Genomic DNA, 55378 nt, shown 5'->3' with positions numbered 1-55378 from the left:
GCCGACACAACCCCTTTCTCTTACTCAACCCTTTGATTATCAAGGAGTTTTTCATTCAGGCTGCGCCGGAAGTGGCGCGCATTATAGAGCCATTCGAACAACCGTCAACGACTTTTTTGACCATTCGCTTCGAAAAAGATCATGTGCTACGCCAAAGTTCCTCCCCGTGCTCTATTCTGTAGGCCGATATCGACTAAATGATGTTTATGTCTGGCTAAATGATGCGTTTTGCGTCTTATTGTCGTTACAGGTGCTACCTAGACTGGTCGGCAACTCAATCGCACCTGGAGAAAACAACAATGAACGTCCTCCTGCTCGGCGCCGGCCACATCGGTTACACCATCGCCCAACTCCTGCATAACTCCGGCGACTACAAGGTGCTTGTCGCCGACCGCGACGAAGAATCGCTTAAGAGTATCGCCAGTCTGGGTATCGCGACCCGTCAACTGGACTCATCAGATAGCAGCGCCCTGGAAACCACCCTGCGTGCATTCGATGCCGTCCTTAACGCTCTGCCGTACCACATGGCAATTACCGTGGCCACGGCGGCCAAGAAGGCAGGCACTCATTACTTCGATCTGACCGAAGACGTCCACGCCACCAAGACCATCCGTACCCTGGCCGAAGGCTCCCAAACAGCGTTCATGCCCCAGTGCGGTCTTGCTCCTGGCTTCATCGGCATTGCCGCCCATTCCCTGGCCAGCCGTTTCGACAGCATTCGCGAAGTGAAGATGCGTGTCGGCGCGTTGCCTGAGTTCCCAACCAACGCCCTCAAGTACAACCTGACCTGGAGCGTGGACGGCCTGGTCAACGAATACTGCCACCCCTGCGAAGCCATCCGTAACGGCCGACTGCAATTGGTACAGCCGCTGGAAGGCCTCGAGCATTTCTCTCTGGACGGCGTGGAATACGAGGCATTCAACACTTCAGGCGGCCTGGGCACTTTGTGCGAAACGCTGGAAGGCAAAGTCGAAGTGCTGGACTACAAGACCGTTCGCTATCCCGGCCATCGCGATCTGATGAAGTTCCTTCTCGAAGACCTGCGTCTCGCCGGCAACCAGGAGAAGCTGAAGGACATTCTTCGCGGTGCCGTACCAAGCACCATGCAGGACGTCGTCCTGGTGTTCGTCACCGTCAACGGTCTGCGCGACGGCAAGCTGGTTCAAGAGGTGTTCAGTCGGAAGATCTTCGCCGCCGAACAGAATGGGCGCCTGACCAGCGCCATCCAGATCACCACGGCGGCCGGCATCTGCGCCGCGCTCGATCTGTTCCGCCAAGGCCAACTGCCGCAGTCCGGCTTCATCAGCCAGGAGCAGGTTTCGCTCGAGGCTTTCCTGGCCAACCGTTTCGGCATGGCGTACGAAGCCCATACCAACGAAGCTCGAGAAGCTGCCTGAGCGATACAGTGACATGGCTGCCGTTTTTCGCGGCAGCCATGTGCCCAGGAAAACAGGCGGACTGACGCGTAAGACCCGCTCCTGAGCTGTTACCGATACGCCTCGCGGCGTACCGGCCAAAGCGTCAGCCGCCGTGCCCAGAATAAGAATAAAAAGAGGAATGACCATGAACGGCTCCACCGCCGCGCTGGAAATCCGCAACCTGCACAAACGCTACGGCGATCTCGAGGTGCTCAAGGGCATCTCACTCACCGCTCGCGACGGCGACGTGATCTCCATCCTCGGTTCCTCCGGTTCCGGCAAGTCCACCTTCCTGCGCTGTATCAACCTGCTGGAAAACCCACACCAGGGCCAGATCCGGGTCGCCGGCGAAGAGCTCAAGCTCAAACCCGCCCGCAACGGCGAACTAGTCGCCGCCGATAACAAGCAGATCAACCGCCTGCGCAGCGAAATCGGCTTCGTTTTCCAGAACTTCAACCTCTGGCCGCACATGACGGTGCTCGACAACATCATCGAGGCACCGCGCCGCGTGCTCGGCCAGAGCAAGGCGGAAGCCACCGAAGTGGCCGAGGCGCTGCTGGCCAAGGTCGGTATCGCCGACAAGCGCCACGTCTATCCCACCCAGCTTTCCGGCGGCCAGCAGCAGCGCGCGGCGATCGCCCGCACCCTGGCGATGCAGCCGAAGGTCATCCTGTTCGACGAGCCCACCTCGGCCCTCGATCCGGAAATGGTACAAGAAGTGCTTAACGTGATCCGCGCGCTGGCCGAAGAGGGCCGCACCATGCTGCTGGTCACTCACGAAATGGGCTTCGCCCGTCAGGTTTCCACCGAGGTGGTATTCCTCCACCAAGGCTTGGTCGAAGAGCAGGGACCGCCGCAGCAGGTGTTCGAGAACCCGCAATCGGCGCGCTGCCGGCAGTTCATGTCGATGAACGAACCGGCTCTTTCAGCCTGAACACCTTTCCCAGGTACTTCCTCCAGGTGATCGATATGCTTCCCGACCTCCACGGATTCGGGCCGGCGCTGGCCGCCGGCACCTTGATGACCATCAAACTGGCACTTTCGGCGCTGTCGCTGGGTCTAGTGCTCGGCCTGCTCGGCGCACTGGCCAAGACCTCGCCCTACAAGCCGCTGCAATGGGTGGGCGGCAGCTATTCGACCATCGTGCGCGGCGTGCCCGAGCTGCTCTGGGTGCTGCTGATCTACTTCGGCACCGTCAATCTGATGCGTGGCCTGGGTGAATGGTTCGGCAATCCGGAGCTGGAACTGAGTGCCTTCGCGGCTGGCAGCATCGCCCTTGGCCTTTGCTTCGGCGCCTATGCCACCGAAGTTTTCCGTGGCGCGCTGCTGGCGATTCCCCGGGGACATAGCGAGGCGGGCCACACCCTCGGCCTGTCCAAGGGCCGGATCTTCTGGCGGCTGATCATGCCGCAGATGTGGCGCATCGCCCTGCCCGGCCTGGGCAACCTGTTCATGATCCTGATGAAGGACACGGCGCTGATCTCGGTGATCGGCCTGGAGGAAATCATGCGGCGCTCGCAGATCGCGGTGACCTCCAGCAAGGAGCCGTTCACCTTCTACCTGGTGGCCGCCTTCATTTACCTGAGCCTGACGGTCATCGCCATGGTAGGACTATCCATCATGGAGAAACGCGCGAACCGCGGCTTCCGGAGGGCCATGGCATGAACTGGGAGCTGATCATCAAATGGCTGCCGCGTCTTGCCGAAGGCGCGCTATTGACGCTGGAGCTGGTAGGCATCGCGGTGATCGCCGGGCTGCTCCTTGCCCTGCCACTGGGCATTGCTCGTGCTTCGCGACACTGGTACGTGCGCGCCTTCTCCTACGGCTACATCTTTTTCTTCCGCGGTACACCGCTGCTGGTGCAGTTATTCCTGGTCTATTACGGCGTGGCGCAGTTCGAGGCGATTCGTCAGGGGCCGCTCTGGCCATACCTGCGCGATCCCTATTGGTGCGCAGTGCTGACACTGACCTTGCATACCGCCGCCTACATCGCCGAAATCCTGCGTGGTGCCATCCAGGCGGTGCCCCATGGGGAGGTGGAGGCAGCGCGGGCATTGGGCATGTCGCGGGCACAGGCGCTGTTGCATGTGATCCTGCCGCGCGCGGCGCGTATCGGCCTACCGGCCTACAGCAACGAGGTGATCCTGATGCTCAAGGCCAGCGCCCTGGCCAGCACCATCACCCTGCTGGAACTGACCGGCATGGCGCGGACCATCATCGCCCGCACCTACCTGCCGGTGGAAATCTTCTTCGCCGCCGGGATGTTCTACCTGCTCGCCGCCTATGTACTGGTACGTGGCTTCCGCTTGCTGGAGCAACGTCTGCGGGTGGATGCCTGTCGCTCACGCTAATGCCTGTCCGGGGGCGCAGTGAGAAAGGCATCCACATTTACTGCTCCGTCTTACACAATACCTCGCTGAACCCCTGACGCGTGGATGCCGTCTCGATGTCTGATCTGCCTTCCTTCCGCCTGGACGATATCGATCGCCAGTTGATCGCCGCATTACAGCTGAATGCGCGCGAGAGCGTGGCCATGCTGGCGCGCAAGCTCGGCATTGCCCGTACCACGGTGATTTCCCGACTCGCCCGCCTGGAGAAGAACAAGGTGATTACCGGCTACGGCTTGCGCCTCGGTCAGAGCGTCCTGGACGGCGGGCTACAGGCTTACGTGGGCATTACTCTGCAGCCGCGCTCGGGCAAGGAAGTGCTGCGCCGACTCACCAACATGGCGGAAGTCCAGCAGCTCTGCACAGTGAGCGGCGAGTTCGACTTCGTTGCCTGGTTGCGAGCGGAATCGCCGGAGCGGCTCGACCAGCTTCTGGATGAAATCGGCGCAGTAGATGGCGTGGAAAAAACGACCACGTCGATCATTCTTTCCTGCAAGCTGGATCGGGGTCAGAAGCTCTGAGGACTCGCGACGGAGCGAATCCGTCGCGGGTTGTTCAATGACCCTGCAAGGCCTGTTCGCGAATCTGGCTCAGGCTCTGGCGCGGAGTCAGCGCTTCAGGATCGAGGCGAATCTCGATCAGCGCCGGCCTGCCGGCTTCCACGGCGCGCTCGAAGGCGGGCGCGAATTCGGCCGTGCTGGCAACGACTTCGCCATGCAGGCCATAGGCTCGCGCCAGCGCGGCGAAATCCGGATTGTGCAGCCCGGTGCCGGAGACCCGGCCTGGGTAATGACGTTCCTGATGCATGCGGATGGTTCCGTACATGCCGTTGTTCACAACGATGACGATCAGGTTGGCGCCGTATTGCGCGGCGGTCGCCAGCTCCTGGCCGTTCATGAGGAAGCAGCCGTCGCCGGCAAAGGCGATCACCATACGCTCCGGCGCGGCCAGCTTGGCGGCGATCCCGGCGGGTACGCCATAGCCCATCGAGCCATTGGTGGGGCCGAGCTGGGTACGGAAGTGGCGGTATTGATAGAAGCGCTGCACCCAGACGGCATAATTGCCGGCGCCGTTGGTAAGGATGGCGTCGGCGGGGAGACACTGACGGAGCCAGGCGATGATTTCCGCCATTTGTACCGGGCCGGGAGAGGCGGGGCAGTCGAGATTGGCCTGGTAGTGCTCGTTCAGGCTGCGGGTCCAGGCGGCATAACCTGGCTCCTGCTGCGGCTCGAGGCCGGCAGCCTGCGCGGCGAAGGCTGCCATGCCGCTGTTGATCCCCAGCGTCGGCTGGTAGACGCGACCCAGTTCCTCGATGCCGGCATGGATGTGCACGAGGCTCTGCCGAGGTACCGGTACGTCCAGCAGGCTGTAGCCGCCCGTCGTGATTTCCCCCAGGCGCGCACCGACCACCAGCAACAGATCGGCATCGCGCACCGCCTGGGCCAACTTCGGTCCGGCGGCCAGGCCAAGGTCTCCTGCATAGTTCGGGTGCCGGTTGTCGAACAGGTCCTGACAGCGGAAGGAGGCGGCTACCGGAAGCTCCCAGCGCTCGGCAAAACGGCGAATGTCGTTCACAGCCGCCGCATTCCAGTCGCCACCGCCGAGAATCATCAGGGGGCGCTGGGCGCGCTCCAGAAGACGGGACATTTCGCCCAGGTCGCTTGCAGACGGGTGCGCCTCGATGTGTTTGGCGGGCCCCGCATCGGAAACTTCGACGCTATCGGTCAGCATGTCCTCCGGAAGCGCCACCACGACCGGCCCCGGTCGGCCGTTGATGGCTCGGTGAAAGGCCTGGCTGATCAGCTCGGGGAGGCGTCGGGCGTCATCCACCTGGACGACCCACTTACACAGCGGGCCGAACATGCGACGGTAGTCGATCTCCTGGAACGCTTCGCGCTCCGCCTGATCCCGGGCCACTTGGCCGATGAACAGAAGCATCGGCGTGGAATCCTGGAAAGCGGTGTGCACACCGATCGAAGCGTTGGTCGCCCCCGGGCCACGGGTGACGAAGCAGATGCCCGGCTTTCCGGTCAGCTTGCCATACGCCTCGGCCATGTAGGCCGCGCCACCTTCCTGGCGGCAGACCACCAGTTCGATGTCGTCCTGTGCGTCATGCAGCGCGTCCAGCACGGCCAGGTAGCTCTCCCCCGGTACGCAAAAGGCACGCTCTACTCCATTGATGCGTAGCGCATCGACCAGAATCTGTCCGCCAGTGCGGGGGCGTATCGAATGGACCACGGGAGACTCCTGACCAGTTGGATTGCAGGTAAGTGTAGGTATCCGCCCGTTTCCTTCACGGTTCTACAGCCCCAGCACCTGCACTCGTGGGTGTTTCAACGTCTCGCCCCGATGACACCAAGGATCGAGACAGGCCTCAAACGAAAATATCGACTCGGTTCATTCCGGATGCGACTGAACGGTCACCGCCTGAAAAACGGCACCTCGCTGGCGGAAGACGGGGCGCCAGCGAAGTGCCTGGAAACGAAACGTCAGCCGAGGCTGGCCAGCCCCAGTTGTGCCGCGCACTGCTCGAGCGAACGCCGCTGGGTCTCGGCATACAGCGCCAGTTCATCATTCACCGAAGCCCCGAGGTCACGCTCGAACTGCTCGCGGTTGGACAGTTGCGCATAGCTGTCGCGTCCCTGGTCGCCCAGGTTGGACTGAAAGATTCCGGCCGCGCTAACCGGCAGGAAATCCTCGTACACCAGCGGCTCGACACTCAGGTAGCCGCCACGCAGCAGGCTCTCCAGATCACCGGGCAAGCTGCCGTCCGCTTTTCCGGCCATACCCTTGCCGGTGACGAAGTAGCGGAAATAGGCGAGCCCATGGCGACGCATCAGGTCATAGTCGTCCGGGAAATCGGCGAAGTGGTCGCCAAGCACGCGCTGGTAGGTTTCCGGATCGTCTTCCCCGCGAATGACTTCGCGGGTGGATTGCAGGAGCTGGTCGTACAAGGCCCGACCTTTCGGGGTCAGGGCCACGCCACGTTGTTCGATCTCGCCGAAACGAGCTGTATGACTGCCGGCCGTCACGCGACCCTCGCCGATGAAGTCCACTTGCTCCTGCAGCGCCTTGAAGCTGGTCTGGCGCAGCAGAATCGGGCACTTGCGCCGCGGCGGTCCTTCGATGATCGCCTTCGGCGTGATACCGTGGCGCGGCATGCCGACCTGTACGGCATCAATATCCAGGGTGCGTGGTGTGAGGTGGTTGATGTGCGGCCCCTTGAACGCCACCACGTCGGCGATCAGCCGGTGTTGATCGTGCAACTGCCGGTAGACCTCGGCACTGACGGTCGCTTCGCGGTGCCAGCGGAAGGTCTCCAGCGCCTCTTCGACGAACGTCTCCGCTTCCGCTGCGTTCAGCCCGCCAACGCGCTCGAACTGCTCGATCAGTTCCAGCACGCGCGGCGTGAAGATGCTGCGCCGGGCCAGAATCGCGCGCGACGTCTCGCGCAACGCGGGGTTGTCGATCAGTTCCAGGCGCAACAACGAGGTGAAGACCCGGAACGGCGAACGCTGCAGCGCATCCTCATGAATGGCGCGGAAGGCCGTAGAGTGCACCGGTACCCCGGCGCAGGACAGGTCGTAATAGCCCACCGGGTACATACCCATCACCGCAAACAACCGGCGGATGGTGGCCAGCTCTTCCGCAGTACCGACCCGGATCGCCCCGTGGCGCTCCATGTCCAGGCGCTCCATTTCACCGGTCCGCCGTAACTGCTCGGCCAGGGCCGGCTCGGCTGCGAGAGTCTCGCAATTCACCTCACCCACCAGCTCCAGCAGCGTGCCGTATAGAGGCACCTCCGTCTTGTACATCGCCGACATGGCCTGGGAGAAACGGGTGCGAATGTCATCCGGATTAACGAAAGCCTGAACGCTCATGTGAACACGACTCCTGGAGCCGCCGAGACCACAGCCTCGGCAAAGATAGATTCCACGTGGTAATGCAAAGCCATTCTCTGCAACCGGAACATCCCTTACAAACGACTAATCTTCTTTTGATCATTCCCCAAAGGAATCAAATGCCGATCATTCGAGCGCAGCCAGACAGCGTTCGAAGATGTCGAACCCTTCCTCCAGGCAAGCGCGTTCGATGGTCAGCGGAGCCAACAGGCGGACGACATGCCGCGCCTTGCCGCTGGGCATCAGCAGCAACCCCTGCTCCCGTGCGGCCGCCAGCAATACCGCCATCCGCGCCGTACCGGGCGTCCCGTCCGCCGCGCGCAGCTCGATACCACGCATGGCGCCGACACCGTTTAGACGGCCGAGCACGCCGGACCACGGCATCCCTTGCCAACGCCGGTAGCGCTCGAGGATGACGCCCTCCTGCTGCTCCCCCCAGCCGGACAGATTGGCGTCGCTCATCTGTTCCAGGGTGGCCAGGGCGGCGGCACAGCCCAGCGGATTGCCCGAGTAGGTACCGCCCAATCCACCCTTGGGTAACGCATCGAGCAGTTCGCGGCGACCAACCACTGCCGCCAGGGGCAGGCCGCCCGCCATGCTCTTGCCGAGCAGCAACAGGTCCGGCTCGATGCCCAGGCGTGAGAAGGCGAAGCGCTGGCCGGTACGACCGAAGCCGGACTGGATTTCATCGATGATCAGCACGATTCCGTGCGCATCGCAGAAACGCCGCAGGTCCTGGGCGAAAGCCGGGTCCAGGGCCAGGAAGCCCCCCTCCCCCTGCACCGCCTCGACGATGATGCAGGCCACCTCGGACTTATCGATTTCGACGCTGAACAGACGGTCCATGGCCTGCAGGCCCTGCTCGCGCGTCACGCCGGTGTCGGCGCTGGGATACGGCAGGTGATAGACCGGCCCGGGGAGGTTGCCCACCTTCTGTTTATAGGGCGCCACCTTGCCGTTGAGGTTGAGCGTGGCCAGGGTGCGGCCGTGGAACCCCCCGTCGAAGGCGATCACCGCGCTGCGTCCGGTGGCGGCGCGGACGATCTTGAGCGCGTTTTCCGCCGCCTCGGCACCGCTGTTGGTGAGCATGCCGGACAGCGGATAGCTGACCGGAATGAAACGATCCAGCGCTTCCATCAACTGCCCGTATCCGGCATGCGGCACGGCGTTGAAGGCGGAATGCGTCAGCCGTCCGGCCTGCTCGCGTACCGCCTCGACCACCTGCGGGTTGCAATGACCGAGGTTGAGCACGCCGATACCTCCGACGAAGTCGATGTAGCGCTTACCGTCGGTGTCCCAGACTTCCGCGTTGCAGCCGTGGGACAGGGTGATGGGATGGACGATGGCCAGGGACTGGCTGATATGGGCGTGGCTCATGCCGCGGCCCCCTGGCTCGACAGACCGGACATGACGCCGCACGGGGTGATCGCAGACATGGGCAGTTCCTCTCGCTGGATGGTGAGGCACCTATGAAAGCGAGAGGCGCACAGCCCCACAAACGAAAAAAAATCGCCGGGTCATTCCTTTTTTTCGGGAAGCGACGGCTTCAGAGCTGACTGCGAATCCACTTCACGAACGTCCGAATCTTCGGCACCTCGGCGGCATGCTCGGCATACGCCATGAAATGCCTACCGTTGCTGCGCATCGGATGATCCCAGGGGATCACCAGCTTGCCCTCCGCCAGCTCGTCTTCCACCAGGTAGCGCGGGACCAGCGCCACGCCACAGCCGGACTGTGCGGCACGGATGCACATATAAAAGGTGTCGAAACGTGGGCCATGGTAGCTGTGCTCGGTTTCCAGTTCCTGGCCGAGGAACCACTCGTGCCAGGCCTCGGGGCGCGAACCGCACTGCAGCAAGACCATGCGCGTCAAGTCCAGGGCGCTGCCCAACGGTTGCCCGGGCAGGATGTCCGGCGAGCAGACCGGCACTACCTCCTCGCCGAACAGCTCGATGCACTCCGCCCCCGGCCAGGTGCCCTGACCGAAGAAGAACACCACGTCGGCCTTGCCTTGCAGCAGGTCGAAAGGCTCCAGCTCGTTATGGATATCCAGATGGATGTTCGGGTTGCTGGCACCGAAGCCCTTGAGATGCGGAATCAGCCAGCGCGCGCCGAAGGTGGGCTGGGTGGCCACGGTCAGCACCTCGGTCTCTCCGCCATACGACAGGATGTAGCGGGTAGACATCTCCACCTGATTGAGAATCTTGTTCACCTCGCCCAGGTACAGCGAGCCAGCCGGCGTCAGTTGCAGGCGCCGGCGAATGCGGCGGAATAGCAGGTGCTGAAGCATCTCTTCCAGTTGCGCGACCTGCTTGCTCACCGCGCTCTGGGTCAGGTGCAGCTCTTCCGCCGCACGGGTGAAACTGAGGTGGCGGGCGACCGCCTCGAAGCATTGCAGGGCCGTCATCGACGGCATCAGGCGCTTGGACATGGCTGATCTCGGAACGCGCGAATTGATGAATCCAAGGAATGACGTGGCGAATAAAGGTCGCTTGTAGGCCACCAGCAGGCGGATTAATACTGACCCGATCCGAAATAGCAACCAACAACGAAGGAGAGCGCCATGGTCGACGGACTCTTGAGCCGCCTCGGCGTCAGTGCCAGTGCGATTACCAACGGTACCCACCCGGTCCACACCCCCATCGATGGCAGCCGGATCGGCAGCGTCGCCCTTGAGGACAAAGCCGCCGTGCTGGCCCGGATCGACCGCGCCGAGCAGGCCTTCAAGGCCTGGCGCAGCATTCCGGCCCCGCGCCGTGGCGAACTGGTGCGGCTGTTCGGCGAAGTGCTGCGCGAGCACAAGGCCGACCTCGGCGAGCTGGTTTCCTGGGAAGCCGGCAAGATCACCCAGGAAGGCCTGGGCGAAGTGCAGGAAATGATCGACATCTGCGACTTCGCCGTCGGCCTGTCGCGCCAGCTCTACGGCCTGACCATCGCCTCCGAGCGTCCCGGCCACCACATGCGTGAGACTTGGCACCCGCTCGGCGTGGTCGCGGTGATCAGCGCCTTCAACTTCCCCGTCGCGGTCTGGGCCTGGAACGCTACCCTGGCGCTGGTCTGCGGCAACCCGGTGATCTGGAAGCCATCGGAAAAGACCCCGCTCACCGCCCTGGCCTGCCAGGCCCTGTTCGAGCGCGCCCTGAAAGCCTTCGGCGATGCGCCGCAAGGACTCAGCCAACTGGTCATCGGTGACCGCGCCGCCGGCGAAGCGCTGGTGGACGATCCGCGCGTGGCCCTGGTCAGCGCCACCGGTTCCACCCGCATGGGTCGTGAAGTCGGCCCGCGCGTGGCGGCCCGTTTCGGTCGCAGCATTCTCGAGCTGGGCGGCAACAACGCGATGATCCTCGCCCCCAGCGCCGATCTGGACATGGCCGTGCGCGCCATTCTGTTCGGTGCGGTGGGTACCGCCGGCCAGCGCTGCACCACCCTGCGCCGCCTGATCGCCCACGAATCGGTGAAGGACGACATCGTCGCCCGTCTCAAGGCCGCCTATTCGAAGATCCGCATCGGCCATCCGCTGCAAGGCAATCTGGTCGGCCCGCTGATCGACCGCCAGAGCTTCGAGGCCATGCAGAACGCCCTGACCAAGGCCCGCGCCGAAGGCGGCCAGGTGTTCGGTGGCGAGCGCCAGTTGGAAGCGCAGTTCCCCAACGCCTACTACGTGTCGCCGGCCATCGTCGAAATGCCCGGACAGACCGAGGTGGTGCGCCACGAGACCTTCGCCCCGATCCTCTACGTCATGACCTACACGGACTTCGACGAAGCGCTGCGGATGAACAATGAAGTGCCGCAGGGCCTGTCTTCCTGCATCTTCACCACCGACGTGCGCGAGGCCGAGCAGTTCCAGAGCGCGGCGGGCAGCGACTGCGGCATCGCCAACGTCAACATCGGTACCAGCGGTGCCGAGATCGGCGGCGCCTTCGGTGGCGAGAAGGAGACCGGTGGAGGCCGCGAATCCGGCTCCGACGCCTGGAAGGCTTATATGCGTCGGCAGACCAACACGGTGAACTACTCCCGTGAGCTGCCCCTGGCCCAGGGCATCGTCTTCGACTGATCGCCCCCACGCCAACGCGCCAGACGGCCCGCTCATCCGAGCGGGCCGTTTCGTTTGTGGCATCACGTCCGTCCGAATTGTTTCCGGCTTTATCCCTTCCGTTTGTCGCGGTTCGGCTTCACGACCGCCCGGCAACCCCGGCCCAGAGCCCCGCGACAGCCCGCAAAGCGAAGCGGCACGCGGACTTCCGCCTTCCTCGTTAGTTCTATGGCAACCGACCAACGGTCCCCCGCTGAGGCTCAACCTCGGATTTACTCCGCCGATAGCCAGTGAGCGTCCCAGGCCAGGGCAGGCAACTCGCGAGTGGGTCGGTGACGCACTGGCTGTTGTGTGCCCCCTGTGGGCGTGTGTTAGCGATCGAATCCTGCCTGGAAGTGCAATGAAGAAATCCGATTTCCTGAAAAACCGCCTGCGTCTGGCGTTGTCCGTGCTCGGCCTGCTTGTCCTGCTGGGTGCCGGCCTCTCGTACTGGCAGTGGCAGGGCCGCGACGCGACGGCCGATGCGACGGCGCCCGGCAGCATCGAAGCGATGCTGGCCGAGCTGCACGAATCCACTTCGCCGTGGCGCGAGCAGCGCCGCGATCTTTCCGCCCTGGTCGACGACATCCGCGCCGGGCGCATCGCTACGGCCGCGCTGAGCGACGAGGCGGTCTACGTTTCCACCCACGATGGCGGGCGCTACTGGGTGCCGGACCAGTCCGGGCGCATCGGCGAGATGATCCTGCGCGACTACGGCCAGGGTAGCGCCGCGCTGTTCCCGGTCAGCCTGTTCGACACCGACGGCGAGGCCCCGTGGTATCGCCGCGCTCTGGTGTTCTGGCCGTTCTACCTGCTGTTCGCCGGCGGCCTGATCGTTGCCGCCCTCAAGCTGCAGCCGTTCAAGACGCAGCGCAAAGGCACCGGCATTTCCTTCGACGACGTAGTTGGCGCCAGTGAAGCCAAGCAGGCGTTGCAGGACGTCACCGCCTACCTGCGCGATCCGGCCGCCTTCGCCGCCCTCGGTGCGCGACCACCCAAGGGCGTGCTGCTGACAGGCGAGCCCGGCACCGGCAAGACCCAACTGGCCAAGGCCCTGGCCACCGAATGCAATGCCCACTTCATTCAAGTCACCGGCAGCGACTTCTCGTCGATGTACTTCGGTGTCGGTATCCAGAAGGTCAAGTCGCTGTTCCGCACTGCACGCAAGAATGCGCCGTGCATCATCTTCATCGACGAGATCGACGGCCTCGGCCGCCGCTCCGAGCAGAGCCGCTCCAGCGACACCGAAAGCAACCGCATCATCAACCAGTTCCTCACCGAGCTGGACGGCTTCGAGGCCGCCGCCGGCGTGCTGGTGCTGGGCGCTACCAACTTCCCCAACTCGCTGGACCCGGCACTGGTGCGCGAAGGCCGCTTCGACCGCTCCATCGCCGTCGCCCTGCCGACCCTGGGTGAGCGCCAGGCGCTGTTCCGCCTGTATACCGGCAAGATTCGCCTGGCCGGCGAAGCGGATTTCGAGCAACTGGCACGCAACACCGTGGGGCTGACCCCGGCGGCGATTTCCTACATCGTCAACCACGCCGCGCTGCTCGCGGCGCGGGCCGGCCAGCAGCAGGTCGAGATGAACCATCTGGTGGACGCCATCGAAACCTGCCGCATCGGCGAACAGCCGTCGGCAGTCACCCCGCTGTCGGAGACCGACCGTACCCGCATCGCCGTGCACGAAGCCGGTCACGCCCTGGTGGCCGCCGCACTGAAGGTCGGCCGAGTGGAGAAAGTCACCATCCTGCCGCGCGGCCAAGCCCTCGGTGTGACCCTGGTGACGCCGGTGGAAGACAAGCGCCTGCACCTGGAATCCGAGTTGCGCAACCGCATCAAGATGCTGCTGGCCGGCCGCGGTGCCGAGCAGTTGCACTTCCATGAGGTATCTTCCGGCGCCGGGCAGGACTTGCAGGAAGCCTCCAAGCTGGCGCTGTCCATGGTCGGTGCGCTGGGCATGGGACCGAAGGGGTCGTTGCTGAGCCTGCAAGCCGTGCGCGAGGCGCATATCGACTGCGATCCGCGCGAAGCGCTGGAAGCCGCCGACGCCTTGCTGCACCAGCTCAACCAGGAATGCCTGGCCCTGCTGCAACGGCTCAAGCCGGCACTCGACCTGGTCACCCAGCGCCTGCTGGAAGAAGAAACCATCCCCGGCGAAGAAGTGCTGGCGGCCATCGAGAACCTGCCGCAGCAGGACGTCGCCGCCCTCGGCGCGCTGGTGGGCCATGGCCGGCCGCATCTGGAGCGGGTCGCCGCCTCGGCCTTCGAAGTCCCGTTGAATGGCGCTGCGCCGGATTTCGAGCCACACGCCGATGACGACGGCGACGATCAGGGAGGCATGTGCCGGGCCTGACCCGGCACTCCCTCAAGGCAGGACGATCAACCGATTGGGCAGCTCGTTGCGTTCGTGTGTCGCCGGCACGTGTTGCTGGAGCAACTCGCCGCAGCCCCGGATGCAACCGAGGAAGCCTTCCAGGGTCCGCCCACGGCGAACCTCTGCCGTGAAAACGTCCACCAGCGCCTGCCAGGCACCGTCGTCGATCCGGCTGGAAATGCCCCGGTCGACGATGATCTCGACGTAACGCTCCGCTTCCGAGACGAAGATCAGCATGCCGGTGCCGGCCTCGGTGTGATGCAGGTTGTGCTCGAGAAATTGCCGGCGGGCCAGATTGGCGGCCCGCCAATGCCGCACCGCGCGAGGAATCAGCCGGCTGGTCAAGGACGGGATACGCCCCAGCAGGGCCAGCAGCGCAAAGGTCAGCCACTGCACCAGCAACAGTTGCGCGGCACTCAGCCAGCCACCGAAGAAATTCGCCGCTCCGGGAAGCATCAGGGCGACGAGACTGGCCCAGAGCAACGGGATGTAGGCGTAATCGTCCGCCCGCGTCGCCAGCACCGTTACCAGTTCGGCATCGGTATGGCGCTCCACCTCGGTGATCGCATCGGCCACGCGTTGCAGCTCGGCTTCGCTCAATAGCGTCATCTGTCCCCTCGATTCATCCTGTCGCGCCGGCAGGCCTCACCAGCCGCCGGAGGCACCACCCCCGCCGAAGCCACCGCCTCCACCGCCGAAACCGCCACCCCCTCCCAAGCCGGAGCCCCGGCCCATGCCGCCGAGCAGCGCTCCCAGGAGCAAGCCCCGGCCACCGCCGCCGCCCAGCAGGGCAATGACCACCAGCATCATGAAGAAGAACCCCAACGCCATGAGCCCCGGCGGTTGCTTGGCTGCCGCGGGATCGACCGAGCTGGCCAGGGGCTCGCCGCCGAGCACCTGGATCATCGCCGCCGCGCCTTCGCTGATACCCCGGCTGAAGTCGCCCTGGCGGAACGCCGGCAGGATGACGCCGTTGATGATCAGGGCGGATTGCGCATCGGTCAGGCGCTCTTCGAGGCCGTAACCGACCTCGATACGTACACGCCGCTCCTCACGTGCCACGATCAACAGGGCGCCGTTGTCCTTGCCCTTCTGGCCGATGCCCCAGTGGCGTCCCAGCGCCACGCCGAACTCTTCGATACTCCGGCCCTGGAGGTCTGGCAGCGTCACCACCACCACCTGCTCGCCCGTGGCCTGCTCGTGGGCGGCGAGCATGCCGGACAGGCGTTGTTCGGCCGCCGGATCGAGCATGTCCGCCCGATCCACCACACGGCCGGTCAGCGGCGGAAACGTCGGCTCCGCCGCCTGCACCCGGGCAAGGCCGCAGAGCAGCAGAACAGCCAGGCACAGAAGGGCGCGAAGGCGCATCAGAACTTCACTTGCGGCGCCTGTTCCGCATCCTTGGCGGTGGCCTCGAAGCTCTCGCGGATCGGCATGTCGCTGTACAGGATCATGTGCCAAATCCGGCCGGGAAAGGTGCGGATTTCCGTGTTGTAGCGCTCGACCGCCGCGATGAAATCACGCCGGGCCACGGCGATCCGGTTCTCGGTGCCTTCCAGCTGGGATTGCAGGGCGAGGAAGTTCTGGTTCGCCTTGAGGTCGGGGTAGCGCTCGGACACCGCCATCAGTCGGCTCAAGGCCCCGGTGAGCTGGGCCTGGGCCTGCTGGAATTGCTGCAGCCGCTGGGGATCGTCGAGGGTATTGGCATCCACCTGGATGGAGGTCGCCTTGGCCCGCGCCTCCACCACCGCGGTCAGGGTCTCCTGCTCGTGGCTGGCGTAACCCTTGACCGTTTCCACCAGGTTGGGAATCAGATCGGCCCGACGCTGGTACTGGTTTTCCACCTGCGCCCAAGCCGCTTTCACCTGCTCGTCGTAACGCGGGATGTTGTTGATGCCGCAACCGGTCAGCAGGGCTGCCAGCCAGAGCAGAGGAATCAGTCGCCAAGTCGCCTTCCACGTTGTCCGCATCGTTGTCTCCCGGTTGGTTCGACAGTTCGTTAGGCCGTCGAAGTCGGCGAGAGTTTAGTCGATGGGTTTCCCGGCTTCCCTCGAATGGTGCTCAGACCACCCCCGCCTCACGCAGCGCGGCGATGCGTTCGGGGCTCAAGCCCAGCACCTCGCCGAGCACCCGTTCGGTGTGCTCGCCCAACAGCGGCGGGGCGTTGCGATATTGCACCGGTGTTTCGGAGAGGCGGATCGGGCTGGCCACCTGGGGCACCGTGCCGGCCAGGGGATGCGGCAACTCGACGCGCAATCCGCGAGCCTGGACCTGCGGGTCGGCGAACACCTGGGCCAGGTCGTTGATCGGCCCGCACGGCACCCCGGCCTCTTCCAGCAAGGCGACCCATTGCGCGGTGGTCTTGAACACCGTGGCCTGGCGGATCAGCGGAATCAGCTCGGCGCGATGGGCGACGCGGGCCTGGTTGGTGGAAAAACGCGGGTCGTCGGCCCACTCCCGGAAGCCGGCGACCTCGCAGAACTTGCGGAACTGACTGTCGTTGCCCACGGTGAGGATGATGTCGCCGTCGGCCGTGGGGAAATCCTGGTAAGGCACGATGTTCGGATGGGCATTGCCCAGCCGCCGGGGCGGTACGCCAGTGGTCAGGTAGTTCATCGCCTGGTTGGCCAGGCAGGCGACCTGCACGTCGAGCAAAGCCATGTCGATGTGCTGGCCGATGCCACTCTGGTCGCGATGGTTCAGGGCGGCGAGCACCGCCACGGTGGAATACAGGCCAGTGAGAATGTCGGTCAACGCCACGCCCACCTTCACCGGGCCGGCACCCTCCTCGCCCTCCGGGCGCCCAGTCAGGCTCATCAGCCCGCCCAGCCCCTGGATCATGAAGTCGTAGCCGGCGCGCTTGGCGTAAGGACCGTTCTGCCCGAAGCCGGTGATGGAGCAGTAGATCAGGCGCGGGTTGAGCGCTTTGAGCGACGCGTAGTCGAGCCCGTAGGCCGCCAGCCCGCCGACCTTGAAGTTCTCCAGCACCACATCGGCCTTGGCGGCCAGCTCGCGGACCAGTTGCTGGCCTTCCGGCTGGGTGAAGTCCACCGTCACCGACTGTTTGTTGCGATTGGCCGACAGGTAATACGCCGCCTCGCGGGTGTTTTCGCCCTGCGCATCCTTGAGGAACGGCGGGCCCCAATGGCGGGTGTCGTCACCGACGCCAGGGCGCTCGATCTTGATCACCTCGGCGCCGAGATCGGCCAGGATCTGCCCGGCCCAGGGCCCGGCCAGCACGCGGGAAAGGTCGAGCACACGGATATGGGACAGTGCGGACATAAGCGGAGCCTCACGCTGCAGGCTTCAAGCGACAAGAGTTGCACCCGGTCGACGGTCGGACTCCTGGCGCTTGATGGATGTTCGGTTCGAAAGCCGCGGGCCCGTGCCGCTGTCTGGCGGCTTGAAGCGTGCGGCTTGCCGCTGCTCTTTTAAAAGAACGCCTGGATACCGGTCTGGGCTCGACCAAGAATCAGCGCGTGAACATCATGAGTGCCCTCGTAGGTGTTCACCACTTCGAGATTGACCAGATGGCGGGCCACGCCAAATTCGTCGCTGATACCGTTGCCGCCCAGCATGTCGCGGGCCATACGGGCGATATCCAGGGCCTTGCCGCAGCTGTTGCGCTTCATGATCGAGGTGATTTCCACCGCCGCGGTACCTTCGTCCTTCATCCGGCCGAGGCGCAGGCAGCCTTGCAGGGCCAGGGTGATCTCGGTCTGCATGTCCGCCAGCTTCTTCTGGATCAGTTGGTTGGCCGCCAGTGGACGGCCGAACTGCTGGCGGTCCAGGGTGTACTGGCGCGCGGTGTGCCAGCAGAATTCGGCGGCACCCAGCGCGCCCCAGGAAATCCCGTAGCGGGCCGAGTTCAGGCAGGTGAAGGGTCCTTTCAGGCCGCGCACCTCGGGGAAGGCGTTCTCTTCGGGGACGAACACGTTGTCCATGACGATCTCACCGGTGATGGATGCCCGCAGGCCGACCTTGCCGTGGATCGCCGGGGCGCTCAGGCCCTCCCAGCCTTTTTCCAGGACGAAGCCGCGGATATCGCCGGCATCGTCCTTGGCCCACACCACGAACACGTCGGCGATCGGGCTGTTGGTGATCCACATCTTGCTGCCGCTCAGGCGGTAGCCGCCGTCCACCTTCTTCGCCCGGGTCACCATCGAGCCCGGGTCGGAGCCGTGATTGGGTTCGGTCAGGCCGAAGCAACCGATCCACTCGCCGCTGGCCAGCTTGGGCAGGTACTTCTGCTTTTGCGCCTCGGAGCCGAATTCGAAGATCGGCACCATCACCAAGGACGACTGCACGCTCATCATCGAGCGATAGCCGGAATCAATGCGCTCGACCTCGCGGGCGATCAGGCCGTAGCACACGTAGTTCAGACCGCTGCCACCGTATTCGGCGGGAATGGTCGCGCCGAGCAGGCCGGTTTCGCCCATCTCGCGGAAAATCGCCGGGTCGGTGCGCTCATGGCGGAAGGCTTCCAGCACGCGCGGAGCCAGCTTGTCCTGGGCGAACTGCGCGGCGCTGTCACGCACCATGCGCTCTTCTTCGGTCAGTTGCTGATCGAGCAGCAGCGGGTCGATCCAGTTGAAGCTTGCTTTGGCCATGGAAAACCTCGTCGGACAGTGGCTAGAAGCGGGAAGCCGCTCCATTCGATGTCCTGATGCTAGGCAACGACGGAGAGGAGGGCAAACGACGATTTCGCACGCTATTGTGCGTTTTACTCACTTCGAGATAAGGTTAAGGCCATCTTTCGCCCGTTTTCCTTGAGTCAACCGCATAGATGCGCCGCAAGATTCCCAGCACCTCCGCGCTCCTCGCCTTCGAGGCCGCCGCCCGCCACGAAAGCTTCACCAAGGCCGCCGACGAGTTGAGCCTGACCCAGAGCGCCATCTGCCGGCAGATCGGTGCGCTGGAAGAATTCCTAGGCATCGAATTGTTCCGCCGCTCGCGACGCGGTGTGAAGTTGACCGAGGCGGGCCTTTCCTACAGCCGGCGGGTGGCCGCGCAACTGGATGCGGTGGAGCGTGACACCCTCTCGGTGATGGGCCAGCATGGCGCCGGCCGGCTCGAACTGGCGGTGGTGCCGACCTTCGGCACGCAATGGCTGTTGCCCCGGCTGAAACACTTCCAGGCACTGCATCCGCAGGTCACGGTGAACCTGACCAACCGCACCCGCCCCTTCCTGTTCGCCGATACCGAGTTCGATGCCGCGCTCTATTTCGGCGATGGCGACTGGTCGGGCACCGAGGCGTATTTCCTGATGCCGGAGAATTCGATGCCGGTGTGCAGCCCGGCCTTGCTGGCGGGCCGTGCGCAGCTCGACGCCGAGGCAATCGCCCGGCTGCCGCTCTTGCAACAGACCACCCGTCCCTATGCCTGGCGGCAGTGGTTCGATTCGCTGGGAATGAACGTGGCGCGGGACATGACCGGGCCGCGCTACGAGCTGTTCTCCATGCTCGCCCAGGCCGCCGAGCACGAAATGGGCGTAGCGCTGATCCCTCCGTTCCTGATCCAACGCGAGCTGCGTGAAGGCCGGCTGGTGGTGGCGATGGAGCATGCCAGCCACAGCGACAAGGCGTATTACCTGATCATCCCGGAGCGCAAGGTGGAATCGGCGGCGCTGCGCGCCTTCCGCGACTGGCTGGTGGAAGAGGCGCGGCGCTACCGGGAGGAGAACCCCACCGAGGTCACCGACCCCGGCGGAGCAGCCCGCGGGATCAGCCGCCAGCCTTGAGGGTCAGCCGCGCGTTCACCTTGCCGGTGCTGGCCCGGTCGAGGCTGACCTCGGCCAGTCGCACACCCTGTGCCTGCAACTCACCGAACCAGCGCAGCATGGCGGCGAACGGTGCTTCGGCCAGGCTGACCAGCAGCCCTTCGGAATCACTGTCGAAACGCTCCACCACCAGCCCGTGCTGCTGGGCGGTACGCGTGACCAGCCCTTGCAGTTGCTCGGCCTCCAGGCTGACCTGGGGCTTGGCGGAAACCTGGCGAGCCGCCTCCGCATTGCTTTGCAGGTAGGCATTCAGCTCCCGCTGCTGCTGGTAGTAATTGCGCGCGTCCTTGAGTTCGCGGGCGGCCGGCTGCCAGATGCTCAGGTAGAGCACCACACCGATCAGGAACGCGCCGAGCAGACCGAGCGCCATGCGTTCGCGCGGCGCCATCTGCTGCCAACGCTGCCAGAGCGGCGAACTGGTCGCGCGCGCGCTGAGTTGCTGTCGAAGTTGAACGAGTGCCTGCATGACTTCAGCTTCCTATGACGACACGGGCGGTCACGCCGCCTTCTTCACGGCTGGCGGAGCCCATCTGCACCGCGAGGCCGGCTTCGCTGAGGCGCTGGCGCAACTGCTCCAGCTCGGCAAAATCGCTGGCCCGCACCTGCAGGGCCAGATCGCCCCGGTTCTCGCTGTAATCCAGTTGGATCAGGGTCAGGTTCGGCGCTTGCAGCGGGCCGGCGACCTGATCGAGCAGGTGCAGGAACTGCCCGGAACCCGACGCGGCGCCCTGGGCCAGGTGCTCGGCGAACTGGGCACGCAAATTGACGATGCGCGTGTCCTCGGGAAACAGCTCGCGGTACAGCGCCTGGCTTTCGGCGGAGTAGGCATCGCCCTGGCGCTCCAGGTACCAGGCCTGGGCCAGGTTGAAGCCGACCTGCAACACCAGCCAGAGACCGGCGACGGCCAGCAGCGGCTTCCACTGCTCCAGGCTGCCGCCTTCCTGGCGCACGGCGAACTCGGCCTGGGCCAGGTCGACCGCCAGTGAGCGGCCATCGGCCAGGAAGCGGTAAGGCTCGATCACCCGGCGGTACTCGCCGACTTCCAGCGGAGGCTCTTCCGTCTCGCCGTACAGATGGAAGGGCAGCGGCAACTGATCCGCCAGCATCGGCCAGTCCTCCGCGGCGACCGCCAGACGCGCTTCGCTCACACCACCGACCAGCGCCCGATCACCCAACACCAGCACCTGGGTGCCGTCGCGCGGCAACAGGTCGGCATCCACGTGCACCGCACCGACCTTCAGCCCCTGCGCCTCCAGTTGCGCCAGCCAGCCGGCCAGCAGGCTGCGGCGCAGCGCGATGACCCGGTAGCGACCGTCGGACAGCCGCTCGCCCAGCGCCAGATGCAGCTGATCGACGTCCTCGGCAAGCAGCTCCTCCACCGCGTAAGGCAAAGCCTGGCGCAGCCAGCGCGCCTTCTGCGTCGGCAGGGCGACCGCCAGGGCGCTGCACACTTCGGCCGGCAGCACCAGGGCGACTGCCCGGCCCTGAACGGCTGCGGCGCAGTCCTCAAGGCTCATCCTGGCGCCCTCGCTTCCGGCGGGCAGGTGGTATACGCGGAGGCCCGCGCTCAACTCCGGCCCGCAATCGGGCGGCAGAAACAGGCAGTCCATGGTGTTCATTCTTCGTCACCTCGTTGGGCCACCGGCAGAATTGCCTGCCGGCCCAGATTGCGTTGCAGCACGCGGATGCGGCCGGTGTTCTCACGCTGTAGCAGGCTGACCAGCACCTGCTTGCGGTCGGCCACCCGCACCTCGCTGATGGCCAGGAAATAATTGCTGCCCACGGACAGCTTCTGGTTCTGCTGCCCGGCTCCCGCCAGGGCCGGCTGGCTGATGAAGGCATTCAGGTCGCGATAGCCTTCCTCACGCCGTCCTGCAACCAGTTCCTCGCCCACGCTGGGGTTCGGCGGGTTGACCAGGGTGGCCAGCACCATGGCGCTGGCGGTATTGACGTTGAGTGCCGTACCGGCTGGCAGCGCCGTGACATAGGGAGCCAGGCGGCGGAACTCCAGGTCGCTCATGCCGAGCAGCAGGCGCAGCTCGGAAACGTCGGTCAACTCCCGGTTGGCCGTGCGGTACGGCGGGTCGAGCAGCAGATACTGGTTATCCTCGGCCCCCTGCTCGCCACGCGGTTCCTGATCGGCATCCAGCCAGTCGACCAGGCGATCGGCGTAGCCCGGCTGCAGGCCCAGCAGCATCAGCAGGCGCTGGAACTGCTGGTAGGCCGGCTGGTTGAGCTGGCGCTGCTGGACGAGATTGTTCAGGTTGAAGCGGCCGGTCGGATCCTCGATGCGCACGGCGATTTCGCCCTGGTCGATGGGGAATACCGGCAGCGGTTTGGCCCAGGCCTCGCGCAGATGATCGACCGGCTGCTGCGGGTTGCTGCCGGGCGCCTTCAGGTCGCGGCTCAGGATTGACTGTGCCAGGGCCTCGCCGCCCAGAGCGTAGTGCCAGGCCTGTCGCGCCTGCATCTGATTGGAAGTGCTGCGTATCGCCAGTTGCTGGCGGGCGATCAGACCGGCACAGACCACCGTAACGATGGCCACCACCAGCAGCACCGTGATCAGGGCCACGCCCCGTTGCGCGCGCCTCATCCGGCATCGCCCCCCGGCTCGGGCTGCGTTCCGCCGTCACCGCCCTCCTGGCCATCGCCGCCTTCTTGCTCGCCGCCACCGCCTTGTTGCGCCGACGATTCGGCCGGCGCGTCCGGCAGGCGCAGCAGGCGGGTCAACTCACCGTAGCGACGGTGCTGCAGCTTGATCTCGACGGCCTGGGGCAGGCGGCTGCGCTCCTGTTCGCTGCCGCCGCTCTGCTCCGGCGGCCAGAGAGTCTGCCACTGGTTTTCCTTATCCAAATAGCGCAACTCCATGGCCGTGACGCCTTCCAGCACCTTCTGCACCCGCGGCTGGGTGTCCACCGCTTGGTCCAGCGGGACCCAATAGACCCGCTCCAGGGTCTCGCCGGCCAAACGCCAGCGCACCCGCTGCAATTGCGAGCGCGATTGCCCGGTGGGGTTGCGCCAGCCGCTGCGGGTCAGCTCGATGGCGGCCGAGCCGTCCAGCGTGCGCTGTTCGCCGAGGAAGGCGCCACGCTGGTCGCCATAGGCATCGCGCACCGGTCGGGCGATGACTTGTGACAGGTCGCGCTCCAGCGCCCAGAAGGCACGGGCCAGTTCGCGCAGGTTCTGCTCCTGGGCGCGAGTCGCCTCATCGCTGTGCAGCACGCTTTCCAGCATGCGGTAGGTGCCCAGGCTGAGCAGCGCGAAGATCGCGATGGCGATCAGCAGCTCCAGCAGGGTGAAACCACGGACGGTCCTGATCGCCATCAGCGCACCCCGATGAAGCCGGTGAGGCTGACCACGGCCCGGTCGCGCAGCGGCGTGCCGCTGCTGCGTTCGGGTCGCGGCGCCACCCAGACGGTGACACGGCGCATGCCCGGATCGCTGGTCGCTTCGATTTCGCTCAGCGTTTCCCAGCGGCGGCCGGCATATTCCAGTTCCTTGTTTTCCCGCCCCTCACCCGGGGAGGGGTTGGCGAGCTGAAGCTCGGTGATGCGGTTATCGGCGATCCATCCGGCCAGGGTCTTTTCTTCCAGGCGCATGGCGTTGGTCAGGCTGCGCCCGGCGGCACTCAAAACCACCGCCGCAACCGTCGCGAAGATCGCCAGGGCGACCAGCACTTCCAGCAGGGTGAACCCCCCGCTTCGCGGCCGACGGCCGAACACAGGCTTCATCGCCGCTCCTTGGCCAGTTCGGCCTTAGGCATCTGGAAGCCATCGCTGACCAGTTCGTAGACGGTGCCCTTGGACTCGCGCTCGGCGATTTCCAGGCGGAACGGCGACAGCTCGCCGCTGGACAGGATCAAGAGCTGCGGCTCCGGCTGGCGAGGGCCGCTCTTTTCCTTCTCTTTCTTTTCTTCGTCCTGGCTGAGCCCCGGTTCGTCGTCGTTCTCCTTGACCGGAGCGCTCAGCTTGAGGGGCTCGCCCTCCAGTTCGAGTTCCAGGCGCGCCCAGACCGGCACACGGTGCTCGTTCTGGCCGGGCACGGCGGCCCAGATGGCCTTGGCTTCGTCGTAGGCCAGCACCCGGTAGCTTTCGCTGCGTACCAGCAGGCCATACTCGCGGTTGTCGAGCACGGCCTCGTCACTGAGTACGGCGATCAGGCCGGACAGCCGCTGTGCCTCATCACGCAGCTCGCGGCTGGTGTTGGCGTTGCCCGTCGACAGCACCGCGAGACTGAGCAGGCTGCCGATGATCACCATCACCACCAGCAGTTCGATCAGGGTGAAGCCATCCTGGCGGCGTTCCGCAGGAGCCGGACCGTTCGCACTCCCGCGAAGGCCACTGCCGGTAACGGCCGGCGCGCTGGCGCCGGCCCCTGCGGATGTGCGCATCAGAGATCCCAGTTACCGATGTCGGCGTCCAGGTCGGAGCCCCCTTCCTTGCCATCGGCACCGAAGGAGTACAGGTCGAACGGGCCACGGGTCCCCGGCGCCAGGTACTGGTAGGGGTTGCCCCAAGGATCGACCGGCAGTTTCTTCAGGTAGCCGTCCTTGTTCCAGTTCTTCGGCTGCGGGTTGCCCGACGGGCGCTTTACCAGCGCCTCGAGGCCCTGCTGGGTGCTCGGGTAGGCGAAGTTGTCCAGCTTGTACATGTCCAGCGCGGCGGCAACGGCCTTGATGTCGCCTTTGGCCACGGTGACCTTGGCCTGGTCCGGACGGCTCATCACCTGCGGCACCACCAGCGCGGCGAGAATGCCCAGAATGACCACCACCACCATGATTTCGATGAGCGTGAAGCCCAGTTGCTTGCGTCGTTGCACGCGTTTACCCCACCAGTTGGTTGAGAGAAAGGATCGGTAGCAGTATCGCCAGAACGATGACCAATACCACCGCCCCCATGAAGACCAGCATGAAAGGCTCGAACAGGCCGACCAGCAGGGCGACCTGCGCAGCCAGGTCGTTTTCCTGATTGCGCGCGGTACGCGCCAGCATCTGATCCAGTTCGCCGGATTTTTCGCCGCTGGCGATCATGTGCAGCATCATCGGCGGAAATTCCTGGGTCGCATCCAGGGCGCGGGTCAGGCTGCTGCCCTCGCGCACCTTCTGCGCCGCCTCGATCACCTTGTCGCGGATGCGCAGGTTGGCGATCACCGCCGCGGCGATGGACAGCGCCTCCACCAGCGGCACACCGCTGCGCGACAGGATCGCCAGGGTCGAGGCGAAACGCGCGGTGTTGGTCGCCCGATTCAGCCGGCCGACCAGCGGCACGCGCAGGATGAAACCGTGCCAGCGGCGGCGCAGATGTTCTTCGCGCAAGGCCATGCGCAGCGCCATCACGCCACCGATTGCGCCGAGCAGCATCAGCCAACCCCAGGATTTGACCACATCGCTCACGGCGATCAGGCCGCTGGTCAGCGCCGGCAGCTCTTGCCCGGTGTTGACGAAGACCTTGACCACGTCCGGCACCACATAGCCGAGCAGGAAGCCGACGATGGTCAGCGAGGCGACCATCAGGATCACCGGGTAGAGCAAGGCGAGCTGAATCTTCTGCCGCGACTGCTGGCGCTGCTCGGTGTAGTCGGCCAGTTGGTCCAGCACTAGGCCCAGATGGCCGGCGTGCTCGCCCGCAGCGACGGTGGCGCGGTACAGCTCGGGGAAGGCCGACGGGTACTCCTTCAGGCTCGCCGCCAGACTGTGCCCCTCCAGCACCCGGGCGCGCACGGCGAGCAGCATGGATTTGATCTTCTGCGAAGTGGACTGCGCCGCGGCGGCGCGCAGCGCTTCCTCGATGGGCAGCGCCGCACTGACCAGCGTCGCCAGTTGACGAGTCACCAGCGCCAGGTCGCGGGCGGACAACCCATGCCCGAAGCTGAAACCACCGCTACCGCGTTCCTCCCGAGCCTTGGCCTGCTTCACCTCCAGCGGCGACCACTGCTTCTCGCGCAGCAACTGGCGTGCCTGGCGCGGGCTGTCCGCCTCCAGCAGGCCCTTGTGCTGGCGCCCCTTGGGGTCGATGGCGATGTATTCGAACGCGGCCATCAGCGAACGCCGCTCCCGGCTTCCGTGGCGAAGAAACGGCGGTCGCAGGCATGCCGCTGCTTATAAATGAAGGAGATCGCTGAATCGTTCCGCATGTTCATTCTTCCCTGGTTACCCGCAGCACTTCCTCCAGGGTGGTCACCCCTTCGCGGACCTTGCGCATGCCATCATCGCGGATGCTCGGCCCGAGCAGGCGCGCATGGCGGGTCATTTCCTGTTCCGATGCCCGGTTGTGGATCAGGGTACGCATCGTTTCGTCGAACACTACCAGTTCATAGATACCGGTCCGGCCACGATAGCCGAGGTTACGGCACTCGTCGCAGCCCTTGGCATGGTAGAGCGTCGGCGGCGGGCTTTCCGGCTCGACGTTGAGCATCGCGCATTCCGCCGCGTCTGCCAGATAGGGCTGCTTGCACGCCGGGCACAGCACCCGCACCAGCCGCTGGGCGAGCACGCCGAGCAGGGAAGATGAAAGCAGAAAAGGCTCCACGCCCATATCCACCAGACGGGTGACCGCGCCGATGGCGCTGTTGGTATGCAGGGTGGAAAGCACCAGGTGACCGGTCAGCGAGGCCTGCACGGCGATCTCGGCGGTTTCCTGGTCGCGGATCTCGCCGACCATCACCACGTCCGGGTCCTGGCGCAGGATGGCGCGCAGGCCGCGGGCGAAGGTCATGTCGACCTTGGAGTTGACCTGGGTTTGGCCGATGCCTTCGAGGTGATACTCGATGGGGTCCTCGACGGTGAGGATGTTGCGCGAGCCGTTGTTCAGGGTGACCAGGCTGGCGTACAGCGTGGTGGTCTTGCCCGAGCCGGTCGGGCCAGTGACCAGGATGATGCCGTGGGGTTTCTGCACGGTTTCCTGCATCAGTTGGCGATCCCGCGTGCTCATGCCCAGGTGGGTCAGGGTCAGGCGCCCGGCCTGCTTGTCGAGCAGACGCAGCACCACCCGCTCGCCGTTGGCCGACGGCAGGGTGGACACACGGATATCCACCTCCCGGCCGCCGACCCGCAAGGAAATCCGGCCATCCTGCGGGACGCGCTTCTCGGCGATATCCAGCTTGGCCATGACCTTGATACGCGACACCAGCAGCGCCGCCAGCTCGCGCTTGGGCTGCACCACTTCGCGCAGCACGCCGTCGATGCGGAAGCGGATCACCAGGCGCTTTTCGAAGGTCTCCACGTGGATGTCCGACGCATTTTCCTTGATCGCCTCGCCGAGAATCGCGTTGATCAGGCGGATGATCGGCGCGTCGTCTTCCTGCTCCAGCAGGTCTTCGGTTTCCGGCACCTGGTCCGCCAGGCTGGCCAGGTCCATGTCCGAGCCCAGCCCCTGGACCATCTGCATCGCGGCGGAAGAATCGTGCTGATAAGTAGCACCCAGCACCTGCTCGAACTCCGCCGCCTCCAGCCAGCCGATCGGCAGGCGTTCGCCGGCGAAGCGCTGTGCCTCCTGCAAAGCCGTCAGCGCCGCCCCCTCACGGGCGCACAACTGCGGCCGGCCGTCCCGCTGGCGCAGCAGGACCCCATGGCGTCGGGCAAAAGCGAAAGGCAGGCGGCGGAATGCCGCCGGCTCGGCCATAGCGGCATCCAGATCGGCGAGGTCGGCAGATGACATGGGAGAGTTCCGTTATAAACAGAGCCTAGAGAGCGCGAAATGCGGCCAGACAAGGTTTAAACCGCATATGAAAGAGCGGGTCAACAGGCTTTATACCGTAAGCCCCGATAACCGCGCTCGGCCACCGGTCTCATATTTCATATGGCCATCATGGCTGGACGGAGCGCTCCGACGAACGCAACCCGCCTGTTCTCGCGGAGCGCAGCCACCATTGGGAGCTGGGCCACAGTTCGCCCCCATCGGTAACGAAACCTCCGCCTCACCCCTCCCGAACGCCCCTCCAGCCCACCCTTTTCCTGCCTCCGACCCGGCTTTTCCGCCTCTGCCTCACCCCAACGGGTGACCCCATAAATCGCCCCTTCAGGCAGTTATGGCCGCTGTTTCGGCTGATTAGGATGAGGGCTCGTTCAACCCTCTCAGGAGAGCCGCATGACAACAAGAACAATGCGCGGAATCTTCCGGCCGCATACGCTGGCCGCCGCCGTTGCTCTGGGCTGCAGTGCCCAGGCCCACGCCGTTTCGTTCAACATCGGGGAAATCGAAGGGCAGTTCGACTCGCAACTGTCGGTGGGCGCCAGCTGGGCGGTGCGCGCACCGGACAAGGACTTCATCTCCACGGCCAGCGGCGGTACAGCCTCGTCGCGTACTTCCGACGATGGCCGCCTGAACTTCAAGAAAGGCGAGACCTTCTCGAAAATCTTCAAGGGCACCCACGACCTCGAACTGAAATATCGCGATGTCGGCGTCTTCCTGCGCGGCAAGTACTGGTACGACTTCGAGCTGAAGGACGAACACCGGATGTTCTATGACATCGACGACCACAACCGCAAGGAAGGGGCGAAATCCTCCGGCGCGCAGTTGCTCGATGCCTTCATTTATTACAACTACAGCCTGGGCGACCTGCCCGGCAGCGTCCGCGTCGGCAAGCAGGTGGTCAGTTGGGGCGAAAGCACCTTCATCGGCAACGGCATCAACTCGATCAACCCGATCGACGTCGCCGCGTTCCGCCGCCCCGGCGCGGAGATCAAGGAAGGCCTGATCCCGGTGAACATGCTCTATCTGTCGCAGAGCCTCACCGACAGCCTGAGCGTGGAGGCCTTCTATCAGTTGGAGTGGGACCAGACCGTGGTGGACAACTGCGGCACTTTCTTCTCCACCTCCGACGTGGTCGCCGACGGCTGCGAGGACCGCCTGACGGTGTTCGGTCCGGACCTGCCGCCGGGCGAGTCGACCAATTCCTTCATCGATAATGCCTACATCCCCCGCGCCGGCGACCGCGATGCACGCGACAGCGGCCAGTACGGCATCGCCCTGCGCTGGTTCTCCGAAGCGCTGAACGATACGGAGTTCGGCCTTTATGCCATGAACTACCACAGCCGCTCGCCGGTATTCAGCACCATCCGCACCACCACTCCCAGCCCGGCTTTCATTCCCGGGGCACCGAACGCCCGTTACTTCATCGAGTATCCGGAGGACATTCACCTCTACGGCGTCAGCTTCCAGACCAACGTTGGCGGCACGGCCCTGTCTGGCGAACTCAGCTACCGGCCGAACATGCCGATGCAGATCAACTCCACCGACCTGTCCTTCGCCGCCCTCGGCCTGCCGTTCAACCCGGTGTTCGAGAGCGGTCATGCCACTAACGCCGCCGGCGCCGATATCCATGGCTACCAGCGCAAGCCCTTCACTCAGGCACAGGTCACCGCTGTCCAGTTCATCGACCGGGTGCTCGGCGCCAGCCGCCTGACCCTGATAGGCGAGGTGGGTTACAACCACATCGGTGGTATCAAGGACGACCCCAGCGAGCTGCGCTTCGGCCGCGACCCCATCTACGGCGCCGGCGAGTTCAGCGTGCCGGGTGTATGCCAGGCGTTCAATGCCGCCAACCCGCACGAATGCCAAGGCGATGGCTTCTACACCAGCAGCTCCTGGGGTTACCGCCTGCGCGCCAGCCTGGACTACAGCAACGTGATCGCCGGCATCAACCTGTCGCCGAACCTGGCCTGGTCCCACGACGTGGACGGCTACGGACCGAACTTCAACGAGGGCTCCAAGGCGATCAGCGTCGGCCTCAACGCCGATTACCAGAACACCTACACCGCCAGCCTCAGTTACACCGACTTCTTCGGCGGCCATTACAACCCGACCACCGACCGCGACTTCGTCGCGCTCAGCTTCGGCGTCAACTTCTAAGCGCCTCGGATAAGGACACGATTACGATGAGCAGCAAACGAATCCTGCAGTACGGCGCCCTGGCGCTGTCCCTTCTGGCCGGCGCGGTGATGGCCGCGGTTTCGCCGGACGAAGCCAACCAGTTGGGCACCACCCTCACCCCGCTGGGCGCCGAGAAGGCCGGTAACGCCGACAGCAGCATCCCCGAGTGGACCGGTGGCCTGCCCACCAACGCCGCCGCCGTCGATGCCAACGGCTTCCTCGCCGACCCCTTCGCCGACGAGCAGCCACTGTTCACCATCACTGCCGCCAATGCCGAGCAGTACAAGGACAAGCTCTCCCCCGGCCAGTTGGCGATGTTCAAGCGCTACGCCGATACCTACAAGATTCCCGTCTACAAGACCCACCGCAGCGTCGCCGCGCCCCAGGCGATCTACGATGCGGCGAAGAAGAGCGCGGTGAGCACCCAGCCGGTGGACGGCGGCAACGGCCTGTCGAACTTCTCCGACAGCCGTTACTACGCCTTCCCGATTCCGAAGAGCGGCGTCGAAGTGGTGTGGAACCACATCACCCGATACCGCGGCGGTAACGCCCGACGCCTGATCACCCAGGCCACGCCGCAGACCGGCGGTTCCTACACCCTGGTGCACTTCCAGGACGAAGTCGCCTTCCCCACCGAGATGAAAGACCTCGACCCGCAGAAGGCCGCCAACGTCCTGCTGTTCTTCAAGCAGCGGGTGACCGCCCCGGCACGCCTGGCCGGCAACGTCCTGCTGGTCCACGAGACCATCGACCAGGTCAAGGAGCCGCGCCTGGCATGGATCTACAACGCCGGCCAGCGCCGTGTGCGGCGGGCCCCGCAGGTGGCCTACGACGGCCCCGGCACCGCAGCCGACGGCATGCGCACTTCGGACAACTTCGACATGTTCTCCGGTGCCCCGGACCGCTATGACTGGAAGCTGGTGGGCAAGCGGGAAATGTACATCCCCTACAACAGCTTCAAGCTGGACTCGCCCAACCTGAAATACGACGACGTGATCAAGGCCGGCCACATCAACCAGGACCTGACCCGGTACGAGCTGCACCGCGTCTGGGAGGTCGAGGCGACGGTCAAGACCGGCGAGCGGCACATCTATGCCAAGCGCCACCTGTTCTTCGACGAGGACAGCTGGCAGATCGCCCTGGCCGATCACTATGACGGCCGCGGTCAGCTCTGGCGGGTTGGCGAGGGGCATGCCAGCTACCACTTCCAGCGCCAAGTGGCCACCTACACCCTCGAAGCGCTGTACGACATCATCGCCGGCCGCTACATCGCCCTGGGCATGAAGAACGAGGAGAAACGCGGCATCGAGTTCGGCTTCCAGGCTTCGGCCGCCGATTACACTCCCGCCGCCCTGCGCAACGCCGGGGTCCGCTGACGGCAACGGCGGTTCCTCGATCCTGTTATGACGCCGTATCAGTCTCGACGATGCTCCTTCACCCTCACGGGTGAGGGGGCTAGTCTCGATTCGCTACGGTTCGTCCATAACAACAATCGAGAGAACCGCCATGCCCCAGGCTCGCTCCGCAAACGGCATCGCTCCGCTCGTGCTCAGTGTTCCGCGGCTACCGCCTGCCCACCAGCCCCGCCCGCGCCTGATCGGGCGACTGCGGGAGGAAGATTGCCGGCTGCGCCTGCTGTGCGCGCCGGCGGGATTCGGCAAGAGCGTACTGATCGGCGAATTCCTTCGGGAATGTCCGGCCCATGAGCAGATCATCTGGCTCGGCCTCGCCGGCCAGCCCCTCAGCACCGAACAACTGCTGCTGCGCGTCGCCACGGCGCTGACCGAGCAGATTCCCGCCCTGCCTCCCGGGCAGGCACTGCTCCAGTTGTTCAGCCAACGCGACCAGCCGATCTGGCTGGTGCTCGACGACTACCCCGCCCACCCGAGCCCCGAACTCGACGCCTGCATCGATCTGCTCCTGAGTCAGCCCCTGGATGGGTTGCACCTGTTGGTCAGCACGCGCCAACGCCCGGACTGGAACCTGCCGCGCCTGCTGCTCGCCGGCGAACTGCTGGAGCTGGACAGCGCTGACTTGGCATTCGACCGCAACGAGCTGGAGCGGCTGATCCAGCACTTGGCCCCGCACACCTCCCCAGAGCAACGCGACCAGCTCTGGACGGAAACCGCCGGCTGGTGCGCCGGTGTACGCCTGTTGCTGTCCCAGCACGGCCCCCAAGCCATCGCGGGCACGCACGGCAGCGGTCACTGGCTGCGCGACTACCTAGAACATGAGCTGCTGCAACGCCTCGGCCCGGACGAGCGAGAATGCCTCTATGCCCTGGCGCACCTGCCGAAAGTCTCCGTCGAACTCTGCCAGCAACTCTGGGAAGAGGGCGAAGGCGCCCGACTCTTCGAACAACTGCTGCGGCGCCATGCGTTCTTCCAGGCGCTGGACGAGCATGGCCACTGGTACCGCTTGCTACCGGCTGTGGCCCAGGCCCTGCGCGACCGCCTCACCCCGACCGCCGCGACCCAACTGCATTTGCGGGCGTGCCGGCTGTTCGTCTCCGCCGGGTTGGTCGAGGAAGCGGTCGAACAGGCCCTCTGCGCCGGCCAGCCAGAGGTGGCGGCGGCCTATCTGGAACGCCTCAGCCAGGAATGGCTGGCCGGCGAGCAACACCTCGCCCATCTGCTCGCCTGGCGCGAGCGGTTGCCGACCGAGCTGCTGGAAAGCACGCCACGCCTGCTCAGTCTGAATGCCTGGGCGCTGCTGTTGAGCTGGCGGCTGGAAGAGGCCGACCCATGCATCACCAAACTGGCGCGCTTCCTGCCGCAGCCGGACGCTCGCCGCAACCGCAAGCTGCTGGCCAACTGGCAAGCATTGCGAGGCTGTCTGCTGGCGCTGCGCGGCGATCCCGGCGATGCTGCCCGCCAGAATTGCCAGGCGGCACTCACGGCCTTGCCGGATGAAGAGTGGATGCCCAAGCTGCTCTGCTACTCAGCACTCGCCCACATCAGCATGGCTGGGGACGAGCCGGACAATGCCGTCGACATCCTGCGCGTCGCGCTGGAGCTGGCGCGACGCCAGGGCAGCCTGTTGTTCGAGACCCTGCTCAACCTGGATCGCCTTCGCCTGCTGCTGCTGCGGGGCGAACTGTCGCGCGCACATCACCTGCTGCAACAGAGCTTCGCCCTGCTCGGTCGCCGCCAGACCGAAGACTCCATGCTGCTCGGCCGCCTGCATCTGTTGGAGGCCGAACTGCATCTGCTGCAAGGGCGGCTCGAGGACGCAGAGCCCCCTCTGCGAGCCGGCCTGCGCCAGGCCATCGACTGCGCCGATCCTTTCGCCCTGCACGGCTACCTCACGCTGGCCGAACTCTGCTCGCGACGCGGTGATTTCGACGAGGCCTTCCTCCATCTGCGCGAAGCCGAACGGCAGATGCATTGCGGCCAGGTCTGGCGCTACTGCTACCGCGGCGCACAGCTGGTACAGAGCATGCGCGTGCTGGCCCGCCAGGGGCGCTGGGAACGCATCGGCCCGATCGCCGAGCGCATCCAGCGCTACTTCGAAGAACCGAACCCCTGGCTGGCGCCGCCGGACTATCCCGCGCTGTCATTGAACAGCCAACTGCTGCATGCGCGCAGCCTACATGCGGAAGGTCGCTTGGAAGAGGCCGAACAGCGGCTCCTGGCCGTGCTGGAAAAAAGCCGGCAGAGGCACTTCAACCTGCTGGCCTGCGACGCGCAACTTGCTCTGGCCGACATCTCGCGCAGCCTGCATCGTGAAACGGCAGCGACACTCGAGCAGCAGGCGCGTGAAGAAGCACTCGAACATGGCTGGTATGGATTGCTTTCGGGGACGGCCGCCGTTACGGCGGGTCCGATCGCACGGCATACCGCACCCGACCTGTCGACCGTCCCTCCCGCCAGCACCCTGCTCAGCCAACGTGAACAGGCCGTGCTGCAACTCCTGGCCGAAGGCTTTTCCAACCAGGAAATCGGCAACTACCTGTTCATTTCCGTGAACACCGTGAAAACCCACACCAAGAAGATCAACAGCAAGCTCGGCGTGAAGCGCCGAACCCAGGCGATCATGCGGGCCAAGACCCTGGGCTTGCTCAGCTGAACGGGCAACCGTTACGATAATTGACCCCGTAGTCAATAAATGGCACAGCTACAGCTTTGCCCCGTTCAGCGTCAGCGCGATATCCCTTTGCGCCATTTACAGACGTAGACAGCTCCTTTTTGCCAGCATCCCTACCGTCCAAAAGAAGGAAATACTGTGATGGCGTCTCATTCATGCACAGGATGTGAGGCCCGTAATTAAACCTCTGCGAAGTCCTGTGGTCCCAGACCGGGCGCCGTTTGGCTGAGTTTCCTAGAATGACTGGTCAGTTGATGACTTGTAGTTATTCCGTAGTTGTACTTCAGAACTCCTTGAAGGCCTTGCGGTTCGACTGCAAAATGCCCCGCCCCTCGCCGACCTGAGCAGTTGACGCGCGGGATCTCTGCCGATCAGCAGTCCCCAGGGCGCCATCCGTAGCGCCCTGGTTACCTCGAAAAAAAGATAAAGATCACGCAGGAGAATACGAAGTGCACATCGGTGTTCCTCTCGAAACACACGCCGGCGAGACGCGGGTGGCCGCGACCCCGGAAACGGTGAAGAAACTGATTGGCCAAGGCCATCGGATCACCGTGCAAAGCGGCGCCGGCCTTGCTGCCAGCCAACCGGATGCGGCCTATCAGGCCGTTGGCGCGGAAATCGGCAGCGACGCCGACGCTCTCGGCGCCGATCTGGTGCTGAAGGTGGTCGCCCCGTCCGAGGCCGAACTGGCGCAGATGAAGCCCGGCGCGGTGCTGCTCGGCATGCTCAATCCCTTCGACAACGACAACATTGCCCGAATGGCCCAGCGCGGCATCACCGCCTTCGCCCTCGAGGCCGCGCCGCGCACGTCTCGCGCGCAGAGCCTGGACGTGCTGTCGTCCCAGGCCAACATCGCCGGCTACAAGGCCGTGATGCTGGCGGCCAACCACTATCCGCGCTTCATGCCGATGTTGATGACCGCCGCCGGCACCGTGAAGGCCGCCCGCGTGCTGATCCTCGGCGCCGGCGTGGCAGGCCTGCAGGCCATCGCCACGGCCAAGCGCCTGGGTGCTGTGATCGAGGCCTCGGACGTGCGCCCGGCGGTGAAGGAACAGATCGAATCCCTCGGCGCCAAGTTCGTCGACGTGCCGTTCGAGACCGATGAAGAGCGCGAATGCGCCCAGGGCGTCGGCGGTTACGCCCGTCCCATGCCCGCCTCCTGGATGGAACGTCAGGCCAAGGCCGTGCACGAACGCGCCAAGCAGTCCGACATCGTCATCACCACCGCGCTGATCCCCGGCCGCAAGGCACCGACCCTGCTGCACGAAGCCACCGTGCAGGAGATGAAGCCGGGCTCGGTGGTCATCGACCTGGCCGCCGCCCAGGGCGGCAACTGCCCGCTGACCGAAGCCGACAAGGTGGTGGTCAAGCACGGCGTGACCCTCGTCGGCCACACCAACCTGGCCGCACTGGTACCGGCGGACGCCTCCGCCCTCTACGCACGCAACCTGCTGGACTTCCTCAAGCTGGTCCTCGACAAGGATGGCCAGTTCCACCTCAACCTGGAAGACGACATCGTCGCCGCGTGCCTGATGTGCCGCGACGGCCAGGTCGTCCGCAAGAACGGCTAAGGGGCGCGACATGGACCTGATTTCCGACGGTATCTACAACCTGATCATCTTCGTGCTGGCCATCTACGTCGGCTACCACGTGGTATGGAACGTCACCCCCGCCCTGCACACCCCGCTGATGGCCGTGACCAACGCCATCTCCGCCATCGTGATCGTCGGTGCCATGCTGGCCGCCGCCCTCACCGTGACCCCGCTGGGCAAGGCCATGGGCACCCTGGCCGTGGCCCTGGCCGCGGTCAACGTCTTCGGTGGCTTCCTGGTCACCCGACGCATGCTGGAAATGTTCAAGAAGAAAGCGCCGAAGGCGCCGGCGGAGAAGCACTGACCATGAGCATGAACCTGATCACTGTTCTCTACCTCGTCGCCTCGGTGTGTTTCATCCAGGCGCTGAAAGGCCTGTCGCACCCGACCAGCTCGCGGCGCGGCAACGTCTTCGGCATGATCGGCATGGCTATCGCCGTGCTCACCACCATCGGCCTGATCTTCAAGCTGGGCGCCGAGATCGCCACCACCGGCATCGGCTTCGTCATCGTCGGCCTGCTGATCGGCGGCACCGCTGGCTCGATCATGGCCAAGCGCGTCGAAATGACCAAGATGCCGGAGCTGGTCGCCTTCATGCACAGCATGATCGGCCTGGCCGCTGTGTTCATCGCCATCGCCGCGGTGGTCGAGCCGCAGTCGCTGGGCATCGTGTCCAACATGACCGCACCGATCCCGGCCGGCAACCGCCTGGAACTGTTCCTCGGCGCGGCCATTGGTGCCATCACCTTCTCCGGCTCGGTGATCGCCTTCGGCAAGCTGTCCGGCAAGTACAAGTTCCGCCTGTTCCAGGGCGCCCCGGTGGTCTTCAAGGGCCAGCACCTGGTCAACCTGGCGGTCGGCCTGGCCATCGTCGGTCTCGGCCTGGCCTACACCTTCACCGGTAACGTCAGCGCCTTCGCCCTGCTGGTGGCACTGGCCTTCGTCATCGGCGTGCTGATCATCATCCCGATCGGCGGTGCCGACATGCCGGTGGTGGTATCGATGCTGAACAGCTACTCGGGCTGGGCGGCGGCCGGCATCGGCTTCTCGCTGAACAACTCGATGCTGATCATCGCCGGTTCCCTGGTCGGCTCCTCGGGCGCGATCCTCTCCTACATCATGTGCAAGGCGATGAACCGCTCGTTCTTCAACGTCATCCTCGGCGGCTTCGGCGCCGACGCGGATGCCGGCGCAGCGGCGGACGGCAGCAAGGAGCAGCGCCCGGTGAAGTCCGGCTCCGCCGACGACGCGGCCTTCCTGCTGACCAACGCCGACACCGTGATCATCGTTCCCGGCTACGGCCTGGCAGTGGCCCGCGCGCAGCATGCCTTGATGGAACTCTCGGAAAAGCTCACCCATCGCGGCGTGACCGTGAAATACGCCATCCACCCGGTCGCCGGACGGATGCCGGGCCACATGAACGTCCTTCTCGCCGAGGCCGAAGTGCCCTACGAGCAGGTGTTCGAGATGGAAGACATCAACTCCGAGTTCGGTCAGGCCGACGTGGTACTGGTGCTCGGCGCCAACGACGTGGTCAACCCGGCGGCGAAGAACGATCCCAAGTCACCCATCGCCGGCATGCCGATTCTCGAGGCCTACAAGGCCAAGACCGTGATCGTCAACAAGCGCTCCATGGCCAGCGGCTACGCCGGCCTGGACAACGAACTGTTCTACCTGGACAAGACCATGATGGTCTTCGGCGACGCCAAGAAAGTCATCGAGGATATGGTCAAGGCCGTGGAATAAGTTCGCGGTTGCAAGGTGTTCGGAAAAAGCCCACCGTATGGTGTAATGCTGTTCACTTAAGCATTTGAGTCCAAGCCGGGGTTTCTAGAAAATCCGATACCAGCTCTCTGGTATCGGATTTTTTATGCCTATTCAGCAGCAATTGCTCGACCTCGGCGATCTCTTCAACTTTTCCGATCTGAGTACCTTCACCCAGAACGTCCCTGTTGAATGGGTGGCAAGTGCGCTCAACCTCTCTACTCAAGCCACGATACGGCGGCGGCGCCTGGAACGGTTTGCAGGTGTTTGCGGTGGACGGTGCATTGCTTCGAACCCCCGATTCGCCTGAGCTGAGAGAGCATTTTGGCTCTGGCAATACAAATACCGAACGCCAGACGCCTTTTCCAATGCTGCGGCTCGTTGCCTTGATGAATGTGCGCTCACACGTGATCCTCGATGCCCAGCTCAGCCCATATCGCGGCAGCGAAATGCGTTTGGCTGAGACCTTCCTGAGCCAGATTCCGGACAATTCGATCACGTTGTTCGACAAGGGCTTCTGGGGCGCTGATCTGCTGCTGAGCGTGGCGGATAGAGGCAGCCATCGGCATTGGTTGACGCTAGCCCGCAAAAATCTGGTGATGGAAGAAGTCGAGCGTTATGGCGAATATGATCGCCGCGTGCGAATGAAAGTCTCGCCTCAGGCCCGCAAACGGAACCCCAATCTGCCTACACATTGGGAAGTACGTGAGGTCAGTTATGAGAGCCAAGGAGGCATCAGATCGCTACTCACATCGCTGCCAGTCGAGGGCTACAGCGCAGAGGCTGTCGCCGAGCTGTACCTGGAGCGCTGGGAGATAGAGCTAGGCTTCAGGGACATCAAAAGCTCGATGCAGCAGAACGCGGTGACGCTGCGTAGCAAGAAGGTCGACCTGATTTACCAAGAAGTTTGGGGGCTTTTGCTGGCTTACAATATCGTCAGGCGGGAGGCCAGCCAAGCTGCCGTGGCTTTCGGCCGAATGCCTTCGGACATCCGTTTTAAGCCCGCCTGCCAGTACATTGCCGTGCAATTGATCGTCATGGCGGCAGCCAATCCGGTGTCGGCAACAGGCAGAAGGTTAGCTGAGCTACGAGGGGGTATCGGAGGGATGTTTCTGGATCACCGTCCAAGGCCAGGAAGGCCAAGAACGGTGAAGATGTCCAAAACCCGGTATCCAGTGGATCGTAAGGCCGCTCCGCTTAAGTGAACAGCATTACGGCTCAGGCCGGGGCTTTTTTCTTTTCGCACCAGATAAACCACTCGCTTCAACACCGAAACAGGAGAATAACTGCACTGTTCCGCTACAAGCCGAGCTATAAAAATAGCTCCCATTCGATTTTTGGTGCTATCAACTACCAAGAGGCTATTTCCGCAGTAAAAATTCTCGCAAAAATACCATTAGCCATAACTGTACCCGTTACATGCGCCAAAACTGTACTGGTCACGTGTGCAAAAATAGCCCATAAGGCGGTTTTTGGGTGACATTTACGCACCAAGATGGGGCACAACCAATACAGCTGGTTCTTTCAGTAACAGTACAGTTAGTTAGGTAACACATTAAAAGGCTCGCAATTTTCGATAGCTGTGACTACTGGGTCGCTCGACGAAAGCGGATCATTTGCTCATCCCGATGAAGCAAGCCCGCCACAAGCGGAAGGAAGACCACCATGGAACATATCCTTAGTTCCGATCTGTTTGTCGATGCCCCCGAAGCCAGCTCGAAAGCCCCTTGGCCGCTGCGTGTAATCGCTACCCTGACCCTGTGGCAGCGTCGTATCTCCAGCCGCCATCAGTTGGCCCGTCTGGATGCTCGCCTCCTGGCCGATGCCGGTATCAGCGAAGCCCAGCGTTACGCCGAACTGAACAAGCCGTTCTGGCGTTGATGCGCCTGCCTCGACCGAAGGTCGATCGCCGAAGACCCGTCGCCGTGTAAACGCCGACGGGTTTTTTATGTCTGGCAGAAAAGAACAGATCTCATCCATCTGACCGATACAGTTCAGCCAGATACAAAACTGAACCCTTACAATCCCGCTCCACTGTCGCTGTAGCGAACACTCGATCCGCGCGACCATGGTTTCCCATACGCCATCCCCGCATCCATGCGGGAAGGACAGTGCCATGGACCGCACCCTCACTCACCGGCCCTCCCTCCCCAAGACAGACCGCCTTTCCAAGGTTCTGGATCTCTACGCCATCTTCTGCCTCTGGCGCCAGCGAGCCCGTACGCGCAAGCAATTGGCCGTCCTAGACGAGCGCATGCTCGCCGACGCCGGCATCAGCATCGCGGAAAGAGAAGCGGAGCTGGATAAGCCGTTCTGGCGTTAATCCGCCCGAACCTGTCGGTCAGAGACGACGCACTTGTCGGCCAGCAGACCGCTATACAATGCAGCGGTCTGCTGACCCATTCGCTCGGCGGTAAACAGCTGCCAGTAACGCTCCTCGGCAGCACGACCCATGCGTGCTGCCAAAGCAGGATCCTCCCATAGCCGGCGCATCGCTTCCCGAAACGCCAATGGATCACCGGGCGGCACGACTATTCCCGTCTGGCCATGAATATTGATGTAGCTCGTTCCCGTCCCGATTTCGCTGGAAATCATCGGTTTGCCATACATGGCGCCTTCCAGCAACGAAATGCCGAACGCCTCGGAACGCAGATGCGATGGGAACACAATGGCTCCGCTGAGCTGGAGCAGAGCGGCCTTGTCCTCATCGCTCAACCGCCCAAGAAAGTGGACGTTATCCAGCCGAAGGGAAGAAGCCTGGCCGCGCAACTGCTCCTCAAGCGGCCCGGCTCCGACGATAACCACTGGATAATGTGTCCCCTGGGCCGCTTCAAGCAGGATATGAAGCCCCTTGTAATAACGCATGACGCCGACGAACAGGAAGAAGCGATTCCCCACCGCGCCATGCCAGCGTTCTATCGTCTCCGTCGGGGGCTGCGGATAGCTGGACTTGTCCAGGCCATAGGGAATGACAGATGTCTTGTCCCGGTATCGTACCAATACCTCACTGGTCTCCAGGTAATTGGGTGAGGCCACCACAATACGATCGACGCTGTCGAGAAAGCGGTACATCAGCGGCCTGTAAAGGTGCAGCAGATATTTCTGGCGGATAATGTCTGAGTGATAGGTCACTACCGTCGGCTTGCGTACTCTGGCAGCGAAATGCACCACGTCCATGAAAGGCCAAGGGAAGTGATAGTTGACCACGTCGGCTTGAGCGGCCTGCATTCGGAATAGCCGAAGCGCACTGTAGGAGAACCCGGTCGAGGCGATGTTGAGATCCAGTCGGGCACGGTGGACACGATGGTCATCAAGCATGATCGTCCCGGGATTTGGGTTCGCACTGAGCGTCAGCACCTCGGACTCCAGGCCATGAGCCTGACCACTTCGGCAAAGCTGATAGATGACTTGCTCGATACCGCCGACCGATTCAGGCAGGTAGGTCTTGAAGAAATGTAGAACGCGCATCAGCCAACCAAAGCCTGTCTGTACGCGTCAACCGTGATCTCCGCGCATCGGCGCCAGGAAAACTCACCGGCCCGTCGCAGGCCCGCGGCCCGCTTCCCCTGCCAGACCGCCTCGTCCTCGATCAGACAACGAATCGCCTCGGCACAAACGTTCTCATCGTCGGCATCGATATAGGTTCCTGCACTCCCGGCCACTTCAGGCAACGCCGATCGATCCGTCAGAATCACGGGTGTACCGCTGGCCATGGCTTCCAGAACTGGCAGGCCGAACCCCTCGTACAAGGAAGGAAAAAGCAGCATCCTCGCCCCAGCGACCAGTTCGGCCAGGCTTTCATCGCTCTGGTAGCCCAATAGTCGAACCCCTCCGTCAGCCATTCCCTTGGCCAGCTCTTCGGCGAAACCCTCGCTCTTCCAGCCGGCCATACCGGCGATCAGCAAAGGGTAATGTGCCCGGATCGAAACCGGCAAACGTCGATGAGCCCGCAAGACCAGGCTTAGATTCTTTCGCGGCTCCAGAGTACCGACACAAAGCAGGTAGCGCCCAGGCAGCACACCGAACGGACGCAAGGCCTCGCGCAAATCTTCGGTCTCCCTGGGATGAAAGCGGGCCGAATATCCTAACGGCGCAACAACCAGATGCTTCCTTGCCAAACCGTAATGGTCGACCAACTCGTCGGCAACGAACTGCGAATCGACCAGGATGCGGCGCGCCCGCTCCACAGCCCTGGGGACATGTCGCTCGATCTCCGCTAACCGATCCCGTGGTTGGGTTTCCGGATAACGGACATGGGTCAGATCGTGCAGTGTCATGACCATCGGGCCCTCGAAGGCCAGCGGCCAAAGACTCGGCTCGTGATAGAGGTCCACCGACCGCTTCGTCACTCCACGCTCGAAGCGCCCTTGTTCGACCCACCGCCGCAAGGCATAGGCACCTGGAACGCAACGCTTGATCAGGCCGCTCCAACGACCATAGCCAGGCAGGCAGGCCTCCGGCAGGCATTCCCCCCACCTCCAGCCGTCGAACAGTCTCAGCTCGATATCATCCTGTCCGCGCAAAGCCTGGACCAGCTCGACTACGTATTGGCCGATACCCGTACGGGGCGCCTGGAGAATCCGAGCGTTAAGAGCAATCCGCATGGACCACGGTCGCCTTCTCCGAAGCCGGTCGCTGGGCGCGCCGGATACCATTCAAGGTACGCTCGATCAATTGCAGGCTGGCTTCACGCCAGCCCATCCAACGCCACTCCGCCAAGTCACGCGCGGCAGGGAAGCACCCATCCCGCTCGAATGCCAATACCCGATCCGCCAGGGTCCGCGGCGAGTCCAGATCGAAATAGGCGACAAACTCTCCACCGATCTCACGAAACACCGGAATATCGCTGGCCATGGCCGGCAATCCCCGCTGCATCGCCTCCACCAGCGGCAGGCCAAAACCTTCGACGTAAGAAGGGAAGACCAAGGCCCGGGAGTGAGCATAGGCGTACTCAAGGCTTTTATCGTTGACGCCATTGAACATGAACAAGCGCTTCTCGAATTCGGGATGTTTGCGAATGCGCTCGATGAGCCCATCGCATTTCCAACCGATGCGTCCAATGAAGCAGAGACGTGCCTTGGAGCCGTGGGCCCAAAGCAGCTCGAACGCATCCAAGAGGTAGCCGTGGTTTTTCCTTGGTTCTATGGTGCTGACCATCAGATACACCGGTGCCCCGGCGGTGTACATTCGCTCCAACTGTCGGTTGATACGCGCGCCGTCGCGCACCAGGTCCAGCTCCGACCCCAGGTGAAAATAATCGAACCAGCGCTTGGAAGCCCCCTCCGCCCCCAACCGATGCTCGATCTCGGCACGCACTTGATCGCTGATGGTGCGGGATATCGATATGTACCCGTCGGCCGTTTCGGCGATCCAGTCGAACCAGCGATCGAAAACCTTGACCAAGCCCGCGTCGCAAAACTGCGGATGAGTCAGCGGGATCAAGTCGTAAATCACCGATACGATGCCAACACCTTCACGTTTCAGGCGTTCGGCCAACGGGAAAAAATCCGCATGCCAGGACGAATCGAGCAGGAGCAACTGGTCGCCCGGACGCGTTTCTAAGGGCATTGCGCGCTGGGGAGCCGGCTGGGCATTACGCTCGAACCACAGCAGCAAACGCAGCGGCAAGGTGAAACTCAGGCTGGCCAGTTTGCAAAGCACATAAAGCGCCCTACGGGCATTATGTGAACGACGGAACGGCCATAACCGCTCCAGGCGTGAATGCCACCACCAATAACGATTGCGCAGATGATCGAGCCGAACGATCACTCGCTTGCGCCAGGGCGAATCGCGCGGTGTTTTCAACGGCGCGAGGCTGAGCACCCGGTACAACTGTCCGCCCTGCATCATCACAGGGATGCACTCCGCCTCTCCTTCGAGGGCATCCAACTCGCGTATGACATTACGCACCACACGCTGGATACCGGAGTTCACGTTCGGGTGTTCATACACGTAAGTGCATTCGACGAGGAGGCGGGTCAAGACGTTATCTCGGCTCTACGTGGGGTGAGGGGAAGCTCGTGGCGTTGAACTTCGGCGGTGGCTCCGAGCCAGGCGGAACCGATGAAATCCTCCTTACGCGTATTGACTACATGAAAGATCAATCCGTAATCCCGCCACTCGTAATTCTTGTCCAGATGAGAGTCCAGCCGGGATAGGCTGAACGAAACAGAGTAGTTCCCCTTCCCCAAAAGAACGGGGAAAGCGAAGCGATAGGTTACGCTCTCCCCTGCTAGTAGATTGCTCAGAGGCTTTTCCAATCGGTGCGTATTGATGCCATACATGGGCTGGCCGAAGCGATCCTTGATCATGAAACCAAGCACCAACCGCTCGATCGGCCGGCGCACCACCACGTTGACCTCCAGCACTACAGACCGCCCGACCTCCACGATCTCGATGGGTCTTCCCTGCTCATCCAAGAGCCGGATGTCGGTAATACCCGCTTCACCCGTACCAGAAATGGTCTGTACATTACCGTCCGCCAGCATTTCCTGGTGGACAAGCTGCCCCTCGCGTTCGGCGAGCTTGGCATTGTAATAATCCATCACGATCTCCGGCGGCCCCTGCATGGCCAACTTACCGCCCTCCAGGAGGAGGGCTCGATCACAGATGGACTGCACGGCCGTGCGGTCGTGGGAAACGATCAGTAGCGTCGTGCCGTCACGCCGGAAACTGCGGATCCGCTCGAAACTCTTGTGCTGGAAGTAGGCATCACCCACCGATAGGGCCTCATCCACGATCAGCACATCGGGCCGGCGCGCCGTGGCGACGCTGAATGCCAGGCGCATCTGCATACCACTGGAGTAGGTTCGCACGGGTTGCTCGATCGCCTCGCCGATCTCAGCGAAGGCTTCGATCTCAGGCATAAGGACGTCGATTTCGTCCAACTGCAACCCTAGCAACTGCCCAGCCATCACTACGTTCTGCCGTCCCGTGAAGTCGGGATGGAAGCCCATACCAAGCTCCAAAAGCGCGGCAACCCGGCCCTGCACCTCGATCCGTCCACAGGTCGGCTGGGTCGTCCCGGCGATCATTTTCAGCAGCGTGCTCTTGCCCGCGCCATTCACCCCGACGATACCCACCGCCTCGCCTGGCTCTATCTCGAAATTGACGTCACTCAGCACCCAATGCGGTGTGTGTCGCGGCCCGGCGAACGGCACCAACCACTCGACCAACCGCGACCATCGTCCATGATACTGCTTGTATGCCTTGCCCAACTGCTCGACACGAATCCGACCCATCAGAGTTCATCCACCATCTCGCCCGCTCGTAACCGGAAAAGTCGCCAAGCCAGCAAGCAGAGCAAAAGGCCAAGGAGCGTAAATGGCAACAGTTGCTGCCAGTCCGGCCAAACACCCTGCAAGAACACACTCTGGTACGCCTGCATCAGCGACGTGAGCGGGTTGAGCTGGACCAACCACTGGATGCCTTCCGGCAAGATCCCGATGGGATAGACGATCGGGGTGAACCAGAACCAGAACTGCAGGACGATACCGAAGAACTGTCCTACGTCGCGGAAGAACACATTGAGCACACCTAGCAACATCCCCAGTCCAGCCGAGAACAGCACCTGCAGGAGCAATAGGCATGGCAGCGCCAACAGCGCCACGCCAGGCAGGCGACCAGTCACAGCAAGAAAACCGAGGAACAAGCCAAGAATGATGGCGAAATTCACCCCGGCATTGAACAGCACGATGATAGGTAGGCAAATGCGGGGAAAGCTGAGCTTTTTCAGCAGATTGGCATTTTCCAGGAACATGGTCTGGCTACGCGACACCACTTCCGCAAAGAACCCCCAGGTGAGCAGGCCTGCGCAGAGATACACGCCATAAGCCATCCCATCCTCGATACCGGGCAACCGCGCCCGCATCACCTGGGAAAAGATCACCGTGTAAACAATGATCATCGCCAAGGGATTGAGCACCGTCCATAAGGCACCCAGCAGGGAATTGCGGTAGCGCGACTGGAACTCGCGCTTGACGCTGCCGAAGATGAAGCCCCGGTATGCCCAGGATCTGGAAAGGCCCGCCAACATCAGCTCACCCTCCCGTACTGATCTTCGAAGCGAACGATGTCGTCTTCGCCCAGATACTCACCGCTCTGTACTTCGATCATCACCAGATCGATCACGCCTGGATTCTCCAGACGATGCCTGTGACCAGCAGGAATGAATGTGGACTCGTTGCTATTGACCAAGCGCACACCATCGCCGTTGGTCACCTTGGCCATGCCCTGAACCACTACCCAATGCTCACTCCGGTGATGGTGCATCTGCAGCGAAAGCGCCGATCCCGGCTTGACCACCAGCCGCTTGATCTTGAAGCGCGGCCCCTGCTCCAGGACGGTATAGCTGCCCCATGGACGATTCACCGTGCGATGCAGGCGATAGGCTTCGTGCTCGCTGTCCTTGAGTCTTTTCACCACTTGGCGGACTTCCTGCACCCGATCCGCACGGGCAACCAGAATCGCGTCCGCCGTATCGACGACGACCAAGTTCTCCACACCGACAGTGGCAATCAGGCGACCTTCGCTGCGCACAAAGGTGTTGCGGCTATCGACGAACAGTGCCTCGCCAGCCGCACGGTTGTTTTGCATATCAGGCTCCACCAGAGCACTGAGCGCCCCCCAGGAGCCGATGTCGCTCCAATCGAAGGTCGCGGGCACAACGGCGACCTTGTCGGAGCGCTCCATCAACGCGTAATCGATAGAAATATCCGGCATGGCCGCAAAATGCTCTCCATTCAACTCTCGCAGTGCACCGGTATCTCGCTCTTCGAGCGGGCTACGCCCTACACACTCCATCGCCCGCTCCAGCAAGCCCGGGGCGTGGACTTGCAGTTCACGGATCAGGGCATTGGCGGAAAAACAGAACATACCGGAATTCCACAAGAACCGGCCGCTTTCCAAGTATTCGCTGGCAGTGACCAGATCCGGCTTCTCGACGAATCGCTGTACTCGGGCAGCTCCCGCTTCATTCAGCCGTTCGCCCTGCTCGATATAACCGAAACCGGTTTCCGGTGCCGTGGGAACAACCCCAAAAGTCACCAGGTAGCCCTCTTCGGCAAGCGTCGTTGCCCGCTCCACCGCTCGACGAAACGCATCGCAGTCCTGGATCAGATGATCGGCCGGCATTACGGCCAGAATCACGTCGTCGCCGAAACGCTCGCGCATGGCCAGCGCCGCCGCCGCGATTGCCGGCGCCGTGTTGCGCCCGATCGGCTCCAGCATGAAATGCCCTCGGCTCCCTCCCAACTTCGCGGCGAGAAAATGATCCTTGCTCTGGAAGTAATACTCACGGTTGGTAACCGTAACGATCTCGCCACCGGGCTCTATCAACGAAGCAGCTCGACGATAGGTCTTGGTCAGCAGCGATTGGCCGTCTGGCATCGGCATAAAGGGTTTCGGATGGCCTTCGCGAGAAACCGGCCACAGCCGGGTTCCCGCGCCACCGGAGAGAATGACGGGAACGAGCATGACTCACTCCTTGGCGACGCGCCGAAGATCCGCCTCGACCATCATGCGGATCAAATTCTCCAGACTCGTTTTTGGTTGCCAGCCAAGCACTCGCTCGGCCTTCGCCGGGTTCCCCAGCAATACGTCAACTTCGGCAGGACGGAAGTAGGCGGGATCGATCACCACGTAATCCCGATAGTCCAACTCAAGGCATTCGAAGGCGATCCGGCACATATCCCGGACAGTGGTGGTCACGCCAGTGGCCACCACATAGTCGTCCGCCTTGTCTTGCTGGAGCATCAGCCACATCGCCTCGACATAATCGCCGGCAAACCCCCAGTCCCGCTTGGCGTCGATATTGCCCAGGCGCAGCTCACGCTGACGGCCGAGCTTGATGCGTGCAGCGGCATCGGTGACTTTGCGGGTCACGAACTCGATCCCACGCAACGGCGATTCATGGTTGAAGAGAATCCCGCTGGAGGCATGCAGGCCGAAGCTCTCTCGATAGTTCACCGTGATCCAGTGTCCGTAGAGCTTTGCCACACCGTATGGGCTGCGCGGGTAAAACGGGGTGTTCTCATCCTGGCGGTCCGCCCGGATCAAACCGAACATCTCACTGGTCGATGCCTGATAGAAACGCGTTTCGGGACTGAACTGACGAATCGCCTCCAGCAGGTGTGTCACGCCAAGGCCATCGACGATGCCGGTGGTAATGGGCTGATCCCAGGATGTGGCGACGAAACTCTGCGCCGCCAGGTTGTATATTTCATCTGGACGCGCCTTGACTACGGCTCGTTGCAGCGCAGTGCCATCGGACAGGTCGCCATCTAGGAAAACGATATCCGACTCGATGCCCAGCTCGCGCAGACGCCACCGGGTATCCGAACTTCGTCGGGCAACCAAGCCATGAACGCGATAGCCTTTTTCCAACAGCAGCTTGGCCAGGTAAGCGCCATCCTGTCCGGTAATTCCCGTAATCAATGCGTGCTTTGTCATTCTTGTAGTACCCGCAATTCCCAGTCAGCCAGAACCGCCTGCAGGGATCGTTCGATGGTTATCTTCGGTTCCCAACCTGTCGCCGCGCGCAATCTGTCGAAACTTCCCTGCACACGATGCTGCTCCGCGCGACGCAAGCGCGCGGGGTCCTGAACCAGTTCCAGATCGACGCCGGCGATATCTGCCAGCATTCCAATCAGGTCCCGGATACGCCGCTCCCGTCCGGAGCAGACGTTATAGACATCGCCGGCCCAACCCTTCGTCAGGATCGCCAGATAGGCATCGATGACATCGTCCACGTCGAGGAAATCGCGCGTGACATCGATATCGCCCACTTCGAGCCGGGGGGCCTGCATGCCCTTGCGGATGCGCGCGATCTGGCGCGCCGCACTGGCGATGACGAAAGAATCCTTTTGGCCAACGCCGATATGGTTGAACGGCCGGGCAACCAGAACGCGCCAACCTTCGGTATAGCCCCATTGCTGGCAGAGCAACTCTGCGGAGAGCTTGCTGACGCCATAAGGATTGCGGGGATGCGGCAGCATCGCCTCGTGAATGGGTAACCGGTGCTCCGGCACTTGGCCGTAGATATCGCCAGAGCTGACGTACAGGAAGCTACCCGAGAAAGCACTGCGCTTTAGGGCCTGAAGCAGATTGAGCGTACCGAGGACATTGATCTGGAAGGTTCGTGCCGGGTCGCGGAAAGCCTCTGGCACGAAGGTCTGGCCTGCCAGATGTATCACCGCATCGGGGCGAGTATCGACAACCATGGTCTGCAAGGCGGAAATATCGAGCAAGTCGTGCCGCGCGGTCAGACATAGTTCGTGACCGGCTAATGCTCGCGCCTCGTACCGACGGACGAATGCCTGACCTACGAATCCCCCGAGCCCGGTAACCAGCAGCCTCATGATTGAGCCCTTATTATTATTTTGTAGGACAATTCGCGCCTGTTCAGCGATTTTTCCGCGAATTCCCACGATTTTCCTTGTGCTGAGAACGTATCATTTCACTTAGTTAAGATGTGCTCTTCAGCACAAAAGTTCCTAGAAATCGATCGAAACCAATCGAAAGTTTGGGTGAGAGCCAAATGCCGCCGGAAGTATCAGAGGGCAAGTGTTATAGCCGCTCTGTATCGCGCATTAGGGCCGCCGTTGCCTGTCAGGAAATAAGTAGTTTTCGGACGGAAGGAGAACGAGGAAAGGAGGGGAACCCAAGAGGGGCTTGGATCGTCATGTCGAGAGAGAACCGAATCCGTTCGGTTCGAGTTTCACCGCGAGCCTTTCTGATGGCAGGCTGCTCAAGGTTTCCTTGCAATTATCGCCTGGCTTTTTGGCATCACTTCGTCAAGCGCGTGTTTGATCCGTGCGCCATCGGGCAGCGATAACAACAACTGCCATGTCCTGGCCCAACTCTCCAACAGCGGATGCCAGGGAGGCGAGAAATCCTGATCGCAGGTCCAGAAGAAGGACCACCAGACCGCCCAGTAAAACCCGTAGTAGCTTTTCTTTTCGATAATCAGCCCAGCCCCGGCAACGAGACGCTCGAAATCGTCCCGCCCGAAAATATTGATATGGTTAGGCTTTTCGAAGTATGAAGGCGGAGCCAGTTTCTGCTGAACACGTTCGCCAACGGCATCCGGTACGGTGAGTAAATAGAGTGCGCCTGGCTTGCCGACTCTCACCAGTTCATTCAGGAAATCGGTGGGCGAATCCACATGCTCTAGCACCTCCATGGCGACCACCTTATCGACATGGGCGTCCGGAAGCGGGATGGGATTTCCATCCGTGACCAACGGATGCAAAGCCCTCGCCCCGGAATCCTGTAACCGCAGCCCCACTGCCGCTACTCGAGCAGGATCGATATCGGCGTAGATCACTTCGGCTTTCATTTTGGCGCAAAAGTGCGTGAATGCGCCGTCGCCGCAGCCGATGTCCAGCACTCTATCCTCGGGCAGGATAGGAAAGCCCTCCAACAATTCTCCCGTCCCGATATTGAACCAGCCACTTAAGCTGGCATCGATAAGGGTGAAATCCACCGTGCCAGAAGAAGCGCTCTGCAAGGCAGGCTCCGAAGCGAAGAATTTTTTCAGACGATCTAACATGGCTACCCTTTGCTCCGCTGCATACCGTCACCTTCCTCATGAGGCCGCCCCGACTCACCTGTCAGGAACCGTTGCGAAATCTCTGCGCCGCGCCTTCGGAATGGAACTTCGATGAGACGGAAGTTCAATTCGCTCAACACCGTCAGCAACAGCCCCGCAGTGAACAGGTAGGGCAGGAAGAGTCGGTTGTCCGGAACCGTATCCGGAGACAGTCGGAACCAAATTTCCCGGGTCATGTAAAACACGGGAACGTGTATCAGGTAGATGGCATAAGAACGTGCGCCCACCCAAAGCAATAGTTTCCGTAGCCGGCCATGCGGAAGAAAAACATCCATGTCATAGGAAGCCGCCCACACGAGGAGAATCGAAAGGAGAGCGAATAGGCTGAACACCGGAGCCACAACTTTCAGCGCCCCGACAAAGGCCATGCTGGCCAATATTCCCAGCAACAACAACGTACCCCATCCCTTCAGGAATGCGGGACGAACCATGATGTAGGTCTCCTGCCGGTACCACAGCGCCAACAGCACACCAAGAGCCAGTGCATCGCTACGAAACACAATCCCTAGCAACGTCCTTGTCGAGAATAGCTGGAAAAGCACCAACGCCAGCAGCAAATAGGGAAGGAAACGCCTCCCGACGATAACCAGCAAAGGCAGGAGAAAATAAAACTGCTCCTCTAGGGAGAGACTCCAGTAGACGAAACTGACACCGTACTCGCTTTGTCCGAATGTCTCAGCAAAGCGGATGTTCGCAACCTGCAGGACTCCAGCAACGGTAGCCGCCAGATTGGATCGGAAGCCGCCGAACGCTCCCGATTGATTGAATATCACAACCATGATCAGCGTCACGGCTAACCAAAACCACGCGGATGGCAGCAGCCGCCACGCACGCCGTATCCAGAACGACACCGTGATACGAAAGGAAGAGGCCACCGTCGGGCTAGACGTCAGGCGAGGCACCAAATCCCGTGCAATGACGAATCCGGAGATAGCGAAGAACAGATCGACCCCAAAACCACCGCTGAAATAAGCCGAGAAAAGCTCCAGCCTCGGAGTCTTCCACGTGAACAGGTTGTCCATCGCGTGGTGGGCTACTACGAAGAGAACCGCGAAACCACGCAGGATTTCGATGTCATCGATCCGTCTGCTCAAAAAGATCCGTTCCTTCTTATCGATTTCGCGCCAGAACAATCTGCTATTCGACAAACGCCAGAGCCATTACTGGGCATGTCGTTCCACCGCCCACCAAACCGGAAGTTTCGTCCATTCCCGGCCTCACACAGCTGTTGCATGATGCTCGACATCCTGCCCCAGGAAACCCTTCAACCGTTCGATAGCCACGGCCTGAGAACAGTGCTGGCGCATCCGCTCGATGCTTTGGGCCGACATTCGCTCATAGCGCTCCGGGTCCTGTTTTGCGCATTGGTAGGCAGCCTGGTAAGCACGCACAAGAGAAGACCAATCGAGCTGGTGTCGGCAAGTCCGGTAAGCCAGGCGCGGATCGTGCGACCAGGCCGTCGCATCCAGCCAACTGTCGACGACGAATGCGACGCTTTCATCGATATAGTCGAGCATTGCCGAATGCCGAGGGGCGATGGCGGGTTTGCCGCATGACAGGAATTCCATGAGCGGCAGGCATTGGCCCTCGCCATGGGAAGCGTTGACTGCGAAGGCGCTGGCCCGGATCAGGTTGTCGAAGTCGCGTCCTTCCAGGAACCCCTGAAGCAACACGATCCGACATTGGAAGCGGGGCATTCGTGCCATCCAAATGAGCATGTCGTGCATTGCCGACTGGTATTCGCGATGTCCCAGCTTGAACACCAAGGTGGCATCCGGCGTATCGCGGAACGCAGCACAGAAGGCGGTCAGCATATCCGCCCAGTTCTTACGGCCATCGTACGGGTTGAACAAGGCGGTGAAGACGACCCCGGATAGCTCAAGCTGGCAGTCGGATGGTTCCCAGTCCGGCATCCTCGGTGTGATCCCTGCCGTCAGTGGATGCGGCGGCTCCACAGTGTTCTTGGGTTCCAGACGTTTTTCGGGGTTGCCATAAACCAGATCCACACTAATTTTTCTGGCCGACGGGTTGGGCAGGAATGGCAGGTTCCGCCGCAGTACTTTGAGATACCACTCGCCAAGGTAGCGACGGGTGATACCCAAGCGAGACTGTTGCCGCACCGAAGCAGCCGGCTGTTCAGGTAAAGCCTCGCCCCTCGACCGGGCAACGGCACTCTCATGCTCGCGGATTGCCTGAACGACCCTGGCCGTGGCGTTCGGGCCAAAGATGTACGGCCCGACATCGGGGTCATGGCTGTCCACGACTACTCCTGAGCGCACCTGAATCCGTACAGGCTTGAGCCATGGCAGACCACCTGAGGCATTTCGGAGTGCAGCGAACTTATCCCAAACCGGAGAGGGTATCGAAACGATGGGAAATTCCGCTCCCAGCTCCCGCCGCACGGCCCGAACCACCATCTGCGAATGGGTTATCCCCTGTCCTAGTCTGCGCAAGACGTGACGCCAATCCTGATTGAACTCATCCAGCCAGGATTCGTTGGGAATGGTGTCGAACTCCCAGGCGAAGACCGGAAGCGTCGGACAACGCAGGTTCAGCAGTGTCTTCTGTGGAGGTGAAAAAGACAGGAAAATACAAGGCTCTCCCGCTGCGCAGGCTTCGTCATACAACGCATCGACTTCGCTCTCGGGTCGCTCGATCAGATGCACAGACCCCAACGCCTCGAGTACGGGAAGAAAGTCGCGCAACACGAAGTAATAGCTGTATTCGGGAAGCCCCATGCTGTCCGCGATACGTGCGGCAGTCACTTCCGAGTAGATAAGGAATTTCATATCGCCACGCTGTCCTTCTGCGAGGAAACGGCCGCCTGACTACCCCCGGCGATCTCTTCCAGAAATGCCCCGAGCGGGCTCGCGACCGTCGTCACCGACGCAAACGATTGCATCCGCTCGCAGGCGTGACGCGCCATGCCGCGATAGCGCGGCGAGTCGTGACGTGCGACCTCATGGCTTTCGCGATAGGCCTCCATCAACGACTGCCAATTCAGGCGATGACGGTGAGTGGCATAGACACCCGTCGGATCATGGGGCCAGCAGAACGGTTCCGGAGACGATTTCAGCGGGAATGCCAGTCGATCGTCCACATAGTCGGCCATCGCCGTGTGGACGGGCGCAATCGCCGGCTTGCCGGCGCTGAGAAACTCCATGAGCGGCAGGCATAAGCCCTCGCCAGCCGAAGAATTGACATAGTAGGTCGTGATCGACATGAGCTGCCGGTACTGCTCATCATCGAGGAAGCCATGCAGCACAATCACCCGACAACGGAAAGGTGCGAGCCGGGAAAGCAAGGTCATCAACACCACTCGATAGAACTGGAGATCGTGGTGGGTCATCTTCACGATCAGCGTGGCATCCTCGACATCCTTGAACGCCCAGCAGAATGCGGTGACCAGGTCAACCCAGTTCTTCCGGCCATCCGCCGGATTGAGTACGGTTGTGTAAACCACTCCGCTGATGGTGATCAGATGGAGAGCCGGCTGATGGATCGACTCGGAGACCTCTTCTTCCACATTCTCCTCGGTGGATTCGACCTGAGGGACCGCAGCCTCCAGTGGTAGCCGGCACTCCTGCCACCAGCCGCGAAGCAACGCCTTGCTCAACATCCAGGCTTCGGCCAAACGACCCGGGCTCGGAACTGACGTCACCGGCACGGAGACCGGCTCCGGCAGTGGCTCGACGGGTTTGCGGACCAGTCCATCGGCGGATAACCCTAGAGCCGGACTATCGATGACGATGCCCTCGAACCGGAACTGCCGCTCGTCGAGCGCCGCCGGTGCGTCTACCGCCAGGTCCCCATAACGGTCCCAGACTGGAGCAGGCAGTGCCATGACAGGAAAGTCAGGCATAGCTGTCTCGACCAGTCCTGCGGTTTCCGCGCTCGTACAAATAGCCCCCTGGACACGGGCAAAAGTGTAACGCCAGTCATTCTGAGGATTGCCGCCCCATTCGAAGGACGGAAGGCTGTCGAACTCCCAGGCGAATACCACGACGGTTGGGCAACTTGCCCCGAGCGGTACTTGGTGCGGAGGGCTGAAACTGAAGAACACCACCTCTTCGCCGACGGCACGGTACTGCGCAGACAGTACCTCGACTTCCTCCGGGCTCTGGACCTGCACCACACGGCCAAGGCGCTCCAGTGCAGGAAGGAACTCCTTCAAGAGGAAGTAGTAGCTGTATTCGGGCTTACCGAGGGAGTTGCGAATACTGGATTGATCAACTTTCGATCCAACAAGGATGATCATGTTCGAACGACTCCCTTCCCGGTATCGAGCACGCCGACACGACCCGGTATTTGTTATTGGTATAGCGATGAGTACATCCGTACCAAGATGGATTTGAGCCTGGCAGCTTCACAAAAGGCCGGACTAGGTAGCCACAGAACGTACTCAAAGTGACTGCAGTTTACACAATGTTTCGTCCCGGCCAAGACTGGCCTAATGCCTCGTCTGGCGACGAAGCGGCAGCTTGCACTAAGCTCTTGGGCTATCCAACGTCATCGCGACGCCGCCCTTGCAAGGAGTTCCAACCATGGCTGCTCTCCGCCTGTTCAGCGCTGCCACTCTGCTGGCGCTTTCCACCGCTGCTTCCGCTTCCAGCTTCATCGTCACCACTGACACGGTCGTCGGGGCGCTCGGGGAGTCGCTGCAGGCTTCCACCGACATGACATCGTCATTGCGCGACGACAAGGTGGTGCTCGCAGCACGTGAGGATGCGGCCAGCTTCGTTGCGAGCCAGGGCGAGATTCGTGGCGCGAGGCTGGAAGCGGCCCTGACGCATATCCGCGAGCAGGCGCCCCAACTGTCCGCCAGCGACCTGCAACTGGCCCAGGCGATCCTGGCGCTCTGACCGCCCCGCCTTCACCCGACGAGCCAGACACGTCGCACCCGTACTCGACGCTCTGGCCGGCCGCCGCGCATTCCGTTAGCCTTCCCGCCCGAATCGGCCCCTCGCCGCACCAGCGAACCGGGGCCGATGATTTCCGTCCAATGAACCAATCCGTTTCGTCTGGAGTTGAAACGCCATGCGCACGTCCTTGCTCGTCGCTACCACCGCCCTGTTCCTGTCCGTCGGCGCCGCCCAGGCGCAGACGCTGGTCGCCACCAGCAACATTGTGGTCCGCGCGCTGGACCGCACCGTCGATTTCACCTCCGACACCACCACCTCGATCCGCGACATGAAAGTCGTGGTCGAGGCCCGCGACGATGCCGCCAGCTTCGTCGCCAGCCAGGGTGAAATACGTGGCGCCCGCCTGGAAGCCGCCCTCGATGCCATCCGCAGCCAGGTGCCGGAAGCACGCGGCGCCAGCGATCTGGCACTGGCCGAAGCCATCCTCGCCCGCTGATCCAACCGGCGCGGCAGCCCGCCCATGCTTTCGCGCCTGCTCTGCGCCACCCTGCTGCTGGTCGCCGGCCCTCTCCAGGCCGGTCTGCGGCTGGAGCTGCAAGACGACGGCCTGACAACGGCACAACGCGAGGCCAGCCAGGCCCTGCTCGACGAAGCCCTGGATGC

Annotated in this window: 50 protein-coding genes and 1 pseudogene (1 of these 51 running past the window's edge); 21 read left to right on the top strand and 30 right to left on the bottom strand. The window is 62.7% G+C overall.

Features of this window, described 5'->3' with window-relative positions; all coding sequences use genetic code 11:
- The 6 genes from PIN01S_RS27050 to PIN01S_RS21195 form a co-directional block, all read left to right on the top strand.
- Positions 1–182, top strand: a 182-nt coding sequence (locus PIN01S_RS27050; RefSeq protein WP_218024722.1) for a hypothetical protein, incomplete at its 5' end; no start/stop codon positions are given.
- A 117-nt stretch (positions 183–299) separates the two neighbouring features.
- Entirely contained in the window at positions 300–1397 is a 1098-nt protein-coding gene (locus tag PIN01S_RS21215; RefSeq protein WP_084338712.1) for a saccharopine dehydrogenase family protein, read from the top strand.
- A 166-nt stretch (positions 1398–1563) separates the two neighbouring features.
- A complete protein-coding gene (locus PIN01S_RS21210; RefSeq protein WP_084338710.1) occupies positions 1564–2352 on the top strand; it encodes an ABC transporter ATP-binding protein in 789 nt (262 codons plus the stop codon).
- A gap of 35 nt (positions 2353–2387) precedes the next feature.
- Entirely contained in the window at positions 2388–3083 is a 696-nt protein-coding gene (locus tag PIN01S_RS21205) for an ABC transporter permease (RefSeq protein ID WP_084338708.1), read from the top strand.
- The gene (locus PIN01S_RS21200; protein ID WP_084338706.1) at positions 3080–3769 is read left to right on the top strand and encodes an ABC transporter permease; all 690 of its coding nucleotides are present in this window, start codon (positions 3080–3082) and stop codon (positions 3767–3769) included. Before PIN01S_RS21205 ends, PIN01S_RS21200 begins: the two co-directional genes overlap by 4 nt.
- Before the next feature lie 95 nt (positions 3770–3864).
- Positions 3865–4326 carry an Lrp/AsnC family transcriptional regulator gene (locus tag PIN01S_RS21195; RefSeq protein ID WP_084338704.1) on the top strand — a complete coding sequence of 154 codons (462 nt, stop codon included), beginning with the start codon at positions 3865–3867 and terminating at the stop codon, positions 4324–4326.
- 34 nt (positions 4327–4360) lie between these two features.
- On the opposite strand, the gene PIN01S_RS21190 is transcribed toward PIN01S_RS21195, so the two are convergent.
- The 4 genes from PIN01S_RS21190 to PIN01S_RS21175 all read right to left on the bottom strand — a co-directional run bounded on the left by PIN01S_RS21190 (position 4361) and on the right by PIN01S_RS21175 (position 10138).
- Positions 4361–6043, bottom strand: coding sequence for a thiamine pyrophosphate-binding protein (locus PIN01S_RS21190; RefSeq protein WP_084338702.1), 1683 nt, complete (start codon positions 6041–6043; stop codon positions 4361–4363).
- A gap of 251 nt (positions 6044–6294) precedes the next feature.
- A complete protein-coding gene (hglS, locus tag PIN01S_RS21185) occupies positions 6295–7686 on the bottom strand; it encodes a 2-oxoadipate dioxygenase/decarboxylase HglS (RefSeq protein ID WP_084338700.1) in 1392 nt (463 codons plus the stop codon).
- Positions 7687–7833: 147 nt separating this feature from the next.
- Complete coding sequence (locus tag PIN01S_RS21180) at positions 7834–9084, bottom strand: 2-aminoadipate transaminase (protein WP_084338698.1); 1251 nt, start codon at positions 9082–9084, stop codon at positions 7834–7836.
- Between the two features lie 169 nt (positions 9085–9253).
- Positions 9254–10138: a LysR substrate-binding domain-containing protein gene (locus PIN01S_RS21175; protein WP_084338696.1), complete on the bottom strand. Its 885-nt coding sequence runs from the start codon at positions 10136–10138 to the stop codon at positions 9254–9256.
- A gap of 132 nt (positions 10139–10270) precedes the next feature.
- On the opposite strand from PIN01S_RS21175, the gene amaB reads away from it, so the two are divergent.
- Positions 10271–11761: an L-piperidine-6-carboxylate dehydrogenase gene (amaB, locus tag PIN01S_RS21170; protein WP_084338694.1), complete on the top strand. Its 1491-nt coding sequence runs from the start codon at positions 10271–10273 to the stop codon at positions 11759–11761.
- 379 nt (positions 11762–12140) lie between these two features.
- Positions 12141–14132, top strand: a complete 1992-nt coding sequence (locus PIN01S_RS21165; RefSeq protein WP_084338692.1) for an AAA family ATPase — start codon at positions 12141–12143, stop codon at positions 14130–14132.
- Positions 14133–14144: 12 nt separating this feature from the next.
- Here the strand turns inward: PIN01S_RS21165 and PIN01S_RS21160 are convergent, their stop codons facing one another.
- The 5 genes from PIN01S_RS21160 to PIN01S_RS21140 form a co-directional block, all read right to left on the bottom strand.
- Complete coding sequence (locus PIN01S_RS21160) at positions 14145–14762, bottom strand: TPM domain-containing protein (RefSeq protein WP_084338690.1); 618 nt, start codon at positions 14760–14762, stop codon at positions 14145–14147.
- Positions 14763–14798: 36 nt separating this feature from the next.
- Positions 14799–15521 carry a TPM domain-containing protein gene (locus tag PIN01S_RS21155; protein ID WP_084338688.1) on the bottom strand — a complete coding sequence of 241 codons (723 nt, stop codon included), beginning with the start codon at positions 15519–15521 and terminating at the stop codon, positions 14799–14801.
- Positions 15521–16123 carry a LemA family protein gene (locus PIN01S_RS21150; protein WP_084338686.1) on the bottom strand — a complete coding sequence of 201 codons (603 nt, stop codon included), beginning with the start codon at positions 16121–16123 and terminating at the stop codon, positions 15521–15523. Before PIN01S_RS21150 ends, PIN01S_RS21155 begins: the two co-directional genes overlap by 1 nt.
- 91 nt (positions 16124–16214) lie before the next feature.
- A complete protein-coding gene (locus PIN01S_RS21145) occupies positions 16215–17435 on the bottom strand; it encodes a CaiB/BaiF CoA transferase family protein (protein ID WP_084338684.1) in 1221 nt (406 codons plus the stop codon).
- 149 nt (positions 17436–17584) lie between these two features.
- Positions 17585–18763, bottom strand: coding sequence for an acyl-CoA dehydrogenase (locus PIN01S_RS21140; protein WP_084338682.1), 1179 nt, complete (start codon positions 18761–18763; stop codon positions 17585–17587).
- Positions 18764–18939: 176 nt separating this feature from the next.
- Between PIN01S_RS21140 and PIN01S_RS21135 the strand changes: the two genes are divergently transcribed.
- Positions 18940–19893, top strand: a complete 954-nt coding sequence (locus PIN01S_RS21135; protein ID WP_084338680.1) for a LysR family transcriptional regulator — start codon at positions 18940–18942, stop codon at positions 19891–19893.
- Here the strand turns inward: PIN01S_RS21135 and PIN01S_RS21130 are convergent.
- From PIN01S_RS21130 to gspE, 9 genes are all read right to left on the bottom strand, one after another.
- A complete protein-coding gene (locus PIN01S_RS21130) occupies positions 19877–20398 on the bottom strand; it encodes a type II secretion system protein M (protein ID WP_084338678.1) in 522 nt (173 codons plus the stop codon). The genes PIN01S_RS21135 and PIN01S_RS21130 overlap by 17 nt on opposite strands.
- A 4-nt stretch (positions 20399–20402) precedes the next feature.
- Positions 20403–21542, bottom strand: coding sequence for a type II secretion system protein GspL (gspL, locus tag PIN01S_RS21125; RefSeq protein ID WP_084338719.1), 1140 nt, complete (start codon positions 21540–21542; stop codon positions 20403–20405).
- A gap of 5 nt (positions 21543–21547) precedes the next feature.
- Positions 21548–22525 carry a type II secretion system minor pseudopilin GspK gene (gspK, locus tag PIN01S_RS21120; RefSeq protein WP_084338676.1) on the bottom strand — a complete coding sequence of 326 codons (978 nt, stop codon included), beginning with the start codon at positions 22523–22525 and terminating at the stop codon, positions 21548–21550.
- Positions 22522–23250: a type II secretion system minor pseudopilin GspJ gene (gene gspJ / locus PIN01S_RS21115; RefSeq protein WP_090257379.1), complete on the bottom strand. Its 729-nt coding sequence runs from the start codon at positions 23248–23250 to the stop codon at positions 22522–22524. Before gspJ ends, gspK begins: the two co-directional genes overlap by 4 nt.
- Positions 23251–23255: 5 nt before the next feature.
- On the bottom strand, positions 23256–23663 hold the full coding sequence (gene gspI, locus PIN01S_RS21110; protein ID WP_084338672.1) for a type II secretion system minor pseudopilin GspI: 408 nt from the start codon (positions 23661–23663) through the stop codon (positions 23256–23258).
- Positions 23660–24322: a type II secretion system minor pseudopilin GspH gene (gene gspH, locus PIN01S_RS21105; protein WP_084338670.1), complete on the bottom strand. Its 663-nt coding sequence runs from the start codon at positions 24320–24322 to the stop codon at positions 23660–23662. Before gspH ends, gspI begins: the two co-directional genes overlap by 4 nt.
- Positions 24322–24750 (bottom strand): type II secretion system major pseudopilin GspG, encoded by a 429-nt coding sequence (gene gspG, locus PIN01S_RS21100; protein ID WP_084338668.1) that lies wholly within the window; start codon positions 24748–24750, stop codon positions 24322–24324. The genes gspH and gspG overlap by 1 nt, the downstream gene beginning before the upstream one ends.
- Positions 24751–24754: 4 nt before the next feature.
- A complete protein-coding gene (xcpS, locus tag PIN01S_RS21095) occupies positions 24755–25969 on the bottom strand; it encodes a GspF family T2SS innner membrane protein variant XcpS (RefSeq protein WP_084338666.1) in 1215 nt (404 codons plus the stop codon).
- A gap of 97 nt (positions 25970–26066) precedes the next feature.
- Positions 26067–27587 carry a type II secretion system ATPase GspE gene (gene gspE / locus PIN01S_RS21090; protein WP_084338664.1) on the bottom strand — a complete coding sequence of 507 codons (1521 nt, stop codon included), beginning with the start codon at positions 27585–27587 and terminating at the stop codon, positions 26067–26069.
- Positions 27588–28016: 429 nt separating this feature from the next.
- Here gspE and PIN01S_RS21085 point away from each other — a divergent pair, with 429 nt between their 5' ends.
- The 9 genes and pseudogenes from PIN01S_RS21085 to PIN01S_RS21045 all read left to right on the top strand — a co-directional run bounded on the left by PIN01S_RS21085 (position 28017) and on the right by PIN01S_RS21045 (position 39566).
- A complete protein-coding gene (locus tag PIN01S_RS21085; protein ID WP_084338662.1) occupies positions 28017–29780 on the top strand; it encodes a DUF1302 domain-containing protein in 1764 nt (587 codons plus the stop codon).
- A gap of 26 nt (positions 29781–29806) precedes the next feature.
- Positions 29807–31177 carry a DUF1329 domain-containing protein gene (locus PIN01S_RS21080; RefSeq protein WP_084338660.1) on the top strand — a complete coding sequence of 457 codons (1371 nt, stop codon included), beginning with the start codon at positions 29807–29809 and terminating at the stop codon, positions 31175–31177.
- A gap of 130 nt (positions 31178–31307) precedes the next feature.
- A complete protein-coding gene (locus PIN01S_RS21075; RefSeq protein WP_084338658.1) occupies positions 31308–33869 on the top strand; it encodes a LuxR C-terminal-related transcriptional regulator in 2562 nt (853 codons plus the stop codon).
- Between the two features lie 467 nt (positions 33870–34336).
- A complete protein-coding gene (locus tag PIN01S_RS21070) occupies positions 34337–35458 on the top strand; it encodes a Re/Si-specific NAD(P)(+) transhydrogenase subunit alpha (protein WP_084338656.1) in 1122 nt (373 codons plus the stop codon).
- A gap of 10 nt (positions 35459–35468) precedes the next feature.
- Positions 35469–35783, top strand: coding sequence for an NAD(P) transhydrogenase subunit alpha part 2 (locus PIN01S_RS21065; RefSeq protein WP_084338654.1), 315 nt, complete (start codon positions 35469–35471; stop codon positions 35781–35783).
- 2 nt (positions 35784–35785) lie between these two features.
- Positions 35786–37225 (top strand): NAD(P)(+) transhydrogenase (Re/Si-specific) subunit beta, encoded by a 1440-nt coding sequence (locus tag PIN01S_RS21060; RefSeq protein ID WP_084338652.1) that lies wholly within the window; start codon positions 35786–35788, stop codon positions 37223–37225.
- Positions 37226–37473: 248 nt separating this feature from the next.
- A pseudogene (locus PIN01S_RS21055) lies at positions 37474–38448 on the top strand (IS4 family transposase); the annotation flags it as partial.
- Positions 38449–38908: 460 nt separating this feature from the next.
- Entirely contained in the window at positions 38909–39124 is a 216-nt protein-coding gene (locus PIN01S_RS21050) for a DUF1127 domain-containing protein (RefSeq protein ID WP_084338650.1), read from the top strand.
- Positions 39125–39359: 235 nt separating this feature from the next.
- Entirely contained in the window at positions 39360–39566 is a 207-nt protein-coding gene (locus PIN01S_RS21045; protein ID WP_084338648.1) for a DUF1127 domain-containing protein, read from the top strand.
- On the opposite strand, the gene PIN01S_RS21040 is transcribed toward PIN01S_RS21045, so the two are convergent.
- The 12 genes from PIN01S_RS21040 to PIN01S_RS20985 all read right to left on the bottom strand — a co-directional run bounded on the left by PIN01S_RS21040 (position 39563) and on the right by PIN01S_RS20985 (position 54111).
- On the bottom strand, positions 39563–40711 hold the full coding sequence (locus PIN01S_RS21040; protein ID WP_084338646.1) for a glycosyltransferase family 4 protein: 1149 nt from the start codon (positions 40709–40711) through the stop codon (positions 39563–39565). The genes PIN01S_RS21045 and PIN01S_RS21040 overlap by 4 nt on opposite strands.
- The gene (locus tag PIN01S_RS21035) at positions 40711–41847 is read right to left on the bottom strand and encodes a glycosyltransferase family 4 protein (RefSeq protein ID WP_084338644.1); all 1137 of its coding nucleotides are present in this window, start codon (positions 41845–41847) and stop codon (positions 40711–40713) included. The genes PIN01S_RS21040 and PIN01S_RS21035 overlap by 1 nt, the downstream gene beginning before the upstream one ends.
- Positions 41831–43225, bottom strand: coding sequence for a glycosyltransferase family 4 protein (locus PIN01S_RS21030; RefSeq protein WP_084338642.1), 1395 nt, complete (start codon positions 43223–43225; stop codon positions 41831–41833). Before PIN01S_RS21030 ends, PIN01S_RS21035 begins: the two co-directional genes overlap by 17 nt.
- The gene (locus PIN01S_RS21025; protein ID WP_084338640.1) at positions 43222–44484 is read right to left on the bottom strand and encodes an ABC transporter ATP-binding protein; all 1263 of its coding nucleotides are present in this window, start codon (positions 44482–44484) and stop codon (positions 43222–43224) included. Before PIN01S_RS21025 ends, PIN01S_RS21030 begins: the two co-directional genes overlap by 4 nt.
- Positions 44484–45278: an ABC transporter permease gene (locus tag PIN01S_RS21020; protein ID WP_084338639.1), complete on the bottom strand. Its 795-nt coding sequence runs from the start codon at positions 45276–45278 to the stop codon at positions 44484–44486. The genes PIN01S_RS21025 and PIN01S_RS21020 overlap by 1 nt, the downstream gene beginning before the upstream one ends.
- The gene (locus PIN01S_RS21015; RefSeq protein ID WP_084338637.1) at positions 45278–46717 is read right to left on the bottom strand and encodes a mannose-1-phosphate guanylyltransferase/mannose-6-phosphate isomerase; all 1440 of its coding nucleotides are present in this window, start codon (positions 46715–46717) and stop codon (positions 45278–45280) included. The genes PIN01S_RS21020 and PIN01S_RS21015 overlap by 1 nt, the downstream gene beginning before the upstream one ends.
- 3 nt (positions 46718–46720) lie before the next feature.
- Positions 46721–47692, bottom strand: a complete 972-nt coding sequence (gene gmd / locus PIN01S_RS21010; protein WP_084338635.1) for a GDP-mannose 4,6-dehydratase — start codon at positions 47690–47692, stop codon at positions 46721–46723.
- Positions 47689–48600 carry a GDP-mannose 4,6-dehydratase gene (locus PIN01S_RS21005; protein WP_084338633.1) on the bottom strand — a complete coding sequence of 304 codons (912 nt, stop codon included), beginning with the start codon at positions 48598–48600 and terminating at the stop codon, positions 47689–47691. The genes gmd and PIN01S_RS21005 overlap by 4 nt, the downstream gene beginning before the upstream one ends.
- 389 nt (positions 48601–48989) lie before the next feature.
- Positions 48990–49793, bottom strand: coding sequence for a class I SAM-dependent methyltransferase (locus PIN01S_RS21000; protein WP_084338631.1), 804 nt, complete (start codon positions 49791–49793; stop codon positions 48990–48992).
- A 2-nt stretch (positions 49794–49795) separates the two neighbouring features.
- Entirely contained in the window at positions 49796–50986 is a 1191-nt protein-coding gene (locus tag PIN01S_RS20995) for an acyltransferase family protein (RefSeq protein WP_244505996.1), read from the bottom strand.
- An 84-nt stretch (positions 50987–51070) separates the two neighbouring features.
- On the bottom strand, positions 51071–52642 hold the full coding sequence (locus PIN01S_RS20990; protein ID WP_084338629.1) for a glycosyltransferase family protein: 1572 nt from the start codon (positions 52640–52642) through the stop codon (positions 51071–51073).
- Complete coding sequence (locus PIN01S_RS20985; RefSeq protein ID WP_084338627.1) at positions 52639–54111, bottom strand: glycosyltransferase; 1473 nt, start codon at positions 54109–54111, stop codon at positions 52639–52641. The genes PIN01S_RS20990 and PIN01S_RS20985 overlap by 4 nt, the downstream gene beginning before the upstream one ends.
- Positions 54112–54397: 286 nt before the next feature.
- On the opposite strand from PIN01S_RS20985, the gene PIN01S_RS20980 reads away from it, so the two are divergent.
- The 3 genes from PIN01S_RS20980 to PIN01S_RS20970 form a co-directional block, all read left to right on the top strand.
- A complete protein-coding gene (locus PIN01S_RS20980) occupies positions 54398–54715 on the top strand; it encodes a DUF2388 domain-containing protein (protein ID WP_084338625.1) in 318 nt (105 codons plus the stop codon).
- Between the two features lie 175 nt (positions 54716–54890).
- Entirely contained in the window at positions 54891–55211 is a 321-nt protein-coding gene (locus tag PIN01S_RS20975; protein ID WP_084338623.1) for a DUF2388 domain-containing protein, read from the top strand.
- 24 nt (positions 55212–55235) lie between these two features.
- Positions 55236–55378, top strand: the start of a protein-coding gene (locus PIN01S_RS20970; RefSeq protein ID WP_084338621.1) for a DUF7844 domain-containing protein. The gene runs 1807 nt beyond the window's last position; the window shows 143 of its 1950 coding nt (coding positions 1–143); it begins with the start codon at positions 55236–55238; its stop codon lies beyond the right edge, outside the window.

Source organism: Pseudomonas indica NBRC 103045, assembly GCF_002091635.1.
Classification (GTDB): domain Bacteria; phylum Pseudomonadota; class Gammaproteobacteria; order Pseudomonadales; family Pseudomonadaceae; genus Pseudomonas_M; species Pseudomonas_M indica.
The sequence above is the reverse complement of the archived record's forward strand: the minus strand, read 5'-3'. Positions and strand labels throughout refer to the sequence as shown.

Excerpts from the sequence above, each read along its gene's own strand:
- PIN01S_RS21135 (WP_084338680.1), top strand. The coding sequence starts at position 18,940 with ATGCGCCGCAAGATTCCCAGCACCTCCGCGCTCCTCGCCTTCGAGGCC.
- gspK (WP_084338676.1), bottom strand. The coding sequence starts at position 22,525 with ATGAGGCGCGCGCAACGGGGCGTGGCCCTGATCACGGTGCTGCTGGTG.
- PIN01S_RS21215 (WP_084338712.1), top strand. The coding sequence starts at position 300 with ATGAACGTCCTCCTGCTCGGCGCCGGCCACATCGGTTACACCATCGCC.
- PIN01S_RS20990 (WP_084338629.1), bottom strand. The coding sequence starts at position 52,642 with ATGAAATTCCTTATCTACTCGGAAGTGACTGCCGCACGTATCGCGGAC.
- gspI (WP_084338672.1), bottom strand. The coding sequence starts at position 23,663 with ATGAAGCCTGTGTTCGGCCGTCGGCCGCGAAGCGGGGGGTTCACCCTG.
- PIN01S_RS20985 (WP_084338627.1), bottom strand. The coding sequence starts at position 54,111 with ATGATCATCCTTGTTGGATCGAAAGTTGATCAATCCAGTATTCGCAAC.
- PIN01S_RS21045 (WP_084338648.1), top strand. The coding sequence starts at position 39,360 with ATGGACCGCACCCTCACTCACCGGCCCTCCCTCCCCAAGACAGACCGC.
- xcpS (WP_084338666.1), bottom strand. The coding sequence starts at position 25,969 with ATGGCCGCGTTCGAATACATCGCCATCGACCCCAAGGGGCGCCAGCAC.
- gspE (WP_084338664.1), bottom strand. The coding sequence starts at position 27,587 with ATGTCATCTGCCGACCTCGCCGATCTGGATGCCGCTATGGCCGAGCCG.
- PIN01S_RS21180 (WP_084338698.1), bottom strand. The coding sequence starts at position 9,084 with ATGAGCCACGCCCATATCAGCCAGTCCCTGGCCATCGTCCATCCCATC.
- PIN01S_RS21145 (WP_084338684.1), bottom strand. The coding sequence starts at position 17,435 with ATGTCCGCACTGTCCCATATCCGTGTGCTCGACCTTTCCCGCGTGCTG.
- hglS (WP_084338700.1), bottom strand. The coding sequence starts at position 7,686 with ATGAGCGTTCAGGCTTTCGTTAATCCGGATGACATTCGCACCCGTTTC.
- PIN01S_RS21130 (WP_084338678.1), bottom strand. The coding sequence starts at position 20,398 with ATGCAGGCACTCGTTCAACTTCGACAGCAACTCAGCGCGCGCGCGACC.
- gspH (WP_084338670.1), bottom strand. The coding sequence starts at position 24,322 with ATGCGCACATCCGCAGGGGCCGGCGCCAGCGCGCCGGCCGTTACCGGC.
- PIN01S_RS21075 (WP_084338658.1), top strand. The coding sequence starts at position 31,308 with ATGCCCCAGGCTCGCTCCGCAAACGGCATCGCTCCGCTCGTGCTCAGT.
- PIN01S_RS21040 (WP_084338646.1), bottom strand. The coding sequence starts at position 40,711 with ATGCGCGTTCTACATTTCTTCAAGACCTACCTGCCTGAATCGGTCGGC.
- PIN01S_RS21025 (WP_084338640.1), bottom strand. The coding sequence starts at position 44,484 with ATGGGTCGGATTCGTGTCGAGCAGTTGGGCAAGGCATACAAGCAGTAT.
- PIN01S_RS20980 (WP_084338625.1), top strand. The coding sequence starts at position 54,398 with ATGGCTGCTCTCCGCCTGTTCAGCGCTGCCACTCTGCTGGCGCTTTCC.
- PIN01S_RS21200 (WP_084338706.1), top strand. The coding sequence starts at position 3,080 with ATGAACTGGGAGCTGATCATCAAATGGCTGCCGCGTCTTGCCGAAGGC.
- PIN01S_RS21000 (WP_084338631.1), bottom strand. The coding sequence starts at position 49,793 with ATGTTAGATCGTCTGAAAAAATTCTTCGCTTCGGAGCCTGCCTTGCAG.
- PIN01S_RS21210 (WP_084338710.1), top strand. The coding sequence starts at position 1,564 with ATGAACGGCTCCACCGCCGCGCTGGAAATCCGCAACCTGCACAAACGC.
- PIN01S_RS21195 (WP_084338704.1), top strand. The coding sequence starts at position 3,865 with ATGTCTGATCTGCCTTCCTTCCGCCTGGACGATATCGATCGCCAGTTG.
- PIN01S_RS21060 (WP_084338652.1), top strand. The coding sequence starts at position 35,786 with ATGAGCATGAACCTGATCACTGTTCTCTACCTCGTCGCCTCGGTGTGT.
- PIN01S_RS21080 (WP_084338660.1), top strand. The coding sequence starts at position 29,807 with ATGAGCAGCAAACGAATCCTGCAGTACGGCGCCCTGGCGCTGTCCCTT.
- PIN01S_RS21140 (WP_084338682.1), bottom strand. The coding sequence starts at position 18,763 with ATGGCCAAAGCAAGCTTCAACTGGATCGACCCGCTGCTGCTCGATCAG.
- PIN01S_RS20975 (WP_084338623.1), top strand. The coding sequence starts at position 54,891 with ATGCGCACGTCCTTGCTCGTCGCTACCACCGCCCTGTTCCTGTCCGTC.
- PIN01S_RS21155 (WP_084338688.1), bottom strand. The coding sequence starts at position 15,521 with ATGCGCCTTCGCGCCCTTCTGTGCCTGGCTGTTCTGCTGCTCTGCGGC.
- PIN01S_RS21175 (WP_084338696.1), bottom strand. The coding sequence starts at position 10,138 with ATGTCCAAGCGCCTGATGCCGTCGATGACGGCCCTGCAATGCTTCGAG.
- PIN01S_RS21015 (WP_084338637.1), bottom strand. The coding sequence starts at position 46,717 with ATGCTCGTTCCCGTCATTCTCTCCGGTGGCGCGGGAACCCGGCTGTGG.
- PIN01S_RS21205 (WP_084338708.1), top strand. The coding sequence starts at position 2,388 with ATGCTTCCCGACCTCCACGGATTCGGGCCGGCGCTGGCCGCCGGCACC.
- PIN01S_RS21005 (WP_084338633.1), bottom strand. The coding sequence starts at position 48,600 with ATGAGGCTGCTGGTTACCGGGCTCGGGGGATTCGTAGGTCAGGCATTC.
- gmd (WP_084338635.1), bottom strand. The coding sequence starts at position 47,692 with ATGACAAAGCACGCATTGATTACGGGAATTACCGGACAGGATGGCGCT.
- PIN01S_RS21020 (WP_084338639.1), bottom strand. The coding sequence starts at position 45,278 with ATGTTGGCGGGCCTTTCCAGATCCTGGGCATACCGGGGCTTCATCTTC.
- PIN01S_RS21150 (WP_084338686.1), bottom strand. The coding sequence starts at position 16,123 with ATGCGGACAACGTGGAAGGCGACTTGGCGACTGATTCCTCTGCTCTGG.
- PIN01S_RS21035 (WP_084338644.1), bottom strand. The coding sequence starts at position 41,847 with ATGCGGATTGCTCTTAACGCTCGGATTCTCCAGGCGCCCCGTACGGGT.
- PIN01S_RS21085 (WP_084338662.1), top strand. The coding sequence starts at position 28,017 with ATGACAACAAGAACAATGCGCGGAATCTTCCGGCCGCATACGCTGGCC.
- PIN01S_RS21050 (WP_084338650.1), top strand. The coding sequence starts at position 38,909 with ATGGAACATATCCTTAGTTCCGATCTGTTTGTCGATGCCCCCGAAGCC.
- amaB (WP_084338694.1), top strand. The coding sequence starts at position 10,271 with ATGGTCGACGGACTCTTGAGCCGCCTCGGCGTCAGTGCCAGTGCGATT.
- PIN01S_RS21165 (WP_084338692.1), top strand. The coding sequence starts at position 12,141 with ATGAAGAAATCCGATTTCCTGAAAAACCGCCTGCGTCTGGCGTTGTCC.
- PIN01S_RS21065 (WP_084338654.1), top strand. The coding sequence starts at position 35,469 with ATGGACCTGATTTCCGACGGTATCTACAACCTGATCATCTTCGTGCTG.
- gspL (WP_084338719.1), bottom strand. The coding sequence starts at position 21,542 with ATGGACTGCCTGTTTCTGCCGCCCGATTGCGGGCCGGAGTTGAGCGCG.
- PIN01S_RS21160 (WP_084338690.1), bottom strand. The coding sequence starts at position 14,762 with ATGACGCTATTGAGCGAAGCCGAGCTGCAACGCGTGGCCGATGCGATC.